The organism is Flavonifractor sp. An91 (assembly GCF_002159225.1).
Lineage (GTDB): Bacteria > Bacillota > Clostridia > Oscillospirales > Oscillospiraceae > Flavonifractor > Flavonifractor avicola.
In genome coordinates this window covers 1-57671 of record NZ_NFHA01000005.1, presented here as the reverse complement: position 1 = coordinate 57671, position 57671 = coordinate 1, and the positions used below count along the sequence as shown (strand labels likewise).

Below are 57671 nucleotides of genomic sequence, written 5' to 3'. Positions count from 1 at the left end.
CCCATTTCTTTTCTTGCTCTACCTTGTGCAAGGCTTTCTCTTTCTATCACAAAAGTATTTAAGTTCTTATAACGATAAATCTTCTGCATATCAAAGAAATCTATTAAAGCACCCGATTCAATTTTATTCCTCAACCCAAGAGGTAATGACTCAATAAAAGAAGGTTCAAAACGAGGCATATAGGCTACACCATTTAACACTAAAACCCCATCTTTCGTTACTTTAAAATCAGTTATTGAATCAGGTAAACCTATGACTTTATCTATGTCATTGTTTATTTGTTCTGTTACTTCTCTTGTTATACTCAAAGTACCTACTGTCTTTGCATCATCATACTGTTCAAAAGGATTAGGACTAATCTTTAAAACACCTCTATAAGCATTAGATGGTGCTGTATGTGGTTTTTCTGGAATAGTCCTTGTAGGTACATCTTCTGTATCAAAAGAAATACCCATATTACTATTTATTTGAGGTTTTGGAGGTATAGGCCTCTTTGGTATTTCTTCGGAAGTAGGAGAACTTTTATTACTATCCATATTTCTGGATGTAGTATTATCATTTGATGGAGTAGTTGTGTCATCTGAATTCATAACATCATCAGATACGGGCAATTCAAATACACTTTCTTCATCTTTAACAGTTTCTTTTTGCTCTATGATACCGTCAAATCTTTTCTCTAACTCTAATTGTGTAAATAAACTTGAAGGGGAGCAGTCATACAAATATTCCTCTACACAAGAGTAAGTACCTAAATTCATCTTTCTAAATACGGCATCTATCAAACGATAACCATTACCCATATTCTCTATCAGTTGGGCATCTGACATACCCGTACCCTCCTGCATTACTTTTAACAAACCTGAGAAACTTACTTCATCCTTATTACAACCCTTTTCAAAGTCGTATAACTCTTTAACAGCACCATCTATAACCTCGTAACTTTTCCCTTTAAAGTTATTTAAATACTGAGAAGTGAATCTCTTTGGATTATCACTTAAATATTCAGACAATCCTTTTACTTCATACTCAGTATAATCAAAGTCATTCTTAACAATGGAAAAATAACTTCTAAACTGTGTAAATCGCTCCGCTTTATCCTCTTTGTAATCCAAGGATTCTACCAAGGGTGCTGGTATCTTATCTGCATACTCAAAAATACCTGTCCTATCTGCTAAATCTTCTTGTTCCTTGGTGAAATTAAAAGTTTTATTTGTTGCTTGTAATCTACCCGAAAAACTTATATGACTATTTAAAATCAATTTACCAGCAAACGATTTAGCAAAGTTTGTACCATTTACTTTCCAACCAGTATTTAATTGTTGACCTACAACAATTATCTTTACTCCGCTCTGTCCAAAGTCCTTAGCAAAACCCTTCGTCAAATAATCAGGGGTTTTACTTAAAATACTATTTAACTTTTTATAATAACCTGCCAACTCTTTATCCTTGTCGGTCGCTTTTGCTTTTTCTGCTTTACCCATATAAGTCTTATACTGTTTTTCTACATACTGACACAACTTTGTATAGTCTATATTTGTTGAAGTCATCTCATCAGAGATAAAATACATATTGCTTGGGTTTACACCCAATGTCTCTTTTATCTTTCTTGAATTACCACCTATAAAACTTACTAATTGAAAGAGTTTTGCCATCCTCAGAGTTCTAAACAAATCTTCTTGCTCTTCATCTTCCTCTCGCAAATTCATAGGACCACTACGAATAGGAGTAGAACCCGTAAACTCTTGAATTTTATCTGACATATCCACAGAAAGAAGTTTTAACCCTTGACCTGAATATTCTCTTTCTAAGTCCCATAGCATAGCACCTATATCTGGTTTGTTATCAAGGTACACTACACTACCACCTGAACCAAAAATAGTTGCTAACAAACTCATTGTCATTGTACCTTTACCTGAACGAGAGCCCGCTATGATAGTTATTAACATTTTACGGGGGTCCAATAAGTTTATCGTCAAAGGGACACCATTCATCTTCATACCCACTAAAGCATTACCTAATGAGGGCTTTAGACCTGCTCGATACTGTTTATAAGCAAAAAGCACTTCATTTAAAAAAGCCTCATAATCTATGATATATGTCAGTGTGAGTATTCCCCCCTCTATTGACATATCAGCAATCATACCTTTTGCTGCACTACCCAAATAGACTTTTCCTACTGTCTCATCAAAATCTCTCTTAAAATCCTCTGTTTGTGTAACAGGAATACCCGTCATTCTTAATATCCATTGATTTTTCCCTCTACTCTGTATCAACAGACAATTTGTAACACTACGATCTATATCTGTTATTTTACTTGGTTCTTTTTCAAAATATTTTGAATATTCTGTTAGTAACCATTTTCTTAAAGTAGATTTAGATTTTGTCCACATTTCCTTGCTCTTTAACATTTCAAAGTGAAATGCAGGAAAGTAACCTTTTTCACTACTTAATTTTAAATTATCAACCCCTACTACCTCTTTGTCTTTTGGTATAGTATAAGTAGACCATACAGTATAAATGGCCTGAGTTAATTTCTTCATTTTATTTATTGTATTTTGCTTACTAAACAGAACTCCTTCTTTATGGATAACACCTGAAAACTTACCACCAAAACATGGTCCATAAAATCTTTCAAGTTTTGCTATAGTACTATCTACCGCTTTTATTAACATTTCATCATACTGTTTTATTTTTTCTTCATCTTCCGCTTTCTTCGTTTCTTCCTCTTTTTTCTTTTTCTTTGCTATAGCCGCTTGTTCTTCTTCATAGAAATATCTTGACAAACGACAATTTATATTATCTTTTTTGCTATTATCACTATCTGGTTCATATTTCTGGTCTGGTCCATACTCTGTCGGATTTAAGCCTGGTTTTATAAGTAACCCCAATTCTGTTCTTTCTGGAGTATACTCTTTAAACTCCTCGACCTTATAATCTTTTAATTGATTTATCACAAAACCTTTGGAAGATAATTTCAAATTATCAGGTAATACAGCAGATATTTTTGCAACCCCACACAGCCTTTTCATGTCACTTTTTGAATTTAGTTTATTTACAAACTCATTCAATTTGTTTATCTCAAAGAACTTATCTTCCTCAGTTACGAACCCTTCCGAAAACATTATGATTTCCTCTACATAATTAAATGCAAGACCCACACTTCTTAAAGCATCTATCATGCCTTTATTATTTTTGCTATTTTGAGTTTCTTTCAAAAACTCTTGATACCTTTGAGGTACGACACCGCCATTTACAGGGTCTATATACGGTAATTTAAATCTATGATATTCCACCAATGATGTATCTGATTTATTTGTTGTATAATGCACAGCATAGAAACCATTAGCGCCAAAGATTACTGCTTTTAAATTATGAGGTGTGAACACCTTTTTATTTACTTTATCTGCATTATAAGGTTTACCATCTACAAAAGCATCTGAATGGGTTAACTCATTATAAACTTGTTTATATCTTGCCAGCATTCTTAATCAACTCCTTCCTCAGATAATTTCTCAAAAAAAGGTTTCCATTTGGCATTTAAATTATTTTTTCCTGCCCACAAACCCAATCTATGTAATAGTCTTTTGACATCCATTAACTCCGATTTATCATAACCTAAAACTTCACTACAACTTTTTATTGTTTCTCCAGTACTTACTAAAAACAAAAACATTTCAACCTCTTTTAATGTCAAACGAGTTCCTGGAAAAATTAAATCCCATTTTATATTTTCCATAATAAGCACCTCACTCACACTACTTTTTCTACGATAGAACCCATTAAAAGAGCATAACCCTTAGAAATTATGTGTTCTTCTTCTGGACTTATAGACCGCTTTTTCTCATACTTCTTCAAAGGATAAAACAATTCAGATAACTCAGTATATAAATTACCCATTGTCAAAGCATCTATTAGAAGAGCAGCAGTCAAAAGCAAATCACTCTGAATCTTGATTTTTTGCTTATCATGTATAAAAAAATACAGATTTCTTTGTTGCTCTAAAGAAAAATTGAGTTTTATCAACTCTAACTTATCAAAATCGGGTTTATCCTCACCCTCAAAAGATGTTTTAGACTTCATATCTGATAAGGCAACCCTTACTAATTTCAGCATCCTCATAGTCATATCTCTTTTTCTGAATGTCGTTTTTCCTTTCTCATATAAAGCACTTAAAATACCACAAATATTTTGGTCTGTATGAGAATCTATAAATAACCCTATTTCATTCAATTCACTATAAACATTTGCAAAAACTGAACTTGTAATATTACCTTGTAAGAAACAATTCAAATCTTTAAGTTTTTTCTCATACAAACGATATTCTTTTAAAGTCATTTAGGATACACTCCTTTCTAAACTTACTTCTATATACTATAGATTTTTCTGTAGTGATTTCTGTTTAACTTTTAATCTTTTATGTCTCAAAAGAGCATTAAACTGTCTATTTTCTTTTTTTATAAAAAGAAGAAGGACTTGGTTAAACCAAATCCTTCTCTTGTATTTCTTATGAAGTTCTTTTACGAGGACGACCCCTTTTCTTAGGTGTTGCCTTTGTTTCTTTGTGAGTTATCGCTTGATACCCAAGAGCCAAATCCGCAAGGATTTGACCCTCATCACGATCTACAAAATCTACCTGATAGCAGGTATTCATATACCCAATAGCCAACTTGTAGTAATACTCACAGATTTCCAATTTATGCTCCGCAGTTGTATCAGCATAAAACTCTTTCAAAAAGTTATTGTATAGGTCCTGATACCCAATATGTTCTTCTCGATAGAAATACGACTCTCTTAAAAGAAAAAGTTCTCTTGCCAAAGCATCAATTTTAAAAACAAGCAACATTCTTTCAGGGTTCAAACTCATAATAAAATCACTCCTTCCTATTGACTCGCATGTTATCGTATGTCAATAGAAAAGTAAAGATTTTTATATGTTTTATGCCGCATTTTGAGTGAATACAATACCTATTGTTGTACCTGATTCATCTTTTATTAAGTTAGCAGTAAACTTTGCAGTAGCAGCAATATACTCACAATTACCTGTACGACCAAAACCACCTACACTATCGTCTCTAAGAACTTTACCATTATCCTCATTTACTGCAAATGGGACACCTTTTGCTATATAAACACCATCTTTTAATTCAATAGTTCCTTCATTCATAGTATCCCATTCTATAATAGTTCTTCCTGAACCATCATCTGCTTCTTCACCTGTACTACCAAAAAGAGCCCCATAATTAACATAGAACTTAGAACCAGTAGTAGGAACGGATACCGAAACTTCATCACCTAAACTCTTCCAAGACCCTGTTACTTCATCAGGAGTTTCCATAGTTGTTACACCTGCTTCTTTTAACTCATATACCTGAAGGCTTAAATGTTGAGCATAAGGTTTTACACCTTTATCCATAGCAGTAGTATTTATCAATATACCTACTGACTTACCAGCAAAATTAGTAACTGCACTCTTCACCATTGTACCCGTTACAATCTTATCATTATAATCTTCAAAAGCAGATTCAGAAACAGTTCCTAAGTTATCCTGAACATTAACTGTTCCCTCATTTGCTACACCTTTTGCAATACTAAATACACCAAAACCTAAACCAATTACTGCTGCAAGAGCAATTAAAACGATACCCAACATAGTACCACTTGAAATTTCTTTCTCCATAACAACCATCCTTTCTAATAATTTTAAAATCATTAGAAAGTAAGATTACATGTTTCAAAAAGGGCTTATCTGTCCAAATAAATCAGTGTCATGCTATTTTTTCGTATATACGACACGACTTTTATTTGATATAATAAACCCAACAGAAAAACCCTTATGAGGTATGAATTATGGACATTTTAGAATCTAAAGAAGTTCTACTTGAAAAGTCATTTTCTTGGTGGAAAAAATTAAATAAAAAGATTGAGGGAAAACCTCAACCCGTTCAAGTCTTACAAAAAAGGACAATGAATACCGCTATTGCTACTCTGGAAGACCTCATAGGTGTTCCTTTCTCTGAGTTATCCATGTCCCTTTATTTTTACTGTCAGGACTTACAGATGACCCAATTCACAAAACTCTACGAAAGTCAAGTAGAACTCGCCGGCGCCAATCCTGAAAAGTTTGTCTTTCAACTACACTCTTTCTTTAATGAAATCAGCACAAAAATTAAAAAAGAAAATCTATATCAAGATTTCTTTGAATTCTCATACCTATGCTCCCGTGTCAGACTATCCCCAAATCTTTACCGCAGCATCAATAGCAAAGTAATTATGGCATACCTCAATTTGCTTCTCCAAACAACCGAGTATCTTAGACCATCAAAATTTGATTTCTCTAAAAACATTGTAGGTATTAGCACAGTAGGAGAAGTTCTTACCATAAACGATCCATTTCCTTTATTAGATATGGGAGGATACGATCTACAACTAACAACTGAGAAAATATTTAAGACAAAAGCAGCAGTACCCAATTTGCCGCAACTCATACACCAAAGTTATTCTAAGTATGGGTATCCTCTGAAAAGTCTTGAAGATATCGAAATGCTATCCAATGTGGACCGCATTTTTACCGCTATGACTTCAACCCTATACCCATTTATCAACGAATTCACCTTTGATATACTACCACAAAAACCTTATAACACTGTAGCAACCCCACTTTTTGACTTGACAAGTGGAATTACTTTTTCTTTACCTACTAAACTCAAAAAGAGAAAGAAAACTTTACCCACAAACGGAGTCACTATTCAATTTGAAAATCCATACTTTAAAACCTTACTACTCAAAGAAACTTACTATCACGACAGGATTTTTTGTTTATATAAAATGCAAACAACTGGTGGGGATATTTCTGGTTTCTTTGATACCAAAGATGCTTTCTTTTACTCTGTTTTTCTGGACTATGACTCCAAAGAACTTAATGCACACTTTCAAGACCTTGTTCTATACTGCTATAGTTGCTACACCTTAAACGACCCTAATTTTGAAATCACAAAAATAGGTGATTTCTTTATTTATACTGGAACTCCAATAACTGCAACTGGAACCCTGCAGGGAGGTAAACTCAGAAATCAGTACCATAAAGAAACTGATAGGGAAGTACAGGCTGGAGCAAGAAAAGGTAATGATGCTTATACCTCTGAAACCAAAGCAATTCAAGGTTTTATCAGAAAACTACCCAACGGACAGAAAGCATCTGAAAAAGCAATTGCACTGGCTGAATCCTTGGGATACGACCTTTCACCATCTGAAACTTATGTGCAACCCTTTACAAAACAAGTATTTAAACTGAAATATAAATAAATGGAGGGGTCTTTCAAAAAGACCCCTCCATTTATTACATCTGTTCTATATCTTGCAAATATTTAGGGTCTACAATGATTTCTTTCTCATTTCTACCCAAAAAGCAAGCCAGTGTATGTTTCTTTTCAATTTTTGCCTTATATACAAACCCATCTGCACTCCATCTATGAGCAAACCACTCTGCTTTCTCATATGATAAAGTCCACGAAAGAGCCCGCACATGCCCCATATCAGCCTGAGTAACACCACGATAAACAACTATCTCAGAACCCAAATTCTTATAAGCAGCATAATCTTCTTTGTCCATAAGGTACTGAGGGTCACATTGCTTAAAAAGGGCTACCAACTCTGATTTTGATAAGTTGGCATCATGATTTGAAAACTCTACTTGAGTCCAAGAAACCCCCAATATCTTTGATAAATCTTTCTTACTCAAAAACGGTTTTGAAAACTTTATAAAAGCAAAATAATAAGGCTTATTCATTAAAAACAAGATTGAAAAAGCAGATTCCGCCTTAGATATTTGTTGCTTTATTGCATCTCTCCATAATTGCAAATCAGCCGCATTCTCTATAAGATTGACCATTTTAAAGTCACCATCACTTTTAATCATAGTAATACCCGAACTTGTGAAGGGATGACTTACAATCATTGGAGAAAAATCCGTCAGACCTATATCTAAATAGAGCATAGAAACTGCTATTTTTTTAACTTCATCTAAATTAGTCTCTTTAAGCATAATAACTTCCTCCTATCTATACGATAGTAAAGTTATTATATCGAAGAATATTGCAAAAAACAAGAAGATGGGTAGTCCATCTTCTTGTTTTCTTACTCTCTTATATCTTGTGAAATATTGGTGTCAAAAGTGTCATTAGAAGATGTTTCATCAAATACCACATCCACACTTTCTTCTTCCTTAACTGGTGTCTCTGGAAGGTCAGAAGTGTTTTGGTCTTGCATATCTTCTAAAAGTATATCTGAACTCTCTATTGTTTCTTCCTGTATAGGTGTCTCAGGAATAATAGAAACATCAAGATTTTCATTCGTATTTAAGGATAAATCAGTAGAACCCTCTGTATCTTCTGATTTATCAGTTGAACCCTCTGACTCATCAACAGCAGGGGTTTCCTCTGGTTTTTCGGTTGAACCCTCTGACCCGTCTACAACAGGGGTCTCTTCTGGTGTATCAGTAGAACCCTCTGTATCATCGACAACAGGGGTTTCCTCTGGTGTATCAGTAGAACCCTCTGATTCATCTATAACAGGGTTTTTCTCTGGTTTTTCAGTTGAACTCTCTGACTCATCGACAGCAGGGGTTTCCTCTGGTTTTTCAGTTGAACCCTCTGACCCGTCTATAACAGGGTTTTTCTCTGTTGTATCAGTAGAACCCTCTGACTCATCGACAGCAGGGGTCTCTGTTGAACCCTCTGTTTCTTCTTCTGTTGGTGCTTCTTCTACGACCTCTTTATCAGAGTCCACAGTTTCATCTATGACAGGGGTTTCCTCTGGTTTGTTGATAGAACCCTCTATTTCTTCTAAAGGAGGAAGAATAGGCTCTATACTCTTTACAACCCTATAACCCTCATAGACTGCTATAAAACTAAATATACCATCCTTTATACCATCTCTAAACGGACCCATTTCCAAGTTTATAGGTAACTCTACGGTGCTGCCATCTGGCACAGAGTAGGAAACAGAAGTATAACCCTCACTTAAAACACGAGCATCAACAGTTAATCTATACTCTTTACAACCCTCAACTGCATTATAGAAATCCACTTCTGAACCTACGATAGCCCAATCATTTACAGATATAATCTTTATACCTATCAAGTTTAAGTCAACACCTGTTGAATTCGTGCAACTATAAACTCCCGAAGATTGACCAACTCCACTTGATTCCAAAGTGAAAACACCCACATCTTCTATGGTGAAGTATTCCAAAGGCAATACAGGTATCTGCTCCGGCAAACCTACATTTCCACCACCCTCATAAACATTATTCTCTAACTCTGGATTCATTGTGAACCCTGGATCAACGAGACCATCATCACGACCATTCTCTAAATCAGGATTCATTGTGAACCCTGGATCAATTAAATCTACATCACTACCACCTGTTGCTACATTATTCTCCAAACCAGGATTTATCGTAAATCCTGGGTCAACAGGATCACTTTCTGTTTCATCAGCAGAACCCTCAACTTCTGAAGGGGCATCTGATACTGACTCATCAGTAGAACTATCAGTATCTTCATTTTCTGTTAAATCATCTGATACTGTTTCATCAGCAGAATCCTCAACTTCTGAAGGGGCATCTGATACTGGCTCATCAGTAGAACTCCCTACATCCTCACTTTCTGTTAAATCATCTGATACTGTTGCATCAGTAGAACCCCCTACATCTTCATTTTCTGTTAAACCATCTGATACCATATTATCAATAGAACCCTCTGAACTTACGGTATCACTTGCTGTTGTATCATCTGATACATTATAAGCATTATCACTTTCTGTACTTATCTCTGTCTCTGTACTCAACTCACTTTCTGTTTCCAAAGCATAAGTAGGTAAGCAGTAACTAAAAGAAAAAGTTAATACTAACAATAAAGAAAGTATTTTACGACACATCTATTACACCTCCTAAGTTCTTTAATATCCTTATGCTTTTAGGCTTGAAATCTCTTTTGAAATCTCTATAAGGATATTTTTTTGTTGATTTTTTGCATCTTATTTTTTTAAAACCAGTTAGATATGGTGAGAGGAAAATTAGATGGCAATAATCACAAAAAATCGTATTCTTATATCAAAAAACTACCCATAAACATTGAATTATATAAAAGCAAAAATCAAAATCTCCAAAACCATTATAAATACTACATAAATCAATGTTTTAATCTTTTAACCTCGAAAGACCCTCTTTTTCTTCCTCTGTTAAACTTATGTCATCACGATATACCAAATTCCTTATCAATGGTATATAGTGAATTTTTAACTTATTAAAAGCACCTGTTTTATAATCTAAACCCCAAGATACCCAATTTTCTTTTTCTGTATCATAAATATATAAGTAATCAACACCCTCACAAATATAAGCAACCTTTAGATTACTATACACACGAGCCTTCTGCCTTTTATTCCTTTTGACAACAGAACCCTTTATCTGATGAACATCTCTATACTTTGAAATACAAACACCTTCTTGAAGTCTTTGCTCTACACGACCTTTTTCATCAGTCAAAATGTAATGACCCAAAGAAGATTTAGGATTTAATTTCTCACCAACCTTAACCAAATCACCTAACTCTATCAATTTCGCAACTCTTTCTGCTTTCTGATACTTGGCATACAAGGTAGCACCCGCAAAAGCAGGATTTCCATCCTTTTCAACTGTTATTACATCTATTTCTGAACCTCTCTTTATCCCTATGGCTGCTGTCATAATCGTGGTATTGCCTTATGATATAAGGCAATACCATCCCCCCTTCATTCCTTAATCCTCTCTCCAGAACTATTAGGAAAACATAGCCTCATAATCTGAACTGTCTAACTGACTTTCATCTACCACGACTACACCATCTACATACTCGCCATAACTAGGGACTTCATCCACCTCAACAAAACCCTCAAGAGGATCATAGTCTCTTTCAGTTGTCTCAAAGTCATACACATGATAACCAGAATAACCCAAATCTGACTTACTTACTAACTCATAATCAACATCCATTAAATAACACACATTACTGGAGTCACCATCTATATACAAATAACCATAAGAATCATCTACTATTATGATGAAATCCTTTAATTCACCCTCACTATCCTCAATCAAAAAGTATCCATTGTCTGAATCATCTACAATTGAGATACGATAAGTACCCGTTTCAAAATCACTACAACCCATTTTCACAGGAGTTATGGCACCTACAGGAGTAGAACTTACTGCACTTCCAGAACCCTGACCATTACTATCTGCAAAAGCACTTACAGATAAACCCATTATCATCACCAAAGATAAAACACTCGCTAATATTTTTTTCATTTTAAACACCCTCTCAATCTTTTAATTTTTGTTTTATATCTATTAATCTGGACTTTATTGCTAACAATGTAACTTTAACTTCTTCATTTTTACTTTCCACAAATCTACGATCTATAAACTTTAATAGTATTTCTATCTCATTCAACACCTTTTTCTTTTCTTCCATAATATCAACCCCTTTTAACTTACTCTGAGTTTTAAATACTTTGAATTTTCCTCATAATCTAAGGCATCTTCCAAAGATACATAATCAGGAGTCAGGCTATCAGATGTTTGACCTATTACACTTTCAACCTCTGGATTTTCTATCTCATACTCTACAATCACATCATACAAAATATCTTTTGACTTCCTCTCTGCAAACTCTTTAATCTCTTCAAACTCAAAGAAGAAACTTCTTAAAATTACAATGCTCTTATAAGAAATACCCAAAGCATTTATTTCCTTTAATAAAGCAGCAAGAGATAAAAACTTCTCACGAGAAATCTCTAAACGACCCCTTAATACTTCGTTTGTCAATATATCTGTTATATCCTTTGAATAATATCCTGTACTCTGAACCTCACATAATGCTCTTGCTAAATCTATACCCGATATTGTCTTTGCCATAATAAAACACTCCATTCTTTAATTCTTTTTATTTAACAATCTCCTAAATATACTCGCAAACTCTTTAAAACCCTTTTCACTTTTCTCTTATCATATCGACTATCTACACGATATGACTCTTTCACGAAAGAACCCAAAATTGCCGCATTATTAAAACTTTTATCTATTGCTTCTGCTAAATCTACAGATAATCCTTTTATGCTCTGAACTCTTTCTACTGTTATATGTGGATTTTCCAACTCCTTTAACAAGTAATCTATCTGTTTCAACAAACCAGTTTTATCTTTTCCATTTGATTTCATTAACATAATCAGTAACCCCCCTTTGCTCTTTTCAACTTAATATAATTTCACATGTCCTATTTCAATCATACATGTTATATCTCTACATCATCTATACTGTATCTAAACGATATGTGTCCATTTTTATTTTTCAAAAACTCAATAACCTTTGATATATAAGAATAAAACTCACTTTTTGAAGTGAGTTTTATTTCTTTTCTGTATTCTGTTCTCTCCATTCAGAGTACTTCATTAACTCCGCATGAAATCTTTTTAATACCCAAGTTAAAACGGCTATATCATCTACTTGACCTATAACGGGTAGAAAATCAGGAATTAAATCAACTGGACAGGCTATATAAACAACTGCTGCTGTTATACCCAAGATGACATTAAAGGGAACTTCTTTATATTTTCCTGACATATAATCCAAAGTCATATTTGTAAGTAATGTCAACTCTTTTAATAAACCCGAATTCTTTACTACTTCCTCTTTCTCTAAAGCCTGAGTATAAACAGATACAGTAGATGCCTTACTCTGTAAGGTCTCACGAGCCTTCCTTAAAGAACTCTTTCGCTTTTTCTTTATGTCCTCCAAGTCATACAAAAAGATACGACACACCTTATTTATCTTGATTTCTCGCTCCAAATTGGCTATCGCTGTTTTGACACCTAAACCCTTGATTTTTCCTGATCTCATACCACTTGAATCTACCACAAAGTATTGATATTGGTGATTTCCCTTTTGAGGTACGGTTTTTGTTTTAATAGACCACTTCTCTGAGGACTGATAATTTCGAGATTCAAAACGATACTGAGAGGGAAGAGAATGAACACTTTTTAATGGTATTGTTTTTGCTACTGACTCTGATGAAGCATCTAATACTACATACAAACCCATTCCATTATCTAATCTATACTTCAATATATACCTCATACATACAACCCCCTTTATTATTAATAGAAAATACATGTCTGCTTTTATGTTTAATTTTATCTGTCAACTGTCTATTTTCAAAAAATAAAAAAGATGATGGGGATAACCCATCATCTTTTATTATTTAAAAAAGTTTTCTCTTAAATAAGCAAATAACTCATCAAATGCTGCATTTATTCTTTTTCTTTCTTCACCCTCTGGATAAATGGGTATATTATCAGAACCTCTTAAGTCTGCATGACCACAAAGATAATCATTCACATACCCATTTGATGCTAACTTATCCTTTACATAACAAGCAAAAGCACGAGCAGCCATTTCTTTTTCACTGTCCCAATAGTCATGACCAAAACGAGTATCATTTTTGCTTAATTCCTTAGCATTTTCATAATATTTAGATAATTCTTCCTCTATCTGAGGTTTTAAGTCTTTCTGTAAATCCATATAACGACCCTTGATTACTCGGATATACCCATTCATATGTTCTACCATTTTTTGACTTACCTTACTTAAACCCCTTTTCTCACTTATATACTTTCCTATCTCTTTCGCTAAAGGATAGACTGAATTATACTTTATAGGCTCACCATTTTCTGCTTCTTCACGAACCCTTTTCATAAATGTATCTAATTCCTTTGGGTCAGCATAAGCACCATTGACTAACCATTTCTCCATACTATTTCGCATATTGTAATACTCAATATTATAACTTTTACATAATCTTTCTTTTTGCTCATTAACAGAAACAGACACAGGAGTAAACCACATTGCTGATTTTAATTTCCTTATTGGTTCTATACTCGTATCTGTCAACCAATCTTTACCCATTAATTTTCCTACTATATTATCAATCGCATGAAAATACTCATGGGCTAAACTACCCGCACCATTCATACGAGTTAAATTGATTACCTCATATAATGGCTCATAATGAGCCACTGCATATCCTACACCACGAGAACCAAAAGCAATATTCAATTTATTACCCAAACTTATACTTTTCTCTGGTATCTGCAATACATAAGCCAAATCTCTAAAAGATATAAAAGCATAAGCAAGATTTTCTTTTCTTTCTTCTTCTGTTACCCAATTTCCATACTCTCCACCACGAATTCCAAAGGTTCTTATAAAATCTTCACCCTCTACATTCTTATTTAGGGTGTTCGGACTTTTTAATTGAATATCAGACAATACGGGATATTTTAATCTTGATTTTCTTTCCTTTTCTTCTACTTCTGGTTCAGCAGAATCTAAACTCTTTAATTTTTCTTCTAAAACGGACTTGCACATTGACTCTAAACCCGCATAAATAATTGTTTGACCCATAGAAACTATACAAGAATCACAACTTTTAAATATCTGCATACCACGACCCTCTAATTTAGGTAATAAAGTGAAATCTACACACTGTAAAACATTATCGCCAAAACTACAATGCTCAAAATAACTTCCATTATAATTAGAACCCTTTAAACTTACTATTACATAACTATATTTAAACTTTTCTCTTTCAGACAGAGTTTTATCACTTTCCAAAAATCTTCTCATATACCCAAAATAGAAATCTGGTAGTATGACACACAACAAATCATCTGTTATTAGTTTTAAACCCTTTGCACTTAAAGTTTTTGAATTTCTATCTTTTGGATGAATTATAGGAGAAACTAATTTCAGACCCATCTTTATCATTAAATTATTGATACTTTTTATGAAATCCAAATAACTATCTATTGTTTTATATCTCATACAGATTTCTTTTATACCCAACACAAAATCACTATATAAAGCATTATCTTCATCATTTTCAGAACTAAACGGGCTTACCTTTGGAATGCTCTTTTTTACTTCACGAACAAAATAAATCATCGCTTTATCATAACCAGAAGATAACATATCTTCTTTTGATTGAGTTTTCCAAAGTTTATCTCGTTGCAAATAAACTTTAGTATCTTTTGATGAAACTCTTGAAGACGATCTATCTTTTTTTGCTCCACCTATCTTTTCTCCAAAATCCTCATACTTTGAAACCCTTTTACTTTCTTTTACGGATAAACTATCACCTGATACATTGACATTTGAAATGCTATCTTTATTCTCCAAAATCCAGTTTTTTGTTACAGGTTTATACCCATCAGATGTTATTACAAAATATATAAAGGATTTACCATATCGCTGTTTTGAAAATACTGTATTACCACTCTCATTTTTCTCTGTTAATAACTTATATTTCATCTTTCGTCACCCCTTTATTAATATTAGATTTCACATGCTACAATTTATGTTCAAATAGGTTTATCAACTGTCCTTCAAATTCAAAAATCAATGAGACATAAGCAATTATTTTTTTTGTGAAACAAAAAAAGATGTGCTGCAAAACAGCACATCTAACACGATCTATTCTTTTATATCACACGACCCCTCAGATTGACCCAGGAGGGGGTTTAAGGTCATAGTAGGGTCAGTACACCAACCAAGCAAAGAACCCTTTACAAGTCGTTATAGGGGCTTCTACAACAAAAGAGAGGTAGGATAAACCTACCTCTGAAAGAAACTCTTTATTTTCTCTATGATACAAGCAATAAAACCTTTTTCCTCTTGCTCAATAGAAACCTGCTTAACATACTGCTGCTGAGTTTTACCCGTATAGGGATTAGGATACTCAGAGAGATCTGGAGGAGAATTGTGAAGCATATATTCTATGATGACCTTCCAATCTTTCTGAAGGTCATTAAACTCTACACCAAAATTATCTGCCTGTAATCTGGTATGAGTCCCTGGAATGCAATCACCCTTTCGCAAAACCATTACATGTGGCATACCCGCTTTTAATTTTGTAGTGCTTATACAACCCACTAAATCTACAGAACCCTTGGGAACATCTACTTTCATATCCCAATCAGTTTTACACATAAAAAAGGCATGTGGCAATTCACCTTGTTTTTGACGAAAATTCAGTTTATTCCATTCAATCAACAACCAATGACCTATACGAGTTGACTTTACATCTATATGCCACCCATTGATTTCTACATCATTATCATCCCATTTACCTCTGGAATAAACCTCAAAATCTAACGGTATTTCAAGATTAAATTGCTCTTTTAACATCTTTGAAATGGCTACCTCTGCCATTTTACCTATCAAATTATCTCTTGCTATCTCTGATGTTTTACGAACATCTGTATCAGATTGACCAAATTCTATACCTTGCTGACTACCCGCTGAATCTAATGAAAACTGCCAACATTTATCTAATTCTTCTTGTGAAAGAAATATCCTCATAAAGACCACCCTTTTTAGAATACCATAAAATAACGAGTGGTCATAGAGGTAAATAAAAAATGGGGGTTCAACGAACCCCCATTTTTTGATTTTTTGACATCAAAAATCAGTCATTAAAACCTGACGATTTAGAGAAAATAGGTCTCTTAATGTCTTATGAGTATAACCCTTATCAGAATAACACTCAACTAATTTTATCATTGTAGAAACACTAAAACCTGAACCATTTACACCTGTTTCATCTACTATCGCACGAACCTGAGAATCAAAGTTCTTCCCAAAACCACCCGCTATATAACTGAAAAAGGCAAGAGGAGCAGCAGAAGAAGAATAACGACCCAAGTTTTCTATATAGTTATGAACCATTCTGTTATGATGGTCATTACTGATTGTGTACTTCGAGTAGGCTTTATTATCTATAATGGCCTGATAACCCTCTACATCTGAAACCAACAAAACATCTGGTGTTAAACCTATTGGACCAACATGCTTTGCTTCAAAACCAAAAACATCTTGGAATAACTCAACTGTCGCTTTCTCAAAAGGTGTTGCCTCATCACGACCCTTAAAAGCCATTTCAAAATACTCTGTCATAAAAGCACCAACAGAACCACGAGGATACAATCTCAACAAAGTTTCCTCTACCAATTTATCATCAAATCCTGTCTGCTCTACTATACGATCTACAAGAGATGGAGTGATTTTAGAAATTGGTCGTTTCAAAGACTCACCAATATAGGCTTGTCGTATTTTCTGCTCTGCTATGATTTTTGCTGTTATTGTATGAGTACCCGTAAGATTTCTATTATCTTTCTTATGTTTCGGGTCTAAACCATACTTTCTTTGAAAATACTCATGCTGGTCTGGACGGTCTATAAAGGGAGGTACTTCTGATAAAATCTCTGTTACCTCTGCTCTTTTTTCTTCAAGAACCCTTATTTGACCTGCATCTCTTTCTATAAACTGACAATAATCCAACCAATTAATCAAAGTATTGGATAAGTCCATCAGATGACTAAAAGGATGCTCTGGATTGACAGAACCCTTTGACGGGGCATACTTCTCAAAGAAATCATCATCTAAACAAGCATCACCCTTACTACGAAACTCATGAATTCTATCTACTATCTTCTCATAGCATTTATCAGTCTCATTCTCTGCTTCAACAACAATTATCTTTGCTATCTCTTCCTCTGTCAAATAAAGAACCCTATCATCCATCAATAACTTTAATAGAAAACGAAAAGGTCTTATCTTAAATCGTGAAGAGACCTGAACCCCTCGACTTAATGAAAAAGACGAGGGGAACTGGTATTTTAAAACTTGATTTTTTAATACTGCTACTGGACTTTCACCATTCATTATGGCTTCACCAGCAAGAGTCAATTTCATTTTATCTGTTGATTCCTGAGTGAAAATCAAACCTAAACTCATAACCCAGGCTTTATAAGTACGGGCGCCACCACCTGTCTGATCCCGTCTCTCACCCTTTCGCTTTAAACCTGCTGATTCCAATGCTTCCTCAAACGAAAGATGGGAGTCTCGTTGACCTTGCCACTCTTGGTCCAAAGAAATCTCTGCAAAAGTTGATAATACCTCTGGTATTGAATTTAACTTCCTTTTAGGTCTTGTGACCCACCAATAGTTCAGCAAGACAATAACCCCCTTTCTTATTCTTTCAAATTAGTAGGCACAGAATCATAAGAAATACCCGCAAAGGTCTTCAAAATAGCCTCAAAAATTATCTTAGCACCCTTGCAAGGAACTGCCATACCAATTTGCTTTCTTACACTTTCCTTACTACCCATGAATTCATAAGTATCTGGAAATGTCTGCAATCTTGCTCTTTCACGATTTGTCAAAGCACGAGGCTCAGAGTAGTGATAAATATGAGTACCACCACCACCACTACCCGTTACGGTATAAGCCGGTTTAGAAGGGTCAAGTCTTTTATATATCTGACTTATCTTAGCACCCTTCACTTTCAACTGTAAATGCTCTGGAAGTTCAGCAGTAAAAGCATTTTCACCTGGCTTGATATAAGTAAGTCTCTCTACAACCTTGCTATTTTGCTTCGTCAACTCATTATTCAAAGCACCTGCAGGAATAGGAGGTACTTCCAAAGCAGTCTTACAACTGTTATCTATGTCCTTATAAGGGGCAGGAGAAGGGACCTTATACTCATACGGTAAATCGTCTCTTATACCTACGATAATGACCCTATGACGAGCCTGAGGAACACCATACTCCTCAAACTTATACAAATGAGGATAAATCTTATATCCTGCTGCCTTTAAGTCACTCAATATCTTCTCAAAAGCAGAACCCTCATTTGCACTTCTCAAACCACCAACATTTTCTGCTAAAAACCACTGAGGATGATACTTCTTTAAAACCTTGACACCATAGGTATAGAGAGGTCCATAGGTGCCATCAAAACCCTTCTGTTCTCCTACAACACTAAAATCATTACAAGGAAAACCAAAAGCAAGAGCATCAATAGAACCCAAACTATCTATATCCAACTTACGAACATCACCACACTTCACACTATCAGGGTCAGTAGGACAAATATTATGAGTGTAGGTCTCACAAGTTGAAGCATCATAATCATTTGCCCAAGCATGCACAATCTTATAAGCAGGATCACCTATATCAGCATTCATAGCACCCCAGGCCAAACCGCCAGGACCACAAAATAATTCACCCAAACGAAAAACCATTATCCTTAACCCCTTTACACTTTTTCACCATTACTTAACACAAAACTTCGCTCAAAAACTGTATTTGTCGCATCTGCTATCTGCTCTAACTCAGAAATCGTAAAACTTTCTCTTTTCATCTTTGCATTAAAGTTTTGAGGACTTTGACCCGTTCTACGAGCCAATTCAGCAGCAGAAATATTCAAACGACCACATAACATACGAATCTGTTCTGAAATCGTCATGACTACACCACCTTTTCTAAAGTATAAAACATAAAGTTGATACTGTCAATTTTTATTTTAAGCAACATAAAAAATCGGGTAGTCAAACTACCCGATCTCTCTAAAGGAATTGATATTATTATGGAAAAAGATATATATAAAATAAATCACAAAGATTTATTTACTATGGGGGACTCCAGTAGCAAAACAGAGCTACCAAACAAACTTATTAAATTTGTTTGTAGAGTATCAAAACAAGAACCATTGGAAAAAACAGAAGGATTCACTATACCAAAACGATCTGATACTTCATCTTTCTTAAACTTCAACATCCTCATATAATTTGCTAAATTATTGGACTGCTCCGCACTCCAATCACCATCTTTATAAGTGAATAACAGATATTTTGGTAATTTGTAATCTGTCGTTAAAAAAGATGCTGTTACTTTCTCTTTATCTACTGCGGACTTCGTGAAAACCAACGAACCATCTTTATCCTTATAGTAAAAGGTGTCACTGGCTATCTTCGCTATATCATATTCATCCACAGTCTCATAACTTTCTACAGGTTTGCCCAAATGCAAAGCACCTATTATACTAAATAAATCTAATAAACACATTGATTTTCACCACCTCATAAAATATTGAAAGGATTGATTTTTCAAGAGATATTAAAGAATTGAAGTATATTTATCATTCACTTCTTCTACATCAACATAACACTCTCTATATAATATAGATTACACATGTCTAATTTTATATCTGTTTTTATATATCAACTGTCCATCTATTTAATATAACTGTCAAAAAACTTTATATAACAATCAAATAAAGACATTGATGATTTTAACCTCAAGGCACATCTTCCTAAATCAAGTTTAAAGACCCTACACGGACATTTATAATAGGGGGTGGTAAGATACCACCCCCCTACTTAAAACAAGCACACAAGTCATATACGACCCTTATATTAAATCTTATCAAAATCAACTGTAAAAACTATGGCTGCAACATTTTCATGTAAAGCAACTTTTTGAGGAGGTAATTTTGCTTCAAAACTCAATTCTTTGCTTTCCTTGTTCTTTATTACACTACTTAAACTTTCACTCATTTCAACAATTCCATTTGAACCCACATTAACTCCATTTATTTGAAGTCCTAAAACCTTAGAAGAAGCAGGCATATTATTATAATCATCTGTAAAATTACCCAATTTCCAATCAGTAGCAGTATTTACTTTGATATGTGTAATAATAACTGGCCCCATAGCACACTCATTACTTATAACATAGCCTTGACCTGTTGTTACTAAACCCTCAGAATTCATATTTATATTTATTCTAATTGGTACTGTTACCTTAAACATAGTAGGTACAGCATTTAATATAATACTAATTTCCTCTGAGGTAGGTAATACAGACTCATCAATATCTATACCGCCTGTATCTCGATCACCCTCAGCAGTAAACAAATAATACTGACCATTATCTATAATATAATCTGATACCGAAACTGGAGTTATAGGATTTCTATTTTGACTATCACATACAATAAAATCTTCTGAATTCTTTATCACATAACCATAAGTTTCATCGTTCACCACTCTAAACTCATTATTCACATTATATTCTGTTAAAGACCAATTTTCCCAAGTAATATTAGGAGAAGATATATGCAAGTCAATTTCAACATTGAAATCTATCATTTCTTTACCCATATCATCTAAGAATACTATTTCTGTTGGTTCTGGCATTAATTCAGCACTTTCTAATAAATCCGTATTATTTCTATATAAAGCCACATAATCTAAATCATTTGACAAATGCATTGAACTCTGACCTACACGATTATAAATACGAGTATCAAAACTAACCATACCACCAACTGTTCTATTTCCATTATAATTATCTGTCATGCTTTTTAAGGGAGCCCCTTCAAAAGCAGTTCCCTCTAAATGCTCTGTAGTTGATGGTATAGATACTTCTGTTATACCCGTATTCTTAAAAGCACCTATATCTATAAACCATAAACCCTCATTGAATTCAACAGATGTTAAAGAACTACAATCCTTGAAAGCCTCTATCTCTATAATCTGTAAACTTGAAGGACAAGATAAACTTGTAAGAGCAGTATTTCTAAAAGCACCACCCTCTATTGTTTCTAAACCCTCATTTAAATCAATAGTAGATAAGTTTGAACAATCAGCAAAGGACAATTCACATATTGTTTTTAAACTATCTGGAAAAACTACGGAAGTTAAAGGAGTTGCCCTAAAAGCCTCTGAACCTATAGAAGTTAAACCATTTGTAAAAGTAACAAACCCTAATGAAGGACAATGCCAAAATGCTCTATCATCAATATTTTTTATATTTTCTGGTATCACAACAGAAGTTAAACCTGATTCTTGACAAAAACCCCAAGATAAACTTTCCAAACTACCCGTCAAATCTATCTCCTGCAATTTGCTACAACCTGATAAAACACTATCTCCAACAGAAACAACAGACTCAGGCAAGTCAAAAGAAGAAATCTCACAACCTGAGAAAGCACTACTCCCGATTGATGTAATATCATCATGCAAAATTATCTCCAATATAGAACTGCCCTGAAAACAACCCGCAGGTATCTCTGTTACAGTAGAAGGTATTCTAATACTGGATAAAGGCAAATAATTTGTAGAATAATTGTAAGCATTAACATTAGCAAAAGCATTATCTCCAAGGTTTTTTAAACCCTCATTTAATGTTAAAGTACTTGTCTCCAAATATCTAAAAGCATCATTTCCAACAGTTTCTACACTTGAAGGTAAAACCACACTTGGAATTATACTTGTATTAAAGCAATACGAACCGATTGTTTTTAAACCCTCATTCAATTTTAAATTTGTTATTCTTGCTTCTCTAAACATATAATCAGATAATCTTTCCAAACTACCTGGTATTTCCAAAGTACAATTTATTCTTGAATTACTAAAAGCATAATTCTCAACATGATTTAAAGTCGTAGGTAAACTAATACTTTGATACACTTGTGTTTTATAAAAAGCACGATCACCTATACTCTCTACACCATCTGATAAAATTATATTTGATACACTTGAATCATAAAAACAATAAGCAGGGATACTCTTTAAAGTTCCAGGAATTGTAACAGAACCTAAACTACTTTTCTCAAAAGCATTAGAACCCATTTCTGTTAAACCCTCATTTAAAACAATTGATGTACCTGCATTTTTTATTGCAGAAAAAGCATAAGAGCCTATACTTTTTACAGATGAGGGCAAACTAATATTTCCTAATCTGGCACCTGAAAAGGCATACGAACCTATTGTCAATAAACCCTCATTGAAGTTTATTTTACCAAAAGATGAAGATTCAAAACCACTCTCTTGTATTTCCTTTAAACTTTGAGGTAAGGTCAAAGTCTCACAAACAACTCCATAGAAAGTATTAGGTCCAACAACTTCCAGATTCTCAGGAAGGGAGAGCAAAGCAAATCTTGAACCATTGAAAGCATAAGCCTCTATATTTGTTATTGTTGATGGCATAATAAAATTTAATTCATCACTACCAAAACCCATTAAACTAAAAGATTTTAAGGTTTTTAAACTTGAAGGTATTGAGATTTCTATAGGTTTTATACCATATAAAGAATAAGAACCCAATTCTGTTATACCATCTTCAATAACTAATGTTTCTACTTCTCCTATCTTAAAGTCATACATAGGACTATCACTATAACTATTATAACTTTTTATGACTCCTGAACCTGATATTCGTAATTCCTTTGTATCCTCATAATAAGTTGCTATAATACTACCATCTGAATTCACAGATAAATCTACCTGAGGTACAACATCAGCATATACATTAAACCCAAAACAAGATACTAAAACTGAAAGCAAAATCAAAACACTTAAACCAAAACTTATTGATATTTTCTTTTTCATAATACACTCCTCCTCAGTGCTATTTTTGAAGTTCCCCCTTTCAGACAAATATAAAAATATATGTCCACTTTTATTTATATATGACCTTTTTTATTATAAAAAAAGGGTTGATGTTTTTTAAATCATCAACCCTTTTTCTTTTTCTTTATATCTTTCATATGCTTTCTTTTATTTCTCCAAGATTATAAACTTCATTCATAGCATTAAAAAAGCAAACTTTATACTGCTCATTGCCACAATAATAAAAGTGCCATTGTTCATTTTTATACTCAGCCATTAAATTATAATTAAAAGTTGGATCATACACAGCCAAGCGACTACAACCCCTCTCATTCACTTCACTAATCAATTTTAATATATCCATTTTAATTACTTCTGTGATATGAGAGGTCTCATCCGCAGAATCATCCTGTTCTACAATCACATCAAACCCATCTGCTCTATCTCTAATATACATTTATTCAACCCCTTCATAATTTAAAGCACAATTCTTAATTGACTTATACAGATCAGGATACAGGAGACTCATTACTCGACTCACATCATAACAAGCATTAACGAAACTCCAAAGTTCTTTTTCTACCTCAGAAGAACCGTCAATACCCAAAATATGCTTAACTCTTGCATCTGACAGATAAAATTTGAAATTACTATCAAAGCAATCTTCCTTAGAATCCTTTCCACTTTCATTGTAATCATTCTGGAGTTCTCTCATTGTAGTACTCAAAGAGGTCATATTCTTCTGCATACGACTTGCAATATCCTCTAAAAAGGCTTTCATCACACTATTATTATAAGCATCCGTTAGATTCCAAAGCAGATAAACCAAATCAAACGGTACATTATAAACATCAGATTCAGACAATCCTTTATACTCCAAAAAACCTTTAATATCAAAAGATGTTCTACTTTTCTCTAACACCTCAATACCCACATCTACGATAGAGGTCAAATAAATATCATCAATTTGTGCTTTCTTTTCTACCCAATCCGCTTTTACCTCTTTGATACCCACTTCCTTAGAGGTAGCATCATTTACCATAGCAGCATAATTCACCAGAATATCCTTATAACTAAACATTTTAATATCTCCTTTTTCTTTTTTATTTCTTTGTGTAGAATCACTCTACATAGTCACCAAATACGGACTTTTTAAGTCTGTTATAAAGGTCAGAGTACATATATCTCATAGTGATAGCAATACTATACTGATTAGAAAAATCTTTCCAAATATCAAACTCTTCATCTGTCAGAACAGAATCAAAACCCAACAATTCACCAAGGTCAAAATCAAAAACAAAGGATAAGTAGTAGTCAAAAAGTTCTTGCAAGGTAAGACTTTTCAAATCAGTAATGTTATCCATTACTTCATTTAAAAAGGTTTCTCTATTAAAGATTGTCATAGAACCCAAGTTTTCAGACCATAAACCCATAATTTTATCCAGACACTCTTTAACAGAAGAGTCTTCCTTGAATGTTTCCAAAATCTTAAACAGAGAAATTACATCATCCAAACCATTCACATAACAACCGTTATAAGTAGGAAACTCACCTGTTTCAAGGAACTTCTTCATATCAAATCGCTTTTTACTTACTGTCATCATTCTAATACCCACATCTACAAGGGCTGTATCAATGGATACTTCCATCTGCTGCTTCTTGATTTCCCAATCTTTCTTTACCATAGTAGCACCCTTTTTCTTAGTAGGGGCATCCATCATCATAGCACCATAAGTCATCAGAATATCCTTATAATCAAACTTATTATACATTTTTTATCTCCTTTTCTTTTTTATTTTCTAATTTGTTTTTTTCAGAATGTAGGGTGAAGTTTGTTCACCCTACATTCTCCATACGAACCTGCATAACAACGAACGAGTTGCAGAAGTCACAGCATCTTCCGTGATTCATTGCAGGAGCAGGATTGTTTCCAAAATCAGTATGTACTTCACCACAAATACAACAAGTGTAAGGCTGAGGTTTAAACTTATACTCATAGGTAGGCACAGGAATTCCTTTAGACTTAAAATATTCTTCCTTAGCAAACTTATTGAAATCCCTCTGCATTTGGAAGCTAAACTGGCAATCCTCAGGATTCAGACAAATGATTTCTCCCTTTTCATCATACCCAAACTTCAGTTCTACCTCAGAGTCTCGCTTAGCCTCCAGCAGTTTCTTTCGAGAAAGCATCGTACCATTGGCCAGCTTAATAATGTCCTTATTCACCTTGTTCATCTTGTTAATCTTCTTCATTTTAATTTCTTCCTTTCAAATTTTTATTTTCTTTTATTTTTGATTTCTTGATTTTTTGACATCAACTACAGTAGAGTTCGCTTATTAGATTTTTGGTATCATTTCGGACCCTCCCTCTTGCTCTTTTTATCTATTGCAAAAAGTGATTTGTCTTTTTTGATTTTCGCAAATCTCTTTTGTGCTTCCCAGTATAACCGATGGGATTCTGCTTGTCAAGACTTTTTTTCAAATTATTTTTTGCTTTTTTATTTTTCGCAAATTGTTTTTGACTTTGTAGCCCCAGTATAACCGATGGAATTCCATTTGTCAACCCCCTAAATAAAAAAATATTTACTTTTTTTACGAAAGCCAAATATTTTTTTACTTCGATTCCAGGCATCATGCCCAGCAAAACTTAATTTGCATTCTCATGCAAACCCCAAATTATTCTTGACTTTTTAAAAATGGACAAATAGAATGTTTATAGGAGGTGCTGATTATGGAGCAAGAAAAGTTCAAAGAGCGATTTAACTGTCTTTTAAATGACCAAAGATATATTCCGCTTGACCCTAATCTCAAGGAGATTAAGGAGAAGAAGAAAAAAATAACCCCACCTGACCTTTTAAAAACAGGAAAGTTTGACTGTTCTGGACAGACAATTAGGAATTGGCTTTCAGGTAAGAGTGTACCTAATAGCACTAATTTGGAAGTATTGGCAGAACTTTTTGGAGTATCTACAAGTTGGCTAAGTGGATATATAGATGCAAGTAAGGCTGATGAAGTTGATAACTATGAACCCTTCAAAAAACTGGGTTTCTCTTATGATGCATGGAAGTCACTAACTGATATGTATGAGAGTTTTTCCAAAACATCTGCAACCCCTCAGGATGCAACTAACAAAATGGCTTATACTTTGTATGGTATCAACACTATTTTAGAAACTATAAGTAAGATAGATTTTTACAGTACCATACACAAAAAGCCTTTTGGTAATCCTTTCACAACTCCATTTCATACAGATACTTCATATGACATCCCCATTCTTACTGAATTAAGTGATTTCCTGGATGTTGAAAATCCATTTTTCGTTGCTACACTCAATGATTTTTTGGATTTGAGAGGTTATCTGGAGGATAGAGATTATTTAAATAGTGAAGATGAAAAGGTTCTTCAAGACTTCTGCACTCATCTGTTAGATTACAGTCCTAAACGACTAATAAACCCTGTTGAAAACGACCTTATTATTATGGGTAAACTAACAGACAAGATTAAGCAGTTCAAACTTTTCAAAATCAAAGAGGAACTGCAAAGTATCATTTATGAAATAACAGATGATAAAAACAGAGATTTTAGAGAAAAACTTGCACCAGAAGAACTGGAGGGCATTGATGATGACCTCAGTAAGAAGTACCATTATCTCTATTCTCTGTTTATGTACTACTCGATAGACAGATAAAAAAACCTTTTAAGTAGGAGGTGGAGGGATGCCAAGACCACATATAATCACAATGACAGGCTATTATCGTGTATCTACGAAAGCAGAAGCACAGCAAACCAGTTTTAAAAATCAACCTGCTTATTTTAGAACCCTATTGAAAGACCCTAAATACAAGAATTACAGACCTGCTAAGAAGTTTTATTGTGATTGGGGACTTTCTGGAACTAAATTAAATCGACCTGGTTTTGTTGAAATGCTTGAGGATGCTGGACTTGATGTAGAAATTGAAGACAGAGACGATATCCCACATCCCAAGTACCCAGACAAAGTTATGAAACAAAGACTATATAAGGTCTCTGTTAACCCTAAGAAAAAACCTAAATTTGAAGAAATCTGGATCAAAACAACAAGTCGTTTTGCTCGTAACATTAATGCTTATGAAATCCTTATGACCCTCAGAAATGCAGGTGTCTTTGTGTATTTCATCAGCAAAGACCTTTCTACAAGAAATCTTGAAGATATGCCCGCTATCAGACAATGTTTGAGTGAAGATATGTCCTACTCAGAGCAGTTATCAAGAGACGGGAAGATTAAGCAGCAACAGTTTGAAGAAGAAGGCAGACTTTTAGGATGCCCCTTCGGATATGACTACCACAAAAAAACTAAAACTACTTTACCTTACTACACGATAAACCCCGTAGATGGTGAAGTAGTTAGAAAAATGTTTGAGTATTGCATACAAGGATTGGGGTCCAGAAATATCAGTAAAAAACTTGCTGATGAAGGACACCTTACAAAAAAGAAAAAACCCTTTGCTGTATCTACTATCAAAAGAATACTATCTAACGAAAAGTATATGGGTTTAAATAACTTAGGAAAATTGACAACTGGAGACCTTTTTCAAAAGTTATCAACCCCTAAAGTCCGTGAAGATTATGTAGATAGACTCTCTGAAAACGAGGGATTACCCGCTATTGTTACACCTGAAATCTGGTATGCAGCACAAGAAGCATCTAAAAGCAGAAGAACCATAGCAGATGATAGGCCCATTGGATTACACAGACCCGAACACGATTATAAAAATCTTTTAGTTTGTGGTTTTTGTGGTAATCACTTTATTTATGATAACAACAGCGATAGAGGATTCTTTAAGTGTGCTACAAAAGCAAGAAAAGGTATAAATGCTTGTAATTGCAACAACCTTTTTATGTATAAACTTGAAGATTACCTAACTTCACTCCAAAACGGAGGACTTCACGATCTAATTCAACAGGACTTTGAAAACACTCTTTTAACCCTTATCCGTTTAATTGAAGATTATTTAACAGCACTAAAAGACCCTCAAAAATTAAACTCTGACAATACTGACCTTGAAAATCTACATCAAGAGTTAGATGTTCAAATTACCGCAAGAGACCAACTACTCAATTTACTTACAACGGGAAAATTGAGCGAAAGTGGTATTGCTACCTTTCAAGAAAAGATTCAAAGCATTGAATTTGAAATTCAGTTGATTGAAGATAAAATCAGAGATATTAAGACCCCATATAGTAATTATATGGATTGTCTAAAAAAACTCTTTGAAACTGTCTTTGATGAACTTAGACTTTTTGAAACCAAAAAAGAGACTTATACCCGTCAAGAAGTTTTAAATGCCTTGAGTTATATTAAAGTTTATGGAGAAACAGCCAATTTCAGAGGGGGTAGACCACCTATACCCGTTCTTATACCCATCCTTAAAGAAACAGAAACATCACAAGCACTCATACGAGTTGGGTATAATACCTTCAACTACAAACTTTATAACTCCTTCAGCAACTATGACCCAAATGCTTCTATTGAATGGGGAGCAGAGAGAAGAACTGAAAAGACAGATTATGTACAAACCAAGTACATTTTATCTTCTAATGCTTTCATAAGACCCAACGGAGATTTAGGATACATAAAAACTTTAGGTATTGAAGGTATTTCTGAATTGCAGCAAATAAAAGCACACATTGATGAACTCTACAACGAATTCAAAGCACTTACTCAAAACCAACCATAGAAAAGACCCATTACAGATTTGTTCTGTAATGGGCCTTTTTATTTCTTGTAAAACACATAAAAGGTAAGTATAATAGACTTGACATCTTGATGTCCTGCTACATAAATATACGGTCAAAGTAAGGACAAAAAATAAAATGGACTTCGGATTAGGGGAAAAAACAGACCCCCTAAAAACAACCATTTCATTTTTTACATAAGGGCAAAACCCTTGATATTACTTACTTTTTCCAAACCGTGAGGATGTAGCATATCATACTAATGGTGGGCCCGCCGGGCTCGGGCAAGTCCATGCTGGCCCGCCGCCTGCCCTCCATCCTGCCCGACATGACCCGCCGGGAGGCTCTGGAGTGCACCGAGGTCCACTCGGTGATGGGTCTGACCAGCGAGGACCAGCCCCTGCTCACCCGGCGGCCCTTCCGGGCCCCCCATCATACTGTCTCCGCCATGGGCATGGCAGGCGGAGGCTCCACTCCCCGGCCGGGAGAGATCTCCCTGGCCCACAACGGGGTGCTCTTTCTGGACGAGCTGCCCGAGTTCCATAAGGAGGTACTGGAGACGTTGCGCCAGCCCCTGGAGGACGGGGTCGTGCAGATCAGCCGGGTGGCGGGCACGGCGGTTTTTCCCGCCCGGTTCATGCTGGTATGCGCCATGAACCCCTGCAAGTGCGGCTGGTACGGCACCGACCGGTGCCGCTGCTCCCCCCAGGCGGTGGACAAGTACCTGAGCCGGCTGTCGGGTCCTCTGCTGGACCGGATCGACCTGTATGTGGAGGTGCCCGCTCTGGACTTTGACCAGCTGTCCCGGCGGTCCGACGCGGAGCCCTCCGCCGTTATCAAGGCCAGAGTGAACGCCGCCCGGGCCATCCAAACCGTTCGCTTCGGGCCGGAGGGTCCCGACTGCAACGCCCATATGGGGCAGCAGGAGCTCTCCCAGTTCTGCCGGCTGGACGAGGCGGGCACCGCCCTTATGAAAGGGGCCTTCGACCGGATGGGCCTGACCGCCCGCAGCTACGACCGCATCCTCCGGGTGGCCCGCACCATCGCCGATCTGGATGGGGCGGAGCACATCGGGGTGGACCACCTGGCCGAGGCCATCCAGTACCGGGAGAGCGCCTCCCTGAGGCGGTAGGCCTAATAAGCACAACAAAAAATGCGGCCCGGAACAGAATTTGTTCCGGGCCGCATTTTATTTTAAAACTTGGTGCCGCCGAACTCGTGGAAGGTGAGGTTCTTGTTGCGCTCCTCGGTCCAGTTGATGGCCCACTGGGATCCGAACAGCAGCAGCTGGTTACCCTTGTAGTCCTCCACCAGCTTGGTGTCGGTACCCAGGTTCAGGTCCTCCTCCTTCACCGGCTGGCCGTCCTCGGTCTCGATCCACCGCAGGTACTCGTAGGGCAGACCCTCCATGTAGAGGTCCACGTTGTACTCGTTCTTCAGGCGGTACTCCAGCACGTCGAACTGCAGGGTACCCACCACGCCCACAATGACTTCCTCCATGCCGGAGTAGGGGGTCTTGAAGATCTGGATGGCGCCCTCCTGGGCGATCTGCTCCATGCCCTTCAAAAACTGCTTGCGCTTCATGGTGTCCAGGGAGCGCACCCGCTTGAAGTGCTCGGGGGCGAAGGTGGGGATGGGGTCAAACTTGAACTTCTTGGAGGCGGTACACAGGGTATCGCCGATGGAGAAGATGCCGGGATCAAACACACCGATGATGTCGCCGGCGTAGGCCTCCTCGATGATCTCCCGCTCGGCGGCCATCAGCTGCTGAGGCCGGGACAGGCGGATCTTCTTGCCCCCCTGGACGTGGTAGACCTCCTTGTCCGCCTCGAACTTGCCGGAGACGATGCGCATGAAGGCGATCCGGTCCCGGTGGGCCTTGTTCATGTTGGCCTGGATCTTGAACACGAAGGCGGAGAAGTTGTCGTCCATGGAGTCGATGACCTCGTCCCCCGCCTTTCGGGGCAGCGGGGCGGTGGTCATCTGGAGGAAGTGCTCCAGGAAGGGCTCCACGCCGAAGTTAGTAAGGGCGGAGCCAAAGAACACGGGGGACAGCTTGCCGTGGCGCACCCGGTCCAGGTCAAACTCAGCGGCGGCGCCGTCCAGCAGCTCGATCTCATCATTGAGCTGCTGATGGAGCCGCTCCCCGATGAGGCCGTCCAGGTTGGGGTCGCCCAACTCCACCTCGGTAGCGGTGGCGGCTTTGGCGCCGCCGTTGGAGGTGAAGTGGATGATCTTCTTGCTGCCCCGGTCGTACACGCCCTTGAACTCCTTACCGCAGCCGATGGGCCAGTTCACCGGGTAGGTCTCGATGCCCAGCTCCTTCTCCAGCTCCTCCAGCAGTTCAAAGGAGTCCCGGGCCTCCCGGTCCATCTTGTTGATGAAGGTAAAGATGGGGATATCCCGCATGGCGCACACCTTGAACAGCTTCCGGGTCTGGGCCTCCACGCCCTTGGCGGCGTCGATGACCATGACGGCGGAGTCGGCGGCCATCAGGGTACGGTAGGTGTCCTCGGAGAAGTCCTGGTGGCCGGGGGTGTCCAGGATGTTGATGCAGTAGCCCTCGTACTGGAACTGCATGACGGAAGAGGTGACCGAGATGCCGCGCTGCTTCTCGATCTCCATCCAGTCAGAGGTGGCGGCCCGGGTGTTTTTCTTGCCCTTGACCTGTCCGGCCTGGGCGATGGCCCCGCCGTAGAGCAGGAACTTTTCCGTCAGGGTGGTCTTACCGGCGTCGGGGTGGCTGATGATGGCAAAGGTTCTGCGCCGTTTGATTTCAGATTCGTATTGAGACAAGGTATGGTTCCTCCTTGTAATAATATCAAAAAACAACGTAGGGGCGGCCCTTATGGCCGCCCGTTTTTACGGCGGACTGAGCCGTTTCACCGCCGCCGGGATATCCGCAAAAGCATCCACATGGGGCACCTCATGGTCGATGTGGCCGAAGCCGTAGGCGGCGTGAAGGAATGGCACCTCCGCCTGGGTGGCGGCGTTGTAATCTCCCTGGGTATCCCCGATGTACAGGGGCTTTTTCAAGCCGTTGCGCTGTACCACCAGGGCGATGTTGTCCCCCTTGGGCTTGCCGGTACGGCCGGGATTTTCATAGTCAGTGAAATACTTTCCCAGCCCATGTGCCTGGAAAAAGGCCTCGATGTAGCCGTCCTGGCAGTTGCTGACAATAAACAGGGGATAATCCCGGGCCAGGATTTCCAGAGTCTCAGGCACCTGGGGATAGAGGATGCCGCCGTGGCGGGCCACATGGGCGTTCTCCTCTTTCAGCAGTCCGTCCAGCAGGGGCTGGATCTCCTTCCAGTCCAGATCGGGCAGCAGCTTCTTCACAATATCGGGCAGCAGCATCCCCATACAGCCGATGAGCCGGGGCCGGGTGATCTGCCCGGCATACTGGGGCGCGATCCGCGCCAGCACCCGGTTCCAGGACAGACAGATGGAATCCACCGAATCCCACAGGGTGCCGTCCAGATCAAATAACAGTCCGTCAAACAAGAAAAAGCGCCTCCCGCTGAAATACATACTCTGATACTATATCATACCCGCCGCAGGCATTTCAAGCCTGCCGCCTCCGCCTTTTTGCACAAAAAGTCCCCGCCCGCCGGAATGTCCGGCGGGCGGGGCGGTATGAGGGGAATGGAAAGAGAGAGGGAAACTCAGGCAGGCAGGGGCACCGCCGCCAGGGGCTGCTGGAAGCAGCGCCGGGGCAGCTCGGATACGGCGGCGCAGGCGGCCTTCCAGGCCTCTTCCCCGGACAGATCCATCCGGGTCTGGAGATCGGTGGCCAGCCGTCCGGCCTGACCGGCCAGCTCCCGGGCCAGTGCCCGGCCCAGGCCGGTCAGGTGGATCTTGCCGTAGCGCTCCTTATCCACCAGGTTTTTGTCAATGAGGATGGACATCATACTGGTGACCGACGCCCGGGAGACCGCCAGCGACGCGGCAATGTCCTTGGAGGAGACCTCCAGCCGGACTTGGGAGAGGTCATAGATGGTCAGCAGATAGCGGATGTTGGTGTTGGTCAGTTCCATGGTATGCTCCTTCCTAGCGTTTGGCGGGTTCTTCCCGGCCGGGGTGGCACATACCGGAGCATCCGCAGCTCCCGCAGGAGCCGCCGCAAGAGCAGCTGCTCTTGCCGTGGCGCCGGTTGTGGATGCCCCGGGCCACAATGGCCGCGCAGGCAGCCGCAATGGCCAGACTGATGAGAATCGTGGGTAGCATAAAGATGCTCCTTTCCTTGATAAGATGGGCGGGACGCCTTACTCGGCGGCAGCCACCGCCCGCAGATTGATACCGGACTCCTCATACTTGTTCTTGCGCACCAGCAGGTAGATGAGGCCCGCCAGGCAGATGAGGGCAGCCACGGTGCCCACGCCAAAGGCCACCTGGCCCAGAATGAGTCCGCCGATCTGGTAGACGATGAGGGAGATCACATAGGCAAAGCCGCACATATAGCCGATGGCGGCCAGGGTCCACTTGGGGCTGTTCATCTCCCGCTTGATGGCGCCCATGGCGGCGAAGCAGGGGGCGCACAGCAGGTTAAAGATCATGAAGGAGTAGGCGGAAATGGCAGTGAAGGCGGCAGCCATATCCACGGTCAGGTTGCCCGGGAAGAGCACGCCGAAGGTGGAAACAACCTCCTCCTTGGCGATGAGGCCGGTGACCACCGCCACGGTGGCCTCCCAGAAGCCGAAGCCCAGAGGCGCAAAGATAAAGGACACGGCGTGGCCCACAGCGGCCAGCAGGGAGTCGTTGTTGTCCTCCACCATCTGGAACACGCCGTCCACGAAGCCGAAGCCCTGGAGGAACCACAGAATGATAGAGGAAAGCAGGATGACGGTACCGGCCCGCTTGATGAAGGACCAGCCCCGCTCCCACATGGCCCGCAGCACATTGCCGGCGGCGGGGGCGTGGTAGGCAGGCAGCTCCATGACGAAGGGGGCGGGGTCACCGGCGAAGCCCTTGGTTTTCTTCAGGATGATGCCGGAGATCACCACCGCCGCCACGCCGATGAAGTAGGCGGAGGTAGCCACCCAGGCGGAGCCGCCGAACAGGGCTCCGGCAAAGAGGGCAATGATGGGCATCTTGGCGCCGCAGGGGATGAAGCCGGTGGTCATGATGGTCATGCGCCGGTCCCGCTCCTGCTCAATGGTGCGGGAGGCCATGATGCCGGGCACGCCGCAGCCGGTAGCCACCAGCATGGGGATGAAGCTCTTGCCGGACAGGCCGAAGCGGCGGAAGATCCGATCCATGATGAAGGCGATACGGGCCATATAGCCCACGTCCTCCAGAATGGCCAGCAGCAGGAAGAGCACCAGCATCTGGGGCACGAAGCCCAGCACGGCCCCTACGCCGCCGATGATGCCGTCCAGGATCAGGGACTGGAGCACCGGGTGAGCGTTGATGGCAGTAAGCGCCCCCTCGGCCAGTACAGGGATGCCGGGTACCCAGGTGCCGTAGTCGTTGGGATCGGGCTCGGACACCTGGAGGGCGGCCTGATAGGCCTCCTCGGTGACGGGCACCACGGTGGTCTCGCCGGTCTCGTCATCGTAGAAGTAGACCTCGCTCTCGCCGGCCTCATAGCCCGCGATCATGGTGGAAGCCTCCTCCCAGGCGCCGGAGGCTTCTTCCCAGGCCTCGGTGTCGGCGGTGAAGGGGACAAACCAACCGTCGCCGAAGAGCCCGTCGTTGGCCCACTCGGTGGCCTTGGTGCCCAGCGCAAAAGCGCTGCCGCCCATGGCGATGGCGTACACCAGGATCATCACCGCCACAAAGATGGGCAGAGCCAGGATGCGGTTGGTCACCACCCGGTCGATCTTGTCGGAGGTGGTCATGGAATGGACGGCCTTCTTCTTTTTCACGGCCTTGCCCACCACGGAGCTGATGTAGACGTAGCGCTGGTTGGTGATGATGCTCTCGGCGTCGTCGTCCAGTTCCCGCTCGCAGTCGGCAATGTGGGCCTCCAGATGCTCCTTCAGCTCGCCGGTGAGGTTGAGGGTCTCCAGCACCTTCTCGTCTCGCTCAAAGACCTTGATGGCGTACCAGCGAAGATACCGCTCATCCACCAGGTCGGCGATGGACTCCTCAATGTGGGCAATGGCGTGCTCCACGCTGCCGGTGAACACATGGGGCAGCTCGCCGGCCTTCTTGGTCTTGGCCAGCACCACCGCCCGCTCGGCGGCCTCCTTGCCGCCCTCGCCTTTCAAGGCGCTCATCTCCACCACCTGGCAGCCCAGGGCGGCCCCCAGCCTCTCCAGATCAATCACGTCCCCGTTCTTGCGGACCAGGTCGATCATGTTCACCGCCACCACCACCGGGATGCCCAGCTCGATGAGCTGGGTGGTGAGGTACAGGTTGCGCTCGATGTTGGTGCCGTCCACAATGTTCAGGATGGCGTCCGGCTTCTCGTTCACCAGATAGTTCCGGGCCACCACCTCTTCCAGGGTGTAGGGGGACAGGGAATAGATACCGGGCAGGTCCTGGATCACCACATCCTTGTGGCCTTTCAGCTTGCCCTCCTTCTTTTCCACCGTCACGCCAGGCCAGTTGCCCACGTATTGGCTGGAGCCGGTCAGGGCATTGAACAGGGTGGTTTTACCGCAGTTCGGGTTGCCCGCCAGCGCGATCTTCAACTCCATCTTCTTACTCCCTTCTTGATTAGCGTTAGCTAACCATCAGTCTGAAAAATAGCCTTCCCCCGGGGAAGGCTGGCCGATGAGGACATCGTCCCCTACGGCTCAGGAAATCTCAATCATTTCGGCGTCGGCTTTGCGTACGCTCAGCTCATAGCCCCGCACGTTCAGCTCCATGGGGTCCCCCAGGGGAGCCACCTTCCGGATCTGGATGGCCACACCCTTGGTAATGCCCATATCCATGATGCGGCGCTTCACCGCGCCCTCGCCGTGGAGGCGTACTACCGTGACGGTGTCCCCCACCTTGGCGTCCTTCAAAGTTCTCATTGCTCTGCTCCTCTCAGATCATGATTCGTCCGGCCATATTCCGGTCCAGGGCGATGCGGCTATCCTTCACCTGCACGATCAGGTTCCCGCCTAGCTGGCTGACCACGGTGACCGTGGCATCCATCACGAAGCCCAACTCGGCCAGGTGCTGGCGGAGCTCATCCTTTCCCGTGATCTTCCGGATGGTGACCGGCTCCCCCTGTTTTGCCAATGTCAGCGGCATCATGGTTCTTCCCTCCCAACGGCGGCCGGGCCGCCTGCTTTCCTTGGTGATATGTTAGATTAGTTGTCGCTAACCCCTTTGAACGAGTATGAGTTTACACCAACTAACCATCCTTGTCAATCCCTTTTTCGAAAATTTTTCCTCCGCCCGGTCACCTTTCTGCTGGAGGCGGTGGACCCGTCTTAAAAAAATCGGGCGGCCATAAAGGCCGCCCCTACGAGGTATCTTGTGTAGGGGCGACCTTTATGGTCGCCCGTATCATGCTGGAATCGCTTCAGGAGAGGGAGCCGCCCAGCACCGCGGTCCAGGTTTTCTCCCCTGTCTGGGGCGTGCCCTTGAAATCCCGGTCAAACCAGGCGGGCACCGGGGCGTCCTCCCGGATGGCCTGGAAAAAGGCGTCGATCTGCTGGGTGGTCTCGTCCACCGCCCCCTCCAGCAGCCGGTCCAGGTCGGCGCTGCTCTCCAGGGAGGCGGGATGGGGGGTCTCCTTCAGGGCCACGTCCTTGGCGGACTGGATGGGCAGCATCCGGCTCACCGCGCCGATGACCTTGCCCCGGCGGGTGCCGCAGGAGCGGGCAAAGAAGCCCAAGTAAAAATTCATGGCCCGGTAGGCCCGGCGGACCTGCCGGGGAGAGGCATGGATATAGGCACAGGCAGCGGCGTCCCACACCTGGCTTCCCTTCTGGGGCGGGGTGGGCAGATGGGCCTGGCTGACGGTATCCAGGCCGTCGCTCTCCATCAGCATCCGGTCGAACTCTCCCTCCATGGCCATGTGGGAGATGGGGCCGTCGGCGGCCCGCTCGTCCACATAGCCGTGACAGGCGCTGTCCAGGGCCAGGTGGCACAAAAATCCGGCGCCGTAGCCCACCGACATGGGCACACCTTCCTCAATGGCCTGACGAAGCCGCTCCACGGCGGGCAGGGCGGAATTGCGGTGCATCCGCACCCCCTCCCGGCGGACGGCGTTGGGCCGGATGGGCTGATAAAAAAACAGCGGGTCGGGGCCCAGACAGCCCAGATCAAAGGCCTCCCGCTCCTCATCAATGACCTGGGCCAGAGGCTGAGGCAGCCCGCCCAGTACTTTATCTCCAAATTTTAGATGCGCGTAGTAATTTGGCATAGTTCCGTCGATTCCCTCCTGTCACAGTCCATAGCGATCCATTATATGTGTTTATTGTATCACGCTGTGTCAGGGAGAGAAAGCAGAAAAATGTTAAATCTTTTTCCATATAAAAAGGAGCGCGCCGCTGCGGCGCGCTCCTTTGGGTGGATTCAGGAGAAGGAGATATCGTAGATGCCGAACTCATGGTTCCAGCCGCTGGTGCCCTCCACGTTGAGAGTCTCCAGCCGCACATTGGCAGCGTGGTCCAGGGGGATGGTGATGGTCTGGGGGGCGTCGCTCCAGTCAATGGTATAGGTCTCGGCCAGCTCGCCGTCCAGGTACACGTCCAGGCTGATCTTGTACTCCTTGGAGCCGTCCACATGGCCGATGGTAAAGGTCATGGTGTCATACTGGAGGTTGGTGTTCCAGATGGCGTAGCCCTCATTCTTGTAGCCGCCCGACATCTGGACACCCTGAGCAATTTTGTTGCCGGAAATGGTCATATAGCTCTTGGGATCGCTGCCGTCAAAGATTTTGGTATTGGTGCTCACCTGATAGGGGGGCAGCTTCTTCATCCAGTCGGTGGCCTGGCCGGGCACCTCGCCCACATAGACGGTGGCGGTGCTGCCGTCCCAGGTGACCTCCTTGCCCAGAGCCTCACCGATGGCGCGGACAGGCAGATAGGTGGTGCCGCTGCTGGCAAAGGGCTCCACAACCTTGCCGTTGGCGTCCTTGGGGGTGACCTCCACCCCGTCCACCACGATCTTGATACCCATGTAGTTGGCTTCGATCATCTTGGTGGTGACGGTACTGGCCGCCACAGCCGTCCCGCACAACAGGGCGGCAACAGCAGCGCCAGCCAGGATACGTTTACGCAGCGTCTTTTTCATACAGATTTCCTCCCTTTTTGATCTCCGCTCCGGCATGGAGGGCGGTTTCTTCCAAAACGGCTCTGGCCGGTTTGTCAGGGCCTGTTTCAGACAGCGCGGTCCGGAAGAATATGCTCGCTGCATATCCCTCCCCTTCCAGACATTCCAATATTTACCACATCATTTTACCACACTAAATTTAGTTCCGCCATAGCTTTTCTTAAAAAAAGCGCGCTGCAAATTGCAGCGCGCTTTCTCTCTCGTTTTATTGGGGCTTAACCGCCCAGGTAGGCCTTCTTCACCGCCTCGTCGGCCAGCAGCTGCCGGCCCGGACCGGTCAGGGTCACCCGGCCGGTCTCCAGCACATAGCCCCGGTCGGCCACGCTCAGGGCCATCTGGGCGTTCTGCTCCACCAGCAGAATGGTGGTGCCCGCCTTGTGCAGCTCCTTGATGATGTCGAAGATCTGCTCCACCAGGATGGGAGCCAGACCCATGGAGGGCTCATCCAGCATGAGCAGCTTGGGGTTGGACATGAGGGCACGGCCCATGGCCAGCATCTGCTGCTCGCCGCCGGACAGGGTGCCCGCCACCTGCTTGCGGCGCTCTTTCAGCCGGGGGAACTGGGCGTACACCCGCTCCAGGTTGGGGGCAATAGTGGAGTTGGGCTGGGTAAAGGCGCCCATCTCCAGGTTCTCCTCCACCGTCATCTGCTGGAACACCCGGCGGCCTTCGGGCACCTGGGCCAGGCCCTGAGCCACCAGCTTGGAGGCGGGTACCGCCTGAATGGGCTTGCCCATAAACTCGATGGAGCCGGTGCGGGTGTGGAGCAGGCCGGAGACGGTCTGGAGGGTGGTGGTCTTACCGGCGCCGTTGGCGCCGATGAGGGTGACGATCTCCCCCTCCTCCACGTGGAAGGAGATGTCTTTCACGGCGTGGATGGCGCCGTAGTACACGTTGATGTTCTTGACGTCCAGCAATACCGCCATGGCTTATACCTCCTTCTGGTCGCCCAGATAGGCCTTGATGACCTCCGGGTTGTTCTGGATCTCCGAGGGGGTGCCCTTGGCGATGATCTGGCCGAAGTTGAGCACGCAGATACCCTCACAGATGCCCATAACCAGATTCATGTCGTGCTCGATGAGCAGAATGGCGATGTGGAAGGTATCCCGGATCTTGACGATGTTGTCCATCAGCTCGGCGGTCTCGGAGGGGTTCATGCCCGCCGCCGGCTCGTCCAGCAGCAGCAGAGAGGGGTTGGTGGCCAGGGCACGGACGATCTCCAGCTTGCGCTGGGCGCCGTAGGGCAGGCTGCCCGCCTTGGCGTTGGCCAGATGCTGCATATCGAAGATGCTCAGCAGCTCCAGAGCGCTCTCATGGGCCAGCTTCTCCTTCTTCCAGTAGCTGGGCAGACGGAGGATACCGCTCCACATGGGGTAGCGGACATGGTTGTGCAGGCCGATCTTTACGTTGTCCTCCACCGTCAGGTTGTCGAACAGGCGGATGTTCTGGAAGGTACGGGCGATGCCCGCCTTGTTCACCTGAACGGTGGACATATTGTGGGTATCAATGCCTTCCAGCAGCACGGTGCCCCGGGTGGGCTGATACACCTTGGTCAGCAGGTTGAACACGGTGGTCTTACCGGCGCCATTGGGGCCGATGAGGCCGGCGATCTCGGTGCGGCCGATGGCCATGTTGAACTCATTCACGGCGGTAAGGCCGCCGAAGTCGATGCCCAGGTGCTGGCACTCCAGGATGGGGGTCTGCTTGATGTCGCGCTCGGGGATAATATTGGGACTGGGCACCGGGACCAGCTTGGTCTCGGGACGCTTGGGTTTACTCATGGCTGACGCCTCCCTTCTCGGCCGGCTGTTCCGGCGACTTGCGGAATTTCTCCTTGATGCCGTTGAAGAATCCGCGCATCACCGGGTTATTGGTGGCGATCATCACCAGAATGAGCACAATGGCGTACACCAGCATCCGGTACTCATCCAGGTTGATGGCACGCAACAGCTCGGGCAGGTAGGTGAGGAAAGCGGCGGCGATGATGGAGCCGCGGATGTTGCCGATACCGCCCAGCACCACGAACACCAGCACCAGAATAGAGGTGTTGAAGTCAAACTTCTTGGGGGCCACGGAAGAGAAGTTCATGGCGTAGAGCACGCCCGCGGCGCCCGCCATAACGGCGGAGGTAACGAAGGCCATCAGCTTGTACTTGGTAGCGCCGATGCCCACGCTCTCGGCGGCGATGCGGTTGTCCCGCAGGGCCATAATGGCCCGGCCGGAGCGGCTGTTCACCAGATTGAGCACCACAGTCAGGGCAATGAGCACCAGGATAAAGCCGGCGGTGAAGGAGGCCAGCTTCACGTTGGTGGTGAAGCCCATGGGCCCCTTCAGGATGGCCTTGCCGCCCTCCTCCAGGTTGAGGGCCATCTCATTCTCCAGAGAGAAGTGGAGGCCGTTCTTATCCACGCCCACATAGAGCACGTTCATGATGTTGCGGATGATCTCGCCGAAGGCCAGAGTCACGATGGCCAGGTAGTCACCCCGCAGACGGAGCACAGGCACACCCACGATGACGCCGGCAATACCAGCCAGCACCGCGCCCACGATCATGGCCACCACCAGGCGGACCGCTCCGTTGGGAATGGCATCCTGGAGGGACATGGCGGTCACTACGCCGGAGAAGGCGCCCACGCTCATAAATCCGGCGTGGCCCAGGCTCAGCTCACCGGAGATACCTACCACCAGATTGAGGGACAGAGCCATGACGATATAGGCGCAGATGGGCACCAGCTGGCCCTGCAGAGAGGAGGACAGCATATCGCCCGCATTGAGCACCTGAAGGATCACAAAGGCCGCAATGACAATGGCGTAGGTGATGGTGTTGTTGATCAGCCGTTTCCGGCCGGAAGTCAATTTCTTCATATCCCTCACCTCACACTTTCTCGCGGACGGTCTTGCCCAGCAGGCCGGCGGGCTTCACCAGCAGCACGATGATAAGCACCGCAAAGACCACCGCGTCGGAGATGTTGGTATTGATCACCTTGGCAAAGGTCTCGATGATACCCAGCAGGATGCCGCCCAGCATGGCGCCGGGGATGGAGCCGATGCCGCCGAACACGGCAGCGGTAAAGGCCTTGATGCCGGGCAGGGAGCCGGTGGTGGGCATCAGAGTCCGGTAGCTGGAGCACAGCAGCACACCGGCGATGGCGGCCAGAGCGGAGCCGATGGCAAAGGTCATGGAGATGGTGCGGTTGACGTTGATGCCCATGAGCTGAGCGGCCGCCTTATCCTCGGAGCAGGCCCGCATGGCCTTGCCCATCTTGGTCTTACTGGTGAACCAGGTGAGGGCCAGCATGATGATGATGCAAGCCAGTACGGTAACCAGAGACACATAGGTGATGTTCACACCGGAGATGGGCAGGGAGCCCTCAGGGATGACGGGGGTAAACACCTTGGGATCGGCGCCCCACAGCAGCAGGGCGGCGTTTTGCAGGAAATAGCTGACGCCAATGGCGGTGATGAGCACCGCCAGGGAGGACGCCTGACGCAGGGGCTTGTAGGCCAGTCCTTCGATGACGACGCCCAGGACGGTACATACCACCACAGCCAGCAGTACGCCCACCACAGGGGGCAGATTAAAGCTGCCGGTGGCAAAGAAGGTCACATAGGCGCCCACCATGATGACGTCGCCGTGGGCAAAGTTCAGCATCTTTGCGATGCCGTACACCATGGTGTAGCCCAGGGCGATGATGGCGTAGACGCTGCCCAGGCTGATACCGGTGATCAGATTATTGAGGAAGCTCAAACCATTCACCTCTCTACTTGTTTTCTCTGTTCTGTGTATGGCAGAAACATCGGCGGTCCTGCGGGCTGCCGATGTTTCCACCATACATCCGATTGGGGATACATGGGGAAAAGCGGGCTGCCGGGTCCCCCCGGCAACCCGCTTTCATTTTCTATGTCAGCGGAAGCTGATGCACTTACTGGGTGACGTACACGCCGCCCTCGACCTTGACCACCACGGGAGCCTTGGAGACCTCGCCGTTGGCAGACCAGGTCATGCCGGTGCCGGTCAGGCCGTCCACGCTGAAGTCGCTGGAGGTGAACTGAGCGATCAGAGCCTCGCAGATCTCCTCGGCGCTCATGTCGGCGGTAACGCCGGCAGCGGTGCAGGCCTCATAGATGGCGTACATACAGTCGTAGCCGTCAGCGGCGAACTGGTTGGGGATGCCGCCGTAAGCAGCCTCATACTCGCTGACGAAGGTCTTGGTGCGCTCGTCCTCGCCCCAGGCGTTGAAGGGAGTCATGAGCATCAGGCCCTCGGCCAGGCTCTTGTCAAAGCCCTCCAGGTCCAGGATACCGTCCATACCGTCGCAGCCGAAGAAGGTGGGCTCATAGCCCATGCTCTTGGCCTGGGACAGGATCAGGGAAGCGGGGGTGTAGTAGATGGGCATGAACACCAGATCGGCGCCGGCGTCCTTGGCGGCAGACAGCTGCACGTTGAAGTCGGTGTTGGTGTCATCGGGGAAGGTCTGAACGGTCACAACCTCCAGGCCGATCTCCTTGGCAGTGGCCTGGAAGGAGTTGTAGATGCCGGTGGAGTAGGCATCGCCGTTGTTGTAGATGACAGCGACCTTGGTACCCAGGTTGTTGTCCTTAATATAGTTGGCGGCGGTCACGCCCTGGTTGGGGTCGGTGAAGCACACTTGGAACACGTTGTCCTTGCCCGCAGTCACGTCGGTGGAAGAGGCAGAGGGAGTCAGCTGGAAGTAGCGGTCGTTATAGGTCTCGGCAGCCACGGCCACGCAGGGGTTGGTGGTGGTGCAGCCGTAGATGATCTTGGCGCCGTCGTCCTTCAGCTTGCCGTAGGCGTTAACAGCCTTCTCAATGTCGCCCTCGTCGTCCTGGGAATTCAGGGAGAACTGCAGGCCGCCCAGATCGTTGATCTCCTCAATGGCGATTTCGGCGCCCTGCTTGGTGGCCAGGCCGTAAACAGCAGCGGAGCCGGTCAGGGGGCCGATGCCGCCGATCTGAATGGTGCCTTCGGTGTTGCCGCTGGTGGTTTCATTGCCACCGGCGGGGGTATTGGCGGAGCCGCCCTCGGTGCCGCCGCCGCAGCCGGCCAGCATGGAGAAGCTGAGCGCACCCGCCAGCGCAAGAGACAGGATGCGAGACTTTTTCATCGTTCATTCCTCCTTCAAGAAGTTGTTGACAATTATATGCGTGTCGCCGGAAATTGTCAACCTCAAAAATGCACAAGGGCCGCCCCTTGGCAGGCAGCCCTTGTGTGAAGTATGAACAATTTATGAACGTAGGCAGGCATTTTCAGATAATCAGTCCGCCATTGGGGGACAAAACCTGTCCCGTGATAAAGTTTGCAGCGTCGGAAGCCAGATACCACAGGGCCTCCGCCACATCCTCCGGCCGGCCGATGCGCTCCAGGGGGGTCTCCTCCGCCAAAGCGGCCAGATCCTCGGGGCCCAGGTTGCCGTTCATCTCGGTATCAATGACCCCGGGAGACACACAGTTCACCGTGATCCCAGAGGGCCCAACCTCCTTGGCCAGAGCCTTTGTAAGCCCGATGACAGCAGCTTTTGCGGCAGAATAGGCCACCTCGCAGGAACCTCCCACCTGTCCCCACATAGAGGACAAAGTCAAAATTTTTCCCGCCTTGCGATGAATGAAATGAGGCAGCGCCGCCCGGATGGTGTAGAACATTCCGTCCACATTAACGGCAAACATCCGCCGCCAATCCTCGTCCGTCAGATCGCCAAATAATTTCTGCTGGGCAATGCCTGCGTTGCATATCAGAATGTCAAGTTGACAAAATTTATCCAACACATTGTCAACCATATTCCGTACCTGGACCGAGTCTGACACGTCGGCCTGGACCGCCCAGCCGCCGATCTCCTCCGCCAGAGCCTCCGCTTTCTCTCTGGAGCGGCAGTAGTTGACCACCACCCGGTCCCCCCCGGCGGCAAACCGCCGGGCCGCCGACGCGCCGATGCCCCGGCTGCCGCCGGTAATGAGAACCACCCGTCCTGCCATACCATTTCCTCCTTGTTCACGGCGTTTTCCTCAGTATACCAGCCCTTTCCGGCCTTGAAAAGAGAAATTTCAAAAAAGTGTTGACAAGCACCTTTCTTTTCGCTATAATAGTCCATGCTGTTCGGACGATTAGCTCAGCTGGTAGAGCATCCGCTTGACGTGCGGGAGGTCACAGGTTCAAGTCCTGTATCGTCCACCAGAATAATCCCCTGAAGCCGCAAGGCTTTGGGGGATTTTATTTTTTCAGAAAAGAAAGGTTTTAACCTTTTCATCAAAGTTAAGGCGGCACGATATACCGCCGCTACCTTATAAAATAGAAAACGCCGTCAAGAGGCATATTTTACCGGCGGAGGATGCCCATTTCCCGTCCCGGGCAAGGCGGCCATCACCCCGGGCAAAGAGCGCGCCGGTTCCTCTCCAGCCGTTTTCCTGAAGCCACACACCGCGAGAAGCTGCGCAATCAGTCCGCCGGTTGGGTGGAAGAATCACTGTCACGGATAACGCCATATATGAATGTGTCCAACTAAATTTCCCGCACTTCCTCACAGGCCTCTATTCTCTGGGCCGCTTTCTTCCGCATCTGTCTGAAACTATCATGGTAGGATGGATCACGCCCTATCCGTACAAGCACATCAGCCGGCGGAATTCCTGCCGCCTCTTTCCGAACATTCAGATAACTGTCCCACAGGCCGCGGCTATGATCCGCTCGCCCCCCGGTCTTGTTGTGCCGCTCCTTACGTTGGCGGCGGTTAAAAGAAAAAATTTTTATTGTATAATATGTACAGAAAAAAGCTTCAGCGCCCGCTATGTCAAATTCCAGGGCGTAGCCTTCAACGGCAGCCAATATGACATTCAGGAATTCCTGGTTTGCCAGACTGTGGATAAAACCGCTCTGAACGATCTGCTGGCCAAGGCAGAGGAGATCGTGACGGAGGAGGGGCTGGACTTTACCAGCACCGGGCTGGAAGGCGACCTGTTCCAGGCCGTGGTCTATGCCCACGCCCTCAGTGGCAGTCCTCTGGCCACCATTGAAGAGGTGACCGCTGCTGTGGCCGCTCTGGAGGATGCCATGCAGGCTCTGGAGAATGCTACCACTCCCTCTACCTCCTATGCCATCACCGTGGAGGACAGCGATAACGGCACCGTAACTCCCAGCCGCACCCGCGCCCCCAAGGGCCTCACCGTCACCCTGACCGTGAAGCCTGACGAGGGCTACAAGCTGGATACCCTCACCGTCACCGACAAGAACGGCGATGAGGTCAAGCTCACCGACAAGGGCGACGGCAAGTACACCTTCACCATGCCCGCCTCTGCCGTTACTGTGGAGGCCTCCTTCACCAAGGACGATACCCCCGTGGACACCGGCCTGCCCTTCACCGACGTGAAGGCCGACGACTGGTTCTATGAGGCTGTGAAGTACGTCTATGACAACAAGCTGATGGACGGTACTTCCACCACCACCTTTGCCCCCCTCATGACCACCAACCGTGCCATGATCGTCACCATCCTGTGGCGGCTGGAGGGCCAGCCTGAGACCGACGCCACCCTGTCCTTCACCGATGTGGAGAGCGGCGTGTGGTACACCGACGCTGTGAACTGGGCTACCTCCAAAGGCATCGTCAAGGGCTACAGCGACACCATATTTGCTCCCAACGACACCGTAACCCGCGAGCAGCTGGCCACCATCCTGTACCGCTATGCCGAGTACAAGGAGTATGACGTGTCCGCCAAGGGCGACCTGACCACCTTCACCGACGGCGCCGATACCTCCTCCTGGGCCGCTGAGGCCATGGAGTGGGCGGTAGGCTCCGGGCTGCTGTCCGGCAAGGGCGGCAACGTTCTGGATCCCACCGGCACCGCCACCCGCGCGGAAGTGGCGCAGATCTTCATGAACTTTGCGCAGGGTCTGCAGAAGTAAAGTTCCATGCCGGCAAGGGCGCGCTGCATCAGCAGCGCGCCCTTGTTGTTGCCAAGAACGTGGTCTGTCCCCCTCTGGACAAGATGTCCACCACTGAAGGAGACCGCTTAACCCTGGGGCATTGGCGATACCATTCAGTCAGACAAGGCGGACCAGGCCACCCACAGCGGCTGCCCGCCCCGGTATCGGAGCGGGCAGGCAAGCCGTTCCAACGTCTCCTCCGCCTGCCGGAGGAGCTTTATGGACAAAAGCAGCCCCTCCGTACCGAACGGAGGGGCTGACGGTTATGTATGCAGTTCAGTCCCGGGTGCACAGCGCCTGGGCGCCCTTGATACACAGGGGGAAGAAGATCAGCGCGGTTATATAGGCCACCAGGAAGATAGCGGGCACTTTGGTGATCCAAAAACCAAAGAACCCCGTACCCAGCAGAAAGCCCACTTCACAGAACATCAGGATGGAGCTCATCAGCAGCACCAGCAGCAGCACGATGAAAAAGATCCGCACAAAGTATGCTCCGATACTTTCCATTTTCAGGTGAAAGGCCTTGACAAAGAAATTGCCAAAGGCAGGCAGGTCAATGAGCGTCTCCAGCGTCAGATTCAGGCAGAAACCGTAAACCATACCAACCACCAGGGCGGGAACATTCAGGTTATTGTTGACTGCCAGGTTGAAGATGGTCACCGCCAGGGTAATGAAAAAGGCCAGAAATACATTCATTACTACAGGAAAATCTTTCTTCTTACACATAATTCTTCTCCTTTTCCGTCTGTTCCGCTTACCAGCGGTCTTTCTCTTCGGCGTAGAGGGAGGGCAGGATGGCGGCCAGATGGCCGAATTCCTTCAGATTATGGGCAAACAGGCCCATGGGCGCCACCGGGGGCACGCTGACGCCGTCGGGCAGCAGCTTGACCACCTGGCCGTCCACCAGGCCGTAGCCGATCCAGAAGCGGGAACGCAGCTCGATCCCGCCCTCGATCTCCCTAACCATGTGGGTCATGATGGCGGCCACACCCTGGCCGGGTACCGGTCCATGGCCGTTGGCGCACATCATAGTGGCGCAGGCGGGGGTACCAACTTTGGACTCGTCGTATCCCAGCTCATGGGGATAGCGGAAGTTCAGGATCAGCTCGTCGGGACCGCCTCCTATGTCCTCCAATACATGGTGAACGGTGCCCCAAGTTTTTTCCCGCATAGGCACGCTGGGGTCCAGCACCTTGTCCGGATTCTGCTGACGGGCGTAGAAGTGGTCCTCCGGGTCCCAGATGCGGTAGCGCATATCGTTCAGGCCGTGCCAGGCAAACCACCACTCAAACATCTCAGGAGTGACGCCGGGCATCTCAGTGCGGTTGGCCAGATAGCCGGTACCGTTTGGCATCACACAGTAGCCGGTCTCACAGGGCAGATAGCCGGGCAGGAACAAATCGTTGCGATCCTCAATCTTCAGGGCCAGAGAGGGATCAATAGGGCCGCCCTCCAAGATGGCAAGTTTCTCCTGGGGAATGGGAGTAATGGGCAGATCATAGTACTTGGCGTAAGACAGCGCCCGCTCCTCCGGGGTAAGAACAGGTCTTTGGCTCATAACAGCTCCTCCTTTTTCTGTTTGTTCTGTGTGAAAAAGATAGCATAAACTACCTCTATTTATACACATCACACAAAAATCTACCGTACAGTAACTGAACAAACGGAGGCAAAGTGTCCATTCCCCTCCGATTTTTTGTTGCAATTTTATTCTTGGTCAAATATAATAATAATTTAAGCAAAGTACCCCCTATTTTGCAGCAGATCCGCAAACCTTCTTTGATTTCTAATGAGAGGCAGTTGATGGATATGCCCCCCCGCAGGACGCTGAACCGCCAGCGCACTATTCAGGATATTGAATCCGCCTTTCTGGAAATTTACCAGCGGGACGGTATCGACGGCGTAAGCATTGCCGGCATCTGCCAAGTATGCGGTATAGCCCGCTCCACTTTTTACCTTTATTTTGAGGATAAATTTGCAGTATTGCAGGGTGTGGAGGACCGGCTGCTCTCCGCCCTGTGGGAAATCTGCCGTAATCTGCCCGACATCATGGACCACAGCAGCGCCACCGACACCGCCCTGCGCACCATTACGCATATCCGGGAAAACCTAGACTGGTACCGGGTCCTGCTGAGCAACCGCGGAGATCCTATGTTTGTGTACCGCTGGAAAAAAGACATTGTGAAGAGCCTCCGCCGCAAGCTGGAGCAGCGCAACGTCAACGAGCTGGATGCGGTGATCCAGGGCGTGATGTTCTCCTCCGCCCTGATTGGACTATATACCCATATCACCATGGAATGCCCCGATATCCCCGATCAAACCCTGTGCCGCTATATGGACGACCTGCTGGCCCGCAGTCTGAAGCCCATTTCACCCCGATAATAACAATCCCCCCGCTCCGGAAGTTCCGGAGCGGGGGGATTGTTACACACTCTTTTTCAATTCCAGGTTGCGCCGCAAAGGGGCAGGCCCACGCCAGGCAAAGGCCCGGCCGCCATACTGCTCCCGAAAGGTCCGGTTGGTCAGTCCCTCCAGATCGGCCCGGTCCAGGGCATCCACCAGATCCTCCCGGAACTCGGGTAAAGGAGACAACTCGGGAGAGGCGTTATAAGGACACGCCCGCTGACAGCAGTCGCACCCCCAGATCAGGGGATGGGCCTTCACCAGCGCCTCCTCTTCCCCAGTCAGTTCTCCTTTCTTCTGGGTCAGGCCGGACAGGCAGCGGGACAGATTTACCCCATCTTCTCCCAGGGCGCCGCCGGGACAGGCGGCCAGGCACTTGCCGCAGCCCACACAGTGGGCGGACGGCGTGCGGGGCGGCAGGTCCAGCTCCACATCGGTGAGGATGGTGCCCAGGAACACATAGCTGCCGTAGGGAGGCAAAATCACCAGCCCATTCTTCCCCCGCAGGCCGATACCGCATCGCCAGGCAGCCTGCCGTTCCGGCAGGGGGGAATTGTCGGCAGCGGGCAAACATACCCCATTCGGGTATTTTTCTCGCAAAATATCACAAATAGTATTCAATTTCCCGGTAACAACCTGGTGATAATCCCGCCCACGGGCGTAGAGGGACAGGTTGCCAGGCCGGTCCCCGGCGTAGTAGGGGAAGGCGGCCACCAGCACGGTGCGGGGGTTGGGACACAGCTGTTCCGCCTTTGCGATGGCCTCGGGGGTCATGTCCTCCGCCAGTTCTGAAAACGGCAAGCCGCCCCAGGCGGCGGCGCCCGCGGCGGCAAAAGCCTTATTCAGCATGGTCACGGTCATACTTATCCAAAGCCTGGCGAGCCAGGATTCCATCTGGGATACAGGGCTCGGGGCCGTTCTTCCGCTTCTGGGCGGTCTCGCAGCCCTTGCCCGCCAGCAGCACCACGGCGGGGCGCTGGGCCTCCAGGATGGCGGTCTCCACCGCCCGCTCCCGGTCGGGGATGACGGTGTAGTCCTTATTCCACCGCTTGAGGAACACGCCGATGTCGGCGCAGATGTCCTCCACTTCTTCAGGACCGGGATCGTCCTCGGTGAGGATGATCCGGTGGGCCCACTCGCCGGCGGCGTTGCCCATGCCCTCCCGGCGGTCGATGCCCTTGCCGCCGGTGCAGCCGAAGAGCACCGTCAGCTGGCGATCGGGGTACTCCGCCCGGACGGAGCGCAGAGCGTTCTTCAAACTCATGCCGTTGTGGGAGTAGTCCACAATGACGGAGATCTGGTTGTCGGCGCTGGCATAGTGCTCCATACGTCCGGGGACGAAGGCCTTCTCCAGACCTTCCCTCACCATCTCCTGGGGGATGCCATAGACCTCGGCCACCGCCACGGCGGCCAGGGCGTTCTCCACGTTGAACAGGCCGGGGGTGGAGATGGCCATCTCCCCTTCATACCGGGATGTGCGGACGTGGAAGGCGATCTTGTTCCCCTCCTTGCGGACGTTGGTGCCGTACACCGTGGCGGCCGGGTCCTTCTGCGAGAAGGTGATGACCTGCTCACACCGGGCGGCGGCCTGAGCCACCTCAGGGGCGTGATCGCAGTCCATGGAAATACAGGCAGTTTTCGCCTGCCGGAAAATCAACAGTTTGGATTGGAGGTAGTCCTCCAGATCGGGGTGCTCCACTGGGGAGATGTGGTCCTCGCCGATGTTGAGGAACACGGCGCAGGACAGGTCCACCCCGATGACCCGGCCATACTTCAGAGCCTGAGAGGACACCTCCATGGTGAGGTAGTCTGCCCCGGCGGTGACAGCATTGGACAGGTGCCGCTGGAGGTCCAGGGGCTCCGGGGTGGTCAGCTTGGCGGGCTTGCGCTCCAGGCCGTCGTCGGTGACGATGGTGGAGAGCAGGGCGCTCTCCCGGTGGCCCTGGGCAGCCAGCCAGGTGTCCACGATGGACTTGATATAGTAGGCCGTGGTGGTCTTGCCCTTGGTGCCGGTAATGCCGGTGATGGTCAGCTTGCCGGAGGGGTGGCCGTAGGCCAGATCGGCCAGCAGGCCCATGGCCTGCCGGATGTCGGTGACCCGCAGGCAGGGCAGAGGTACGTTGGGATAGGGGGTCTCGCTGACGTAGACGAAGGCCCCCTTGTCCATGGCCTGGCGCAGGTAGTCCTCCTTGAACTTGGCCCCCTTGCAGATAAAGAGGGTGTGGGGGATCACCACCTGGGAGTCGCAGGACACCAGGGCCACCGGGGTGGTCAGGCCGGCGTGGACCGGCCCCTTGTCGGCCAGCAGGTCATGGCGCAGCAGCAGCTGCACATAGTCGCCCAAAGGGCGGCGGAAATCGGTCATTTTCTTCACCACCGTAAACTTGTGGGGCCAATGTCTCCATCGGCCCATTGCTTATACCATCCGCAGCTTGTAGCCGCAGGCGGTGATACACCGCTGAGCCAGCACGTCCATAGCGTCCAGATAGTAGTCGGGCAGGCCGTGATAGGTGCGGTAGACAGACAGCTCAGTGCAGCCCAGAATGGCGCTGTCGCACCCGGCCTGACGGAGCCAGCGGTCAATGACGGCAAATTTCTCCCGGGAGCCCTTTTCCCCCCGCTTGATCTCGTCGTAGATGATGCTCATCACCAGCTTCTGGACCTCTTCCGGCGGGGAGACGGCCTCAATGCCCCGGGCGGCGCACTCCTTCTGGTACACGCTGGTACGGATGGTGCCGTCGGTGGCCAGGATGCCCACTCTCTTCCGTCCCTCTTCCGCCAGCACCCCCACGGTCTCCCGGGGCATATGGATGAGAGGGATGGAGATATCCCCCTGGAGCCGGTCGGCAAAGTAGTGGGAGGTGTTGCAGGGAATGGACAGCACGGTGCAGCCACCCCTCTCCAGCAGACGGGCACCCGCCAGCAGCCGCTGGTAGCAGCCCTCCGCGTCGCCCCCCAGAATGGCGGCGGTGCGGTCGGGCATGGAGGTGTCGCTCCAGATCAGGGTAGGCAGATGCTCCTGGTCTTTGGCCGCGTCGGTGCGGTCCAGAATCCGCTGATAAAAGTCCTGGGTGGCCTGGGGCCCCATGCCGCCCAAGATCCCCAATCTCTGTTCACTCATCGGACTTTCTCCATACAAGAGGCGTACCAGCCCACATACCGCTTCTGGCCCTTCATAATGCGCAGGGTACGCACCAGGCCGTTGTCCGGCTTGTAGAACAGGGGGTTGACCACGGCGCCCGCCTTCTCCAGGGCCTTCATCTCCTCATGGTACTTGGGATTCACATAGTCGTAGGCCACCTTGGGAGGAATCACCCACCACAGATGGCGGTTTTTCGTGATGGTCAGCTCACAGTCCTTGCCCAGAACCCGGTCCTCCACCAGGTACTTGGCCAGGTTGTAGCCCGCGCCGGTGACATAGTAGTTGGACCGGCCCTGGCGGCAGTTGATCTCAAAGGCCTTGAACTTGCCGTCCCGCTGGTCGTACTTGATGTCGAAGTTGGAGAAACCGGTAAATTTAATGGCCTCCAGGAAGCCCTTCAGCTTCTCGCACAGCTCGGGCTCAGGCTCGGTGATGATGACGGCATGGTTGCCGATGGCGTGGGCGGTGTGCTCCTCCAGCAGGACGTGGCCCACGCACATGAGGCGCACCTTGCCGTCGGCGCCGGAGTAGTTGGTGACCACCCGCATATAGCTGTCGTCACCGGGGATAAAGTCCTGGATGATGAGGGAGTCCTCATATCCGGCGTTGTAGATGTCGTCGATGACCTGGTCCACCTCTTCCCGGGTCTGGAGGACGTAGGCCTTCTTCTGGGTGGGGAAGGGATGCTTCCAGTAGGTGTCCGACTCGGCGGGCTTGACTACAAAGGGGCCCTCAAAAGGCAGGGTAAAGCCGTGGCCCTCCCCCTTGTGGTAGACGTAGGTGGCCGGATGGTCGATGCCGTACTTGTCGCACAGGTCGTAGAACTTCTCCTTGTGGATCAGGGTCTCCAGCATGGACAGGTCCACATAGGGAGCAATGACGTTCTCGGGGTAGTTGGGTAGGTTAGCGGAGATGGAGTTGAGGTAGTTGTCTCCGCAGCCCAGCACCAGAATCTTCTTGTCCGGGTGCTCTTTGGCCACCTCGGTGACGTTCTCCAGCACCTTGTCCACCCGGTCATTGTGCTCCCGCACCCGGTAGTCGATGATCTTGCTGCCGGCGCACACGCTGGCGGGGAACATTCCATACACCACGGAATGTACGCCGTAGGCCTCATGGAAGGCCCGGGCCATGCTGTAGGCGTTGATGTCCGAGCCAAGCAGCACGGGCACAAATTCAGTTGCAGCCATTGTAAAATGCCTCCTGGAAGGTAATTTCATACCAATGTTCGCCCATGGGAATGACCTGGGCGCAATAATGTCCCGCCACATAGGCGGCCTGGGCCTCGGTGAGCCGCAGCTCCCGCCGGAGCAGCTCTCCGCCCGCAAAGCACTGGGAGATCAGCCGGTCCAAGGTCTCGTTTTCTTGCAGTATCTCTCTCTGAATCATCATTCGTTCTCCTCAACAAGAGAAAAGGCAGTGGTCGTACCGCAGGGGCGACCCTTGTGGCCGCCCCTAGATTATTTTTTATCCGGTAGCGCGTTTCACTTGGTACACGCCCTGGATCTGACCCAGCTTGTTGATAACGGCGGTAAGCTCGGTGTGGTTCTTGACCTCCAGCACGATGCTGACGGTGGCGTAGCCGTCGGGCATGGAGCGGGCGGACAGGCTGGTGGTCTTGGCCTTCATGGTGGACAGGGCCATGGCCACATCGAGAGTCAGGCCGTCCCGATCCTTGGCGGCAATCTCCAGGGAGGTACGGTAGGTGGCCAGTTCCCCGGTGGCCCAGGATACCTTGATCCAGCGGCCCTCCTCTTCCGGCTTGCGCTTCTCGGGGGCGGCGTTGGGGCAGTCCGCCCGGTGGACGGAGACGCCGAAGCCACGGGTAATAAAGCCCACCACCGGGTCGCCGGGCACGGGGGTGCAGCACTTGGCGAACTTCACCAGGCAGTTGTCGATGCCCTCCACGATGATGCCGCTCTGGTCGTGCTTGCCGGTCTTGACGGGCACGGTGGGCTGATTGCTGGTGGCGGGATAAATGGCATCCTGCTGCTGGGCCGTCTTTTCAGCGGCAGCCGCCTGCTCGGCGTGGAGGCGGTTGAGCCGGGTCATCTCGTCCTTGACCCGCACCACTGCCTTCTGGGCGGACATACCGCCGTAGCCGATGGCGGCATACAGCTCATCCAGGGTGCCGAAGCGCACCTTCTTCAAAATAAAGGGCAGCACGTCCTCAGCAGTGATGGCTGCCAGAGACAGGCCCACGTGCTTGAGCTCCGACTCGAAGGAGGCCCGTCCGGTGGCGATGTTCTCCTCCCGCCGCTCCTTCTTGAACCACTGACGGATCTTGTTGCGAGCCTCGTTGGACTTGCAGATCTTCATCCAGTCCCGGCTGGGACCGTGGGCCGACTTGGAGGTGATGACCTCCACGATGTCGCCGTTTTTCAGGGGGGTGTCGAAGGTGACCATGCGGCCGTTGACCTTGGCCCCCGTCATGTGGTTGCCCACGGCGGAGTGGATGTTGTAGGCAAAGTCGATGGGGGTGGCCCCGGCGGGCAGGTTGATCACGTCACCCCGGGGGGTGAACACGAACACCTCGTCGGAGAACAGGTCCACCCGCATGGTGCGGACAAACTCCTCGGCGTCCACGTCCTGCTGGCTCTCCAGCAGCTTGCGCACCCACTCAAAGGCCTCCTCGGTGCCCAGCTTGGTGTTGGCCATGCCCTGCTTGTACTTCCAGTGGGCGGCGATGCCGTATTCGGCGGTATGGTGCATCTCCCAGGTGCGGATCTGCACCTCGAAGGGGATGCCGTCCCGGCCAATGACGGTGGTATGAAGGGACTGGTAGCCGTTGGGCTTGGGTGTGCCGATGTAGTCCTTGAACCGGCCCAGCACCGGGTTAAAGAGATCGTGAATGACGCCCAGCACATTGTAGCACTCCGGGATGTCATCTACAATGACCCGGAAGGCATAGAGATCAAAAATCTCATCCATGGTCTTGTTCTGGGTGTACATCTTCCGGTAGATGGAATAGGCGTGCTTCACCCGGCCGTAGATGGTGCAGTGGATGCCCTCGGCGTCCAGCCGCTCCTGAATGCGCCGCTGGACGGTGGCCAAAAACTCCTCGTGGGCGGCAGAGCGGGCGGCCAGCTCGTCGGAGATCTCCTTGTAACCCACCGGGTCCAGGTAGCGCAGGGAGGTGTCCTCCAGCTCCCACTTGATGCGCTGCATACCTAAGCGGTGGGCGATGGGGGCGTAGATCTCCATGGTCTCCAGGGCCTTCTCCTTCTGCTTCTTGGGCGACTGGTATTCCATGGTGCGCATATTGTGAAGCCGGTCGCAGATTTTAATCAGGATCACCCGGATGTCCTTGGCCATGGCCATGAGCATCTTGCGCAGGTTCTCCATCTGCTCCTCTTCCTTGGAGGTATACTGCACCCGGGTCAGTTTGGTAACGCCCTCCACCAGGTCGGCCACCACCGTCCCGAAGAGCTTGGCGATCTCCTCGTGGGTGGAACCGGTGTCCTCGATACAGTCGTGGAGCAGGGCGGCAATGATGGAGTCGGTGTCCAGCTCCAGCTCGGCCACGATCTCGGCCACCGCCAGGGGATGGGTGATATAGGGCGATCCGTCCTTGCGCAGCTGCCCGGAGTGGGCATTGTCCGCATAGGTGAACGCGCTGAACAGGCGCTGGGTATCCAGTGCCGGATTATAGGTTTTGATTTTGTCCTCAAGAGCCTGATAACGCTCCAGGATGGGGTCCATACAGGGCACCTCCTGTCGAAATAAAAATGAAAGGGAAATTTATCCGCTCATGCCCCGCAGCCGGCGCATGATCCAGCTGTCATCCAGATCCACCTTGCCCTCCACCGTCCGCAGGGCGATGTGGAGGTGGTCGGTGGTATGCTCCAGCTGGATCAGTCCCCGCTCGTCAAAGACCTCCAGACATACCAGAGTACGCATGACGGTCTCCCGCCGTCCGGCGGAGCGGGCGATGTTGCGGGCCAGCCGGTGGGCGGTCTCCTCCAGAGGAGACTGTCCGGCATGGCCCTTCAAATAGCGCCAGAGAACCACGAATTCCTCTCTGGTGGGCAGCAGGGCGGCCGCCTCCCGGCGGGTCAGTTCCTCGCCCCGGCGGAATTTTTCAAAGAGGGCCCGCTCGGCCTGGGCCCGGGTCAGGGCGGGGCGCAGGTCACACACCTGGAATTGGACCGAGCGCCACCCCCGATATTCGTTGACCTGGGGGGTAAAGGCCACATCCACCCGGTCTCCCTGGGCCACCCCCATCTCGGCGGCGGTGGCAGAGAAGAAAATGGCGTCAAAGCTGCGGCCGCCGGAGGCCAGCTTCAGCTTCAGATGCCGGCCGCCCCCCACCTCGCTGAGGGCGGTGATGAGGCAGCCCGACAGGGAGAACACCGGCTTGGGGTTGCCCGAGCCATAGGGCTCCAGCAGGTCCAGTCCCTCCACCCCTTCCAGGGTAAGGATACCCACATCGTCCACCGGACAATCCACATCCAGGGTGGACACCATCTCGGCGCCGCCGGTACACTGGCGGACATAGTCGTTCATGGCGGCGGTAAAGGCGGGGATGTTCTCCTCCAGAATGGTAAAGCCCGCCGCCAGCTCATGGCCGCCGAAGCCCTCCAGCAGGGGGGCGCAGTGCTCCAGGGCGGCAAACAGGTTGAAGCCGCCGAAGGACCGGCAGGAGCCTTTGCCCTTGCCGTCCTGGAGGCAGATCATAAAGGCGGGGCAGGAGTATTTCTCCGCCAGGCGGGAGGCCACAATGCCCACCACTCCCTGGTGCCAGTGGTCGCCGGCCAGCACCAGAGCATAGCGCTCCTCCGGCGGCAGGGCCTCGGCCAGCTCCTGACACTCGGCGGAAATCTGGGCCTCAATGGTCTGCCGCTCCCGGTTGAGCTCGCACAGCTGGATGGCCAGTTCCTCTCCCCGGGCGGGATCGGCGGTGAGCAGCAGCTCGGCGGCCAGGGAGGCGCACCCCATCCGGCCCGAGGCGTTGAGCCGCGGGGCCAGGGTGTAGCCGATGGCCACCGAATTGAGGGGCCGCTCCTCCAGGCCCGCCTGCCGCAGCAGGGCCTTCAGGCCGGGGCGGCCGGTGTGGCGCAGGGCCTCCAGCCCCAGGCGCACAATGGTGCGGTTCTCCCCGGTGAGGCTCATCACGTCGGCCACCGTACCGATGGCCGCCAGATCGGCGTACCGGCCCAGCAGTTCCTCCTGCCGGGGCTTCCCACCCAGGGCCAGCACCAGCTTGAGGGCCACCCCCACGCCGGCCAGACATTTAAAGGGATAGGGGCAGTCGGCCTGGTGGGGGTCCACCACCGCCAGCGCGGCGGGCAGTTCCTCCTTGCACTCGTGGTGGTCGGTGATCACCAGATCCATGCCCAGGCGGGTGGCGTAGCGGGCCTCCTCCACAGCGGTAATGCCGCAGTCCACCGTCACCACCAGGCTCACCCCCGCCTGGTGGAGGGTGTCCAGGGCGTCGGTGTTCAGGCCGTAGCCCTCCTCCATCCGGTCGGGGATGTAGGGGATCACATCTCCCCCCTCCCGCCGGAGGAAATCGGTGAGCAGGCTGGTGGAGGTGATGCCGTCCACGTCATAGTCGCCGTAGACTGCAATGGTCTCCCCCGCCGCCAGGGCACGGGCCAGCCTGGCGGCGGCCCTGTCCATGTCTTTCATCAGCAGGGGGTCCTGAAGCTGACCCCGTCCCGCGTCCAGAAAGGCACGGGCCTTCTCCGGGGTATCCATCCCCCGGGCGCACAGGGTCATGGCCGCCAGAGTGGGCAGTCCCGCCCGCTCCAGAGCGGCCACCGCGGCCGGATCGCTGGCCGCCTGATTCCATTGTTTGTATTTCATGGGCGGCCACCGTCCTTTCCCATTAAAATTACCCTTTATTATATCAAATGCCTTTCCCTGTGACAAGGCCTTGGAAAAAAACGGCGGGCGGCCAATAAAGCCGCCCCCCTGTTTTATAAGCCCACCTCC

55 protein-coding genes and 1 tRNA gene (1 of these 56 running past the window's edge) are annotated in these 57671 nt (G+C 47.3%); 7 read left to right on the top strand and 49 right to left on the bottom strand.

The window, feature by feature from the left end; all coding sequences use genetic code 11:
- The 5 genes from B5G42_RS04810 to B5G42_RS17745 form a co-directional block, all read right to left on the bottom strand.
- Positions 1-3482, bottom strand: partial view of a hypothetical protein gene (locus B5G42_RS04810; protein ID WP_140399793.1) — the 5' portion only. Its footprint begins 418 nt before the window's first position; only the first 3482 of its 3900 coding nucleotides appear in the window; its start codon is at positions 3480-3482; the stop codon falls past the left edge of the window.
- A 2-nt stretch (positions 3483-3484) separates the two neighbouring features.
- A complete protein-coding gene (locus tag B5G42_RS17755) occupies positions 3485-3736 on the bottom strand; it encodes a hypothetical protein (RefSeq protein WP_140399792.1) in 252 nt (83 codons plus the stop codon).
- Between the two features lie 14 nt (positions 3737-3750).
- Entirely contained in the window at positions 3751-4335 is a 585-nt protein-coding gene (locus tag B5G42_RS17750; protein ID WP_140399791.1) for a hypothetical protein, read from the bottom strand.
- 169 nt (positions 4336-4504) lie between these two features.
- The gene (locus B5G42_RS04800; protein ID WP_087267223.1) at positions 4505-4864 is read right to left on the bottom strand and encodes a hypothetical protein; all 360 of its coding nucleotides are present in this window, start codon (positions 4862-4864) and stop codon (positions 4505-4507) included.
- 72 nt (positions 4865-4936) lie between these two features.
- A complete protein-coding gene (locus B5G42_RS17745; protein WP_140399790.1) occupies positions 4937-5677 on the bottom strand; it encodes a hypothetical protein in 741 nt (246 codons plus the stop codon).
- A 170-nt stretch (positions 5678-5847) separates the two neighbouring features.
- Between B5G42_RS17745 and B5G42_RS04795 the strand changes: the two genes are divergently transcribed.
- The gene (locus B5G42_RS04795; protein WP_087267219.1) at positions 5848-7302 is read left to right on the top strand and encodes a hypothetical protein; all 1455 of its coding nucleotides are present in this window, start codon (positions 5848-5850) and stop codon (positions 7300-7302) included.
- 34 nt (positions 7303-7336) lie between these two features.
- Here the strand turns inward: B5G42_RS04795 and B5G42_RS04790 are convergent, their stop codons facing one another.
- The 20 genes from B5G42_RS04790 to B5G42_RS17720 form a co-directional block, all read right to left on the bottom strand.
- Positions 7337-8041 carry a hypothetical protein gene (locus B5G42_RS04790; RefSeq protein ID WP_087267216.1) on the bottom strand — a complete coding sequence of 235 codons (705 nt, stop codon included), beginning with the start codon at positions 8039-8041 and terminating at the stop codon, positions 7337-7339.
- Between the two features lie 92 nt (positions 8042-8133).
- Positions 8134-9936 carry a hypothetical protein gene (locus B5G42_RS17740; protein WP_140399789.1) on the bottom strand — a complete coding sequence of 601 codons (1803 nt, stop codon included), beginning with the start codon at positions 9934-9936 and terminating at the stop codon, positions 8134-8136.
- A gap of 262 nt (positions 9937-10198) precedes the next feature.
- Positions 10199-10747, bottom strand: a complete 549-nt coding sequence (locus B5G42_RS17735; RefSeq protein WP_140399788.1) for a hypothetical protein — start codon at positions 10745-10747, stop codon at positions 10199-10201.
- 72 nt (positions 10748-10819) lie between these two features.
- Positions 10820-11347 carry a hypothetical protein gene (locus B5G42_RS04785; RefSeq protein ID WP_140399787.1) on the bottom strand — a complete coding sequence of 176 codons (528 nt, stop codon included), beginning with the start codon at positions 11345-11347 and terminating at the stop codon, positions 10820-10822.
- 13 nt (positions 11348-11360) lie between these two features.
- A complete protein-coding gene (locus B5G42_RS18075) occupies positions 11361-11513 on the bottom strand; it encodes a hypothetical protein (RefSeq protein ID WP_162611038.1) in 153 nt (50 codons plus the stop codon).
- A 14-nt stretch (positions 11514-11527) separates the two neighbouring features.
- A complete protein-coding gene (locus tag B5G42_RS04780) occupies positions 11528-11956 on the bottom strand; it encodes a hypothetical protein (protein ID WP_140399786.1) in 429 nt (142 codons plus the stop codon).
- 32 nt (positions 11957-11988) lie between these two features.
- Positions 11989-12264 carry a hypothetical protein gene (locus B5G42_RS17730; RefSeq protein ID WP_140399785.1) on the bottom strand — a complete coding sequence of 92 codons (276 nt, stop codon included), beginning with the start codon at positions 12262-12264 and terminating at the stop codon, positions 11989-11991.
- 181 nt (positions 12265-12445) lie between these two features.
- The gene (locus B5G42_RS04775; RefSeq protein ID WP_162611037.1) at positions 12446-13174 is read right to left on the bottom strand and encodes a YkvA family protein; all 729 of its coding nucleotides are present in this window, start codon (positions 13172-13174) and stop codon (positions 12446-12448) included.
- A 120-nt stretch (positions 13175-13294) separates the two neighbouring features.
- Complete coding sequence (locus B5G42_RS17725; RefSeq protein WP_140399784.1) at positions 13295-15406, bottom strand: LPD1 domain-containing protein; 2112 nt, start codon at positions 15404-15406, stop codon at positions 13295-13297.
- A 303-nt stretch (positions 15407-15709) separates the two neighbouring features.
- Positions 15710-16456: a hypothetical protein gene (locus tag B5G42_RS04765; RefSeq protein ID WP_140399783.1), complete on the bottom strand. Its 747-nt coding sequence runs from the start codon at positions 16454-16456 to the stop codon at positions 15710-15712.
- A 99-nt stretch (positions 16457-16555) separates the two neighbouring features.
- Positions 16556-18109, bottom strand: a complete 1554-nt coding sequence (locus B5G42_RS04760) for an AlwI family type II restriction endonuclease (RefSeq protein WP_087267198.1) — start codon at positions 18107-18109, stop codon at positions 16556-16558.
- Positions 18110-18126: 17 nt separating this feature from the next.
- A complete protein-coding gene (locus tag B5G42_RS04755) occupies positions 18127-19179 on the bottom strand; it encodes a DNA cytosine methyltransferase (protein WP_087267195.1) in 1053 nt (350 codons plus the stop codon).
- A gap of 14 nt (positions 19180-19193) precedes the next feature.
- Positions 19194-19403: a helix-turn-helix domain-containing protein gene (locus B5G42_RS04750; RefSeq protein ID WP_087267192.1), complete on the bottom strand. Its 210-nt coding sequence runs from the start codon at positions 19401-19403 to the stop codon at positions 19194-19196.
- Positions 19404-19549: 146 nt separating this feature from the next.
- Positions 19550-20002, bottom strand: coding sequence for a hypothetical protein (locus B5G42_RS04745; RefSeq protein WP_087267189.1), 453 nt, complete (start codon positions 20000-20002; stop codon positions 19550-19552).
- Between the two features lie 350 nt (positions 20003-20352).
- The gene (locus B5G42_RS04740) at positions 20353-23331 is read right to left on the bottom strand and encodes a leucine-rich repeat domain-containing protein (RefSeq protein ID WP_087267186.1); all 2979 of its coding nucleotides are present in this window, start codon (positions 23329-23331) and stop codon (positions 20353-20355) included.
- 154 nt (positions 23332-23485) lie between these two features.
- The gene (locus B5G42_RS04735) at positions 23486-23788 is read right to left on the bottom strand and encodes a hypothetical protein (protein ID WP_087267183.1); all 303 of its coding nucleotides are present in this window, start codon (positions 23786-23788) and stop codon (positions 23486-23488) included.
- The gene (locus tag B5G42_RS04730; protein WP_087267180.1) at positions 23789-24412 is read right to left on the bottom strand and encodes a hypothetical protein; all 624 of its coding nucleotides are present in this window, start codon (positions 24410-24412) and stop codon (positions 23789-23791) included.
- A 40-nt stretch (positions 24413-24452) separates the two neighbouring features.
- Positions 24453-25103 (bottom strand): hypothetical protein, encoded by a 651-nt coding sequence (locus tag B5G42_RS04725; RefSeq protein WP_087267177.1) that lies wholly within the window; start codon positions 25101-25103, stop codon positions 24453-24455.
- A 64-nt stretch (positions 25104-25167) separates the two neighbouring features.
- Positions 25168-25584 (bottom strand): hypothetical protein, encoded by a 417-nt coding sequence (locus B5G42_RS04720; protein WP_087267175.1) that lies wholly within the window; start codon positions 25582-25584, stop codon positions 25168-25170.
- A gap of 130 nt (positions 25585-25714) precedes the next feature.
- Positions 25715-25966, bottom strand: a complete 252-nt coding sequence (locus B5G42_RS17720) for a hypothetical protein (protein ID WP_162611036.1) — start codon at positions 25964-25966, stop codon at positions 25715-25717.
- Between the two features lie 96 nt (positions 25967-26062).
- Between B5G42_RS17720 and B5G42_RS04715 the strand changes: the two genes are divergently transcribed.
- The 3 genes from B5G42_RS04715 (at position 26063) to B5G42_RS04705 (ending at position 30178) form a co-directional block, all read left to right on the top strand.
- The gene (locus tag B5G42_RS04715; protein WP_087267173.1) at positions 26063-27019 is read left to right on the top strand and encodes a helix-turn-helix domain-containing protein; all 957 of its coding nucleotides are present in this window, start codon (positions 26063-26065) and stop codon (positions 27017-27019) included.
- Positions 27020-27047: 28 nt separating this feature from the next.
- Positions 27048-29048, top strand: coding sequence for a recombinase family protein (locus B5G42_RS04710; protein WP_087267170.1), 2001 nt, complete (start codon positions 27048-27050; stop codon positions 29046-29048).
- Between the two features lie 260 nt (positions 29049-29308).
- The gene (locus B5G42_RS04705) at positions 29309-30178 is read left to right on the top strand and encodes a YifB family Mg chelatase-like AAA ATPase (protein WP_242961132.1); all 870 of its coding nucleotides are present in this window, start codon (positions 29309-29311) and stop codon (positions 30176-30178) included.
- A gap of 62 nt (positions 30179-30240) precedes the next feature.
- Here the strand turns inward: B5G42_RS04705 and B5G42_RS04700 are convergent, their stop codons facing one another.
- The 15 genes from B5G42_RS04700 to fabG form a co-directional block, all read right to left on the bottom strand.
- A complete protein-coding gene (locus tag B5G42_RS04700; RefSeq protein ID WP_087267167.1) occupies positions 30241-31842 on the bottom strand; it encodes a peptide chain release factor 3 in 1602 nt (533 codons plus the stop codon).
- 66 nt (positions 31843-31908) lie between these two features.
- Positions 31909-32550 (bottom strand): HAD family hydrolase, encoded by a 642-nt coding sequence (locus tag B5G42_RS04695; RefSeq protein WP_242961131.1) that lies wholly within the window; start codon positions 32548-32550, stop codon positions 31909-31911.
- A 161-nt stretch (positions 32551-32711) separates the two neighbouring features.
- Positions 32712-33083: a metal-dependent transcriptional regulator gene (locus tag B5G42_RS04690; protein WP_087188427.1), complete on the bottom strand. Its 372-nt coding sequence runs from the start codon at positions 33081-33083 to the stop codon at positions 32712-32714.
- Between the two features lie 13 nt (positions 33084-33096).
- A complete protein-coding gene (locus B5G42_RS04685) occupies positions 33097-33273 on the bottom strand; it encodes a FeoB-associated Cys-rich membrane protein (RefSeq protein ID WP_087267162.1) in 177 nt (58 codons plus the stop codon).
- A gap of 38 nt (positions 33274-33311) precedes the next feature.
- Positions 33312-35690, bottom strand: coding sequence for a ferrous iron transporter B (locus B5G42_RS04680; protein ID WP_087267158.1), 2379 nt, complete (start codon positions 35688-35690; stop codon positions 33312-33314).
- A gap of 99 nt (positions 35691-35789) precedes the next feature.
- Complete coding sequence (locus B5G42_RS04675) at positions 35790-36011, bottom strand: FeoA family protein (protein WP_087267155.1); 222 nt, start codon at positions 36009-36011, stop codon at positions 35790-35792.
- 13 nt (positions 36012-36024) lie between these two features.
- Positions 36025-36237: a FeoA family protein gene (locus B5G42_RS04670; protein WP_087267152.1), complete on the bottom strand. Its 213-nt coding sequence runs from the start codon at positions 36235-36237 to the stop codon at positions 36025-36027.
- A gap of 271 nt (positions 36238-36508) precedes the next feature.
- Positions 36509-37354, bottom strand: a complete 846-nt coding sequence (locus tag B5G42_RS04665; RefSeq protein ID WP_087267148.1) for a zinc dependent phospholipase C family protein — start codon at positions 37352-37354, stop codon at positions 36509-36511.
- A gap of 152 nt (positions 37355-37506) precedes the next feature.
- A complete protein-coding gene (locus tag B5G42_RS04660; RefSeq protein WP_087267145.1) occupies positions 37507-38226 on the bottom strand; it encodes a stalk domain-containing protein in 720 nt (239 codons plus the stop codon).
- 254 nt (positions 38227-38480) lie between these two features.
- Positions 38481-39182: an ABC transporter ATP-binding protein gene (locus B5G42_RS04655; RefSeq protein WP_343212813.1), complete on the bottom strand. Its 702-nt coding sequence runs from the start codon at positions 39180-39182 to the stop codon at positions 38481-38483.
- A 12-nt stretch (positions 39183-39194) separates the two neighbouring features.
- A complete protein-coding gene (locus tag B5G42_RS04650; RefSeq protein ID WP_087267141.1) occupies positions 39195-40046 on the bottom strand; it encodes an ABC transporter ATP-binding protein in 852 nt (283 codons plus the stop codon).
- Positions 40039-41130, bottom strand: a complete 1092-nt coding sequence (locus tag B5G42_RS04645; RefSeq protein WP_087188437.1) for a branched-chain amino acid ABC transporter permease — start codon at positions 41128-41130, stop codon at positions 40039-40041. Before B5G42_RS04645 ends, B5G42_RS04650 begins: the two co-directional genes overlap by 8 nt.
- Positions 41131-41140: 10 nt before the next feature.
- Positions 41141-42013, bottom strand: a complete 873-nt coding sequence (locus tag B5G42_RS04640; RefSeq protein ID WP_087188438.1) for a branched-chain amino acid ABC transporter permease — start codon at positions 42011-42013, stop codon at positions 41141-41143.
- 175 nt (positions 42014-42188) lie between these two features.
- The gene (locus B5G42_RS04635; protein WP_087267138.1) at positions 42189-43391 is read right to left on the bottom strand and encodes an ABC transporter substrate-binding protein; all 1203 of its coding nucleotides are present in this window, start codon (positions 43389-43391) and stop codon (positions 42189-42191) included.
- Between the two features lie 142 nt (positions 43392-43533).
- Complete coding sequence (gene fabG, locus B5G42_RS04630; RefSeq protein WP_087267135.1) at positions 43534-44256, bottom strand: elongation factor P 5-aminopentanone reductase; 723 nt, start codon at positions 44254-44256, stop codon at positions 43534-43536.
- Between the two features lie 123 nt (positions 44257-44379).
- Here fabG and B5G42_RS04625 point away from each other — a divergent pair.
- Together B5G42_RS04625 and B5G42_RS04620 are read left to right on the top strand one after the other, a co-directional pair.
- Positions 44380-44455 (top strand) — tRNA-Val (locus tag B5G42_RS04625).
- A gap of 678 nt (positions 44456-45133) precedes the next feature.
- The gene (locus B5G42_RS04620; RefSeq protein WP_242961130.1) at positions 45134-46174 is read left to right on the top strand and encodes an S-layer homology domain-containing protein; all 1041 of its coding nucleotides are present in this window, start codon (positions 45134-45136) and stop codon (positions 46172-46174) included.
- A gap of 297 nt (positions 46175-46471) precedes the next feature.
- Here B5G42_RS04620 and B5G42_RS04615 read toward each other — a convergent pair whose 3' ends face one another.
- Both B5G42_RS04615 and B5G42_RS04610 read right to left on the bottom strand, forming a co-directional pair.
- Positions 46472-46891 carry a hypothetical protein gene (locus tag B5G42_RS04615; protein ID WP_242959453.1) on the bottom strand — a complete coding sequence of 140 codons (420 nt, stop codon included), beginning with the start codon at positions 46889-46891 and terminating at the stop codon, positions 46472-46474.
- 58 nt (positions 46892-46949) lie between these two features.
- Positions 46950-47753, bottom strand: coding sequence for a DAPG hydrolase family protein (locus B5G42_RS04610; protein WP_087267129.1), 804 nt, complete (start codon positions 47751-47753; stop codon positions 46950-46952).
- 242 nt (positions 47754-47995) lie between these two features.
- Between B5G42_RS04610 and B5G42_RS04605 the strand changes: the two genes are divergently transcribed.
- Positions 47996-48574 carry a TetR/AcrR family transcriptional regulator gene (locus tag B5G42_RS04605; RefSeq protein ID WP_087188445.1) on the top strand — a complete coding sequence of 193 codons (579 nt, stop codon included), beginning with the start codon at positions 47996-47998 and terminating at the stop codon, positions 48572-48574.
- A gap of 42 nt (positions 48575-48616) precedes the next feature.
- Here B5G42_RS04605 and B5G42_RS04600 read toward each other — a convergent pair whose 3' ends face one another.
- The 7 genes from B5G42_RS04600 to recJ form a co-directional block, all read right to left on the bottom strand.
- On the bottom strand, positions 48617-49456 hold the full coding sequence (locus B5G42_RS04600; RefSeq protein WP_242961129.1) for an epoxyqueuosine reductase: 840 nt from the start codon (positions 49454-49456) through the stop codon (positions 48617-48619).
- On the bottom strand, positions 49434-51008 hold the full coding sequence (murE, locus tag B5G42_RS04595) for a Mur ligase family protein (RefSeq protein ID WP_242961128.1): 1575 nt from the start codon (positions 51006-51008) through the stop codon (positions 49434-49436). The genes B5G42_RS04600 and murE overlap by 23 nt, the downstream gene beginning before the upstream one ends.
- Before the next feature lie 3 nt (positions 51009-51011).
- The gene (locus B5G42_RS04590; protein WP_087267123.1) at positions 51012-51716 is read right to left on the bottom strand and encodes an aspartate/glutamate racemase family protein; all 705 of its coding nucleotides are present in this window, start codon (positions 51714-51716) and stop codon (positions 51012-51014) included.
- Positions 51713-52924: an ATP-grasp domain-containing protein gene (locus tag B5G42_RS04585; RefSeq protein ID WP_087267119.1), complete on the bottom strand. Its 1212-nt coding sequence runs from the start codon at positions 52922-52924 to the stop codon at positions 51713-51715. The genes B5G42_RS04590 and B5G42_RS04585 overlap by 4 nt, the downstream gene beginning before the upstream one ends.
- Positions 52911-53126: a hypothetical protein gene (locus B5G42_RS04580; RefSeq protein WP_242958978.1), complete on the bottom strand. Its 216-nt coding sequence runs from the start codon at positions 53124-53126 to the stop codon at positions 52911-52913. Before B5G42_RS04580 ends, B5G42_RS04585 begins: the two co-directional genes overlap by 14 nt.
- Positions 53127-53201: 75 nt before the next feature.
- Positions 53202-55436, bottom strand: coding sequence for a RelA/SpoT family protein (locus B5G42_RS04575; protein WP_087267116.1), 2235 nt, complete (start codon positions 55434-55436; stop codon positions 53202-53204).
- Positions 55437-55475: 39 nt separating this feature from the next.
- Positions 55476-57542 carry a single-stranded-DNA-specific exonuclease RecJ gene (gene recJ, locus B5G42_RS04570; RefSeq protein WP_087267113.1) on the bottom strand — a complete coding sequence of 689 codons (2067 nt, stop codon included), beginning with the start codon at positions 57540-57542 and terminating at the stop codon, positions 55476-55478.
- Positions 57543-57671: the final 129 nt, after the last annotated feature.

Bases quoted from the DNA above. Each gene is read 5' to 3' on its own strand.
- B5G42_RS17755 (WP_140399792.1), bottom strand. From the start codon at position 3,736: ATGGAAAATATAAAATGGGATTTAATTTTTCCAGGAACTCGTTTGACA.
- B5G42_RS17750 (WP_140399791.1), bottom strand. From the start codon at position 4,335: ATGACTTTAAAAGAATATCGTTTGTATGAGAAAAAACTTAAAGATTTG.
- B5G42_RS04800 (WP_087267223.1), bottom strand. From the start codon at position 4,864: ATGAGTTTGAACCCTGAAAGAATGTTGCTTGTTTTTAAAATTGATGCT.
- B5G42_RS17745 (WP_140399790.1), bottom strand. From the start codon at position 5,677: ATGGAGAAAGAAATTTCAAGTGGTACTATGTTGGGTATCGTTTTAATT.
- B5G42_RS04795 (WP_087267219.1), top strand. From the start codon at position 5,848: ATGGACATTTTAGAATCTAAAGAAGTTCTACTTGAAAAGTCATTTTCT.
- B5G42_RS04790 (WP_087267216.1), bottom strand. From the start codon at position 8,041: ATGCTTAAAGAGACTAATTTAGATGAAGTTAAAAAAATAGCAGTTTCT.
- B5G42_RS17740 (WP_140399789.1), bottom strand. From the start codon at position 9,936: ATGTGTCGTAAAATACTTTCTTTATTGTTAGTATTAACTTTTTCTTTT.
- B5G42_RS17735 (WP_140399788.1), bottom strand. From the start codon at position 10,747: ATGACAGCAGCCATAGGGATAAAGAGAGGTTCAGAAATAGATGTAATA.
- B5G42_RS04785 (WP_140399787.1), bottom strand. From the start codon at position 11,347: ATGAAAAAAATATTAGCGAGTGTTTTATCTTTGGTGATGATAATGGGT.
- B5G42_RS18075 (WP_162611038.1), bottom strand. From the start codon at position 11,513: ATGGAAGAAAAGAAAAAGGTGTTGAATGAGATAGAAATACTATTAAAG.
- B5G42_RS04780 (WP_140399786.1), bottom strand. From the start codon at position 11,956: ATGGCAAAGACAATATCGGGTATAGATTTAGCAAGAGCATTATGTGAG.
- B5G42_RS17730 (WP_140399785.1), bottom strand. From the start codon at position 12,264: ATGTTAATGAAATCAAATGGAAAAGATAAAACTGGTTTGTTGAAACAG.
- B5G42_RS04775 (WP_162611037.1), bottom strand. From the start codon at position 13,174: ATGAGGTATATATTGAAGTATAGATTAGATAATGGAATGGGTTTGTAT.
- B5G42_RS17725 (WP_140399784.1), bottom strand. From the start codon at position 15,406: ATGAAATATAAGTTATTAACAGAGAAAAATGAGAGTGGTAATACAGTA.
- B5G42_RS04765 (WP_140399783.1), bottom strand. From the start codon at position 16,456: ATGAGGATATTTCTTTCACAAGAAGAATTAGATAAATGTTGGCAGTTT.
- B5G42_RS04755 (WP_087267195.1), bottom strand. From the start codon at position 19,179: ATGGTTTTTCGTTTGGGTGAATTATTTTGTGGTCCTGGCGGTTTGGCC.
- B5G42_RS04750 (WP_087267192.1), bottom strand. From the start codon at position 19,403: ATGACGATTTCAGAACAGATTCGTATGTTATGTGGTCGTTTGAATATT.
- B5G42_RS04745 (WP_087267189.1), bottom strand. From the start codon at position 20,002: ATGTGTTTATTAGATTTATTTAGTATAATAGGTGCTTTGCATTTGGGC.
- B5G42_RS04740 (WP_087267186.1), bottom strand. From the start codon at position 23,331: ATGAAAAAGAAAATATCAATAAGTTTTGGTTTAAGTGTTTTGATTTTG.
- B5G42_RS04735 (WP_087267183.1), bottom strand. From the start codon at position 23,788: ATGTATATTAGAGATAGAGCAGATGGGTTTGATGTGATTGTAGAACAG.
- B5G42_RS04730 (WP_087267180.1), bottom strand. From the start codon at position 24,412: ATGTTTAGTTATAAGGATATTCTGGTGAATTATGCTGCTATGGTAAAT.
- B5G42_RS04725 (WP_087267177.1), bottom strand. From the start codon at position 25,103: ATGTATAATAAGTTTGATTATAAGGATATTCTGATGACTTATGGTGCT.
- B5G42_RS04720 (WP_087267175.1), bottom strand. From the start codon at position 25,584: ATGAAGAAGATTAACAAGATGAACAAGGTGAATAAGGACATTATTAAG.
- B5G42_RS17720 (WP_162611036.1), bottom strand. From the start codon at position 25,966: ATGATGCCTGGAATCGAAGTAAAAAAATATTTGGCTTTCGTAAAAAAA.
- B5G42_RS04715 (WP_087267173.1), top strand. From the start codon at position 26,063: ATGGAGCAAGAAAAGTTCAAAGAGCGATTTAACTGTCTTTTAAATGAC.
- B5G42_RS04710 (WP_087267170.1), top strand. From the start codon at position 27,048: ATGCCAAGACCACATATAATCACAATGACAGGCTATTATCGTGTATCT.
- B5G42_RS04705 (WP_242961132.1), top strand. From the start codon at position 29,309: ATGGTGGGCCCGCCGGGCTCGGGCAAGTCCATGCTGGCCCGCCGCCTG.
- B5G42_RS04690 (WP_087188427.1), bottom strand. From the start codon at position 33,083: ATGGAACTGACCAACACCAACATCCGCTATCTGCTGACCATCTATGAC.
- B5G42_RS04685 (WP_087267162.1), bottom strand. From the start codon at position 33,273: ATGCTACCCACGATTCTCATCAGTCTGGCCATTGCGGCTGCCTGCGCG.
- B5G42_RS04680 (WP_087267158.1), bottom strand. From the start codon at position 35,690: ATGGAGTTGAAGATCGCGCTGGCGGGCAACCCGAACTGCGGTAAAACC.
- B5G42_RS04675 (WP_087267155.1), bottom strand. From the start codon at position 36,011: ATGAGAACTTTGAAGGACGCCAAGGTGGGGGACACCGTCACGGTAGTA.
- B5G42_RS04670 (WP_087267152.1), bottom strand. From the start codon at position 36,237: ATGATGCCGCTGACATTGGCAAAACAGGGGGAGCCGGTCACCATCCGG.
- B5G42_RS04665 (WP_087267148.1), bottom strand. From the start codon at position 37,354: ATGCCAAATTACTACGCGCATCTAAAATTTGGAGATAAAGTACTGGGC.
- B5G42_RS04660 (WP_087267145.1), bottom strand. From the start codon at position 38,226: ATGAAAAAGACGCTGCGTAAACGTATCCTGGCTGGCGCTGCTGTTGCC.
- B5G42_RS04650 (WP_087267141.1), bottom strand. From the start codon at position 40,046: ATGAGTAAACCCAAGCGTCCCGAGACCAAGCTGGTCCCGGTGCCCAGT.
- B5G42_RS04645 (WP_087188437.1), bottom strand. From the start codon at position 41,130: ATGAAGAAATTGACTTCCGGCCGGAAACGGCTGATCAACAACACCATC.
- B5G42_RS04635 (WP_087267138.1), bottom strand. From the start codon at position 43,391: ATGAAAAAGTCTCGCATCCTGTCTCTTGCGCTGGCGGGTGCGCTCAGC.
- fabG (WP_087267135.1), bottom strand. From the start codon at position 44,256: ATGGCAGGACGGGTGGTTCTCATTACCGGCGGCAGCCGGGGCATCGGC.
- B5G42_RS04615 (WP_242959453.1), bottom strand. From the start codon at position 46,891: ATGAATGTATTTCTGGCCTTTTTCATTACCCTGGCGGTGACCATCTTC.
- B5G42_RS04610 (WP_087267129.1), bottom strand. From the start codon at position 47,753: ATGAGCCAAAGACCTGTTCTTACCCCGGAGGAGCGGGCGCTGTCTTAC.
- B5G42_RS04605 (WP_087188445.1), top strand. From the start codon at position 47,996: ATGGATATGCCCCCCCGCAGGACGCTGAACCGCCAGCGCACTATTCAG.
- B5G42_RS04600 (WP_242961129.1), bottom strand. From the start codon at position 49,456: ATGACCGTGACCATGCTGAATAAGGCTTTTGCCGCCGCGGGCGCCGCC.
- murE (WP_242961128.1), bottom strand. From the start codon at position 51,008: ATGGGCCGATGGAGACATTGGCCCCACAAGTTTACGGTGGTGAAGAAA.
- B5G42_RS04590 (WP_087267123.1), bottom strand. From the start codon at position 51,716: ATGAGTGAACAGAGATTGGGGATCTTGGGCGGCATGGGGCCCCAGGCC.
- B5G42_RS04585 (WP_087267119.1), bottom strand. From the start codon at position 52,924: ATGGCTGCAACTGAATTTGTGCCCGTGCTGCTTGGCTCGGACATCAAC.
- B5G42_RS04580 (WP_242958978.1), bottom strand. From the start codon at position 53,126: ATGATGATTCAGAGAGAGATACTGCAAGAAAACGAGACCTTGGACCGG.
- B5G42_RS04575 (WP_087267116.1), bottom strand. From the start codon at position 55,436: ATGGACCCCATCCTGGAGCGTTATCAGGCTCTTGAGGACAAAATCAAA.
- recJ (WP_087267113.1), bottom strand. From the start codon at position 57,542: ATGAAATACAAACAATGGAATCAGGCGGCCAGCGATCCGGCCGCGGTG.